The 56,681-nt window shown below is 70.9% G+C and carries 48 protein-coding genes, 2 tRNA genes and 1 pseudogene; 16 read left to right on the forward strand and 35 right to left on the reverse strand.

Annotation, left to right across the window (positions count from 1 at the left end):
* Positions 1–50: 50 nt before the first annotated feature.
* The 11 genes from ACFY1U_RS14810 to bldG form a co-directional block, all read right to left on the reverse strand.
* Positions 51–127, reverse strand: a tRNA-Thr gene (locus ACFY1U_RS14810).
* A gap of 107 nt (positions 128–234) precedes the next feature.
* Complete coding sequence (locus ACFY1U_RS14815) at positions 235–1,818, reverse strand: alpha/beta hydrolase (RefSeq protein WP_390694540.1); 1,584 nt, start codon at positions 1,816–1,818, stop codon at positions 235–237.
* A 106-nt stretch (positions 1,819–1,924) separates the two neighbouring features.
* Positions 1,925–3,130, reverse strand: a complete 1,206-nt coding sequence (locus ACFY1U_RS14820) for a DNA polymerase III subunit delta' (protein ID WP_390694541.1) — start codon at positions 3,128–3,130, stop codon at positions 1,925–1,927.
* A 442-nt stretch (positions 3,131–3,572) separates the two neighbouring features.
* Entirely contained in the window at positions 3,573–6,818 is a 3,246-nt protein-coding gene (gene tmk, locus ACFY1U_RS14825) for a dTMP kinase (RefSeq protein ID WP_390694542.1), read from the reverse strand.
* Positions 6,819–6,970: 152 nt separating this feature from the next.
* Positions 6,971–9,808 (reverse strand): type I DNA topoisomerase, encoded by a 2,838-nt coding sequence (gene topA, locus ACFY1U_RS14830; protein WP_390694543.1) that lies wholly within the window; start codon positions 9,806–9,808, stop codon positions 6,971–6,973.
* Between the two features lie 248 nt (positions 9,809–10,056).
* Positions 10,057–10,254 (reverse strand): hypothetical protein, encoded by a 198-nt coding sequence (locus tag ACFY1U_RS14835; protein ID WP_390694544.1) that lies wholly within the window; start codon positions 10,252–10,254, stop codon positions 10,057–10,059.
* A 395-nt stretch (positions 10,255–10,649) separates the two neighbouring features.
* A complete protein-coding gene (locus ACFY1U_RS14840; RefSeq protein ID WP_390694545.1) occupies positions 10,650–12,203 on the reverse strand; it encodes a methyltransferase in 1,554 nt (517 codons plus the stop codon).
* Between the two features lie 35 nt (positions 12,204–12,238).
* The gene (locus ACFY1U_RS14845; RefSeq protein ID WP_390694546.1) at positions 12,239–12,832 is read right to left on the reverse strand and encodes a small secreted protein; all 594 of its coding nucleotides are present in this window, start codon (positions 12,830–12,832) and stop codon (positions 12,239–12,241) included.
* A gap of 388 nt (positions 12,833–13,220) precedes the next feature.
* Positions 13,221–15,626 (reverse strand): sodium-translocating pyrophosphatase, encoded by a 2,406-nt coding sequence (locus ACFY1U_RS14850; RefSeq protein ID WP_390694547.1) that lies wholly within the window; start codon positions 15,624–15,626, stop codon positions 13,221–13,223.
* A 297-nt stretch (positions 15,627–15,923) separates the two neighbouring features.
* Complete coding sequence (locus ACFY1U_RS14855; protein WP_390694548.1) at positions 15,924–16,355, reverse strand: ATP-binding protein; 432 nt, start codon at positions 16,353–16,355, stop codon at positions 15,924–15,926.
* A gap of 117 nt (positions 16,356–16,472) precedes the next feature.
* Complete coding sequence (gene bldG / locus ACFY1U_RS14860; RefSeq protein ID WP_003975386.1) at positions 16,473–16,814, reverse strand: anti-sigma factor antagonist BldG; 342 nt, start codon at positions 16,812–16,814, stop codon at positions 16,473–16,475.
* Between the two features lie 161 nt (positions 16,815–16,975).
* Here bldG and ACFY1U_RS14865 point away from each other — a divergent pair, with 161 nt between their 5' ends.
* Positions 16,976–19,438 (forward strand): DEAD/DEAH box helicase, encoded by a 2,463-nt coding sequence (locus ACFY1U_RS14865; protein WP_390694549.1) that lies wholly within the window; start codon positions 16,976–16,978, stop codon positions 19,436–19,438.
* Here the strand turns inward: ACFY1U_RS14865 and ACFY1U_RS14870 are convergent.
* The 7 genes and pseudogenes from ACFY1U_RS14870 to ssd all read right to left on the reverse strand — a co-directional run.
* A pseudogene (locus ACFY1U_RS14870) lies at positions 19,335–19,781 on the reverse strand (Rv3654c family TadE-like protein); the annotation flags it as partial. The gene ACFY1U_RS14865 and the pseudogene ACFY1U_RS14870 sit on opposite strands and share 104 nt — an antisense overlap.
* Positions 19,778–20,143, reverse strand: a complete 366-nt coding sequence (locus ACFY1U_RS14875) for a TadE family type IV pilus minor pilin (protein WP_390694550.1) — start codon at positions 20,141–20,143, stop codon at positions 19,778–19,780. The pseudogene ACFY1U_RS14870 and the gene ACFY1U_RS14875, both read right to left, overlap by 4 nt.
* Complete coding sequence (locus ACFY1U_RS14880) at positions 20,130–20,339, reverse strand: DUF4244 domain-containing protein (protein ID WP_390695201.1); 210 nt, start codon at positions 20,337–20,339, stop codon at positions 20,130–20,132. The genes ACFY1U_RS14875 and ACFY1U_RS14880 overlap by 14 nt, the downstream gene beginning before the upstream one ends.
* A 76-nt stretch (positions 20,340–20,415) precedes the next feature.
* Positions 20,416–21,207 (reverse strand): type II secretion system F family protein, encoded by a 792-nt coding sequence (locus ACFY1U_RS14885; protein ID WP_390694551.1) that lies wholly within the window; start codon positions 21,205–21,207, stop codon positions 20,416–20,418.
* Positions 21,204–22,064 (reverse strand): type II secretion system F family protein, encoded by an 861-nt coding sequence (locus ACFY1U_RS14890; RefSeq protein WP_390694552.1) that lies wholly within the window; start codon positions 22,062–22,064, stop codon positions 21,204–21,206. The genes ACFY1U_RS14885 and ACFY1U_RS14890 overlap by 4 nt, the downstream gene beginning before the upstream one ends.
* Positions 22,057–23,244 carry a TadA family conjugal transfer-associated ATPase gene (locus ACFY1U_RS14895; protein ID WP_390694553.1) on the reverse strand — a complete coding sequence of 396 codons (1,188 nt, stop codon included), beginning with the start codon at positions 23,242–23,244 and terminating at the stop codon, positions 22,057–22,059. Before ACFY1U_RS14895 ends, ACFY1U_RS14890 begins: the two co-directional genes overlap by 8 nt.
* A 353-nt stretch (positions 23,245–23,597) precedes the next feature.
* On the reverse strand, positions 23,598–24,701 hold the full coding sequence (ssd, locus tag ACFY1U_RS14900; RefSeq protein ID WP_390694554.1) for a septum site-determining protein Ssd: 1,104 nt from the start codon (positions 24,699–24,701) through the stop codon (positions 23,598–23,600).
* A gap of 581 nt (positions 24,702–25,282) precedes the next feature.
* Here ssd and ACFY1U_RS14905 point away from each other — a divergent pair.
* Entirely contained in the window at positions 25,283–26,128 is an 846-nt protein-coding gene (locus tag ACFY1U_RS14905; RefSeq protein WP_390694555.1) for an HAD family hydrolase, read from the forward strand.
* Between the two features lie 379 nt (positions 26,129–26,507).
* Here ACFY1U_RS14905 and ACFY1U_RS14910 read toward each other — a convergent pair whose 3' ends face one another.
* Complete coding sequence (locus ACFY1U_RS14910; protein ID WP_390694556.1) at positions 26,508–27,332, reverse strand: oxidoreductase; 825 nt, start codon at positions 27,330–27,332, stop codon at positions 26,508–26,510.
* A 101-nt stretch (positions 27,333–27,433) separates the two neighbouring features.
* On the opposite strand from ACFY1U_RS14910, the gene ACFY1U_RS14915 reads away from it, so the two are divergent.
* Entirely contained in the window at positions 27,434–28,414 is a 981-nt protein-coding gene (locus ACFY1U_RS14915) for an ATP-binding protein (protein WP_390694557.1), read from the forward strand.
* Between the two features lie 3 nt (positions 28,415–28,417).
* Here ACFY1U_RS14915 and ACFY1U_RS14920 read toward each other — a convergent pair whose 3' ends face one another.
* A complete protein-coding gene (locus ACFY1U_RS14920; RefSeq protein ID WP_390694558.1) occupies positions 28,418–29,689 on the reverse strand; it encodes a hypothetical protein in 1,272 nt (423 codons plus the stop codon).
* Between the two features lie 337 nt (positions 29,690–30,026).
* Between ACFY1U_RS14920 and ACFY1U_RS14925 the strand changes: the two genes are divergently transcribed.
* The 6 genes from ACFY1U_RS14925 to ACFY1U_RS14950 all read left to right on the forward strand — a co-directional run bounded on the left by ACFY1U_RS14925 (position 30,027) and on the right by ACFY1U_RS14950 (position 38,181).
* Entirely contained in the window at positions 30,027–32,426 is a 2,400-nt protein-coding gene (locus ACFY1U_RS14925) for a SulP family inorganic anion transporter (RefSeq protein ID WP_390694559.1), read from the forward strand.
* 279 nt (positions 32,427–32,705) lie between these two features.
* Positions 32,706–34,706 (forward strand): acetate--CoA ligase, encoded by a 2,001-nt coding sequence (gene acs, locus ACFY1U_RS14930; protein WP_390694560.1) that lies wholly within the window; start codon positions 32,706–32,708, stop codon positions 34,704–34,706.
* Positions 34,707–34,863: 157 nt separating this feature from the next.
* The gene (gene nhaA / locus ACFY1U_RS14935) at positions 34,864–36,300 is read left to right on the forward strand and encodes a Na+/H+ antiporter NhaA (RefSeq protein WP_390694561.1); all 1,437 of its coding nucleotides are present in this window, start codon (positions 34,864–34,866) and stop codon (positions 36,298–36,300) included.
* A 40-nt stretch (positions 36,301–36,340) separates the two neighbouring features.
* Positions 36,341–36,844, forward strand: coding sequence for a phage holin family protein (locus tag ACFY1U_RS14940; RefSeq protein WP_390694562.1), 504 nt, complete (start codon positions 36,341–36,343; stop codon positions 36,842–36,844).
* Positions 36,841–37,809, forward strand: coding sequence for an alpha/beta fold hydrolase (locus ACFY1U_RS14945; RefSeq protein ID WP_390694563.1), 969 nt, complete (start codon positions 36,841–36,843; stop codon positions 37,807–37,809). The genes ACFY1U_RS14940 and ACFY1U_RS14945 overlap by 4 nt, the downstream gene beginning before the upstream one ends.
* Before the next feature lie 189 nt (positions 37,810–37,998).
* Positions 37,999–38,181 carry a hypothetical protein gene (locus ACFY1U_RS14950; RefSeq protein WP_390694564.1) on the forward strand — a complete coding sequence of 61 codons (183 nt, stop codon included), beginning with the start codon at positions 37,999–38,001 and terminating at the stop codon, positions 38,179–38,181.
* A 27-nt stretch (positions 38,182–38,208) separates the two neighbouring features.
* Here the strand turns inward: ACFY1U_RS14950 and ACFY1U_RS14955 are convergent, their stop codons facing one another.
* From ACFY1U_RS14955 to nth, 3 genes are all read right to left on the reverse strand, one after another.
* Entirely contained in the window at positions 38,209–39,408 is a 1,200-nt protein-coding gene (locus ACFY1U_RS14955; RefSeq protein ID WP_390694565.1) for a MarP family serine protease, read from the reverse strand.
* 119 nt (positions 39,409–39,527) lie between these two features.
* Positions 39,528–40,223: an NUDIX hydrolase gene (locus ACFY1U_RS14960; protein ID WP_390694566.1), complete on the reverse strand. Its 696-nt coding sequence runs from the start codon at positions 40,221–40,223 to the stop codon at positions 39,528–39,530.
* 79 nt (positions 40,224–40,302) lie between these two features.
* Positions 40,303–41,244 carry an endonuclease III gene (nth, locus tag ACFY1U_RS14965; RefSeq protein WP_390694567.1) on the reverse strand — a complete coding sequence of 314 codons (942 nt, stop codon included), beginning with the start codon at positions 41,242–41,244 and terminating at the stop codon, positions 40,303–40,305.
* 318 nt (positions 41,245–41,562) lie between these two features.
* Between nth and ACFY1U_RS14970 the strand changes: the two genes are divergently transcribed.
* Positions 41,563–42,237 (forward strand): Crp/Fnr family transcriptional regulator, encoded by a 675-nt coding sequence (locus tag ACFY1U_RS14970; RefSeq protein WP_115906767.1) that lies wholly within the window; start codon positions 41,563–41,565, stop codon positions 42,235–42,237.
* Positions 42,238–42,360: 123 nt separating this feature from the next.
* Here ACFY1U_RS14970 and ACFY1U_RS14975 read toward each other — a convergent pair whose 3' ends face one another.
* From ACFY1U_RS14975 to ACFY1U_RS14990, 4 genes are all read right to left on the reverse strand, one after another.
* Positions 42,361–43,191 carry an MBL fold metallo-hydrolase gene (locus tag ACFY1U_RS14975; protein ID WP_390694568.1) on the reverse strand — a complete coding sequence of 277 codons (831 nt, stop codon included), beginning with the start codon at positions 43,189–43,191 and terminating at the stop codon, positions 42,361–42,363.
* Between the two features lie 100 nt (positions 43,192–43,291).
* Positions 43,292–44,185, reverse strand: coding sequence for an NUDIX hydrolase (locus ACFY1U_RS14980; RefSeq protein ID WP_390694569.1), 894 nt, complete (start codon positions 44,183–44,185; stop codon positions 43,292–43,294).
* Positions 44,186–44,245: 60 nt separating this feature from the next.
* Positions 44,246–44,710 (reverse strand): RidA family protein, encoded by a 465-nt coding sequence (locus ACFY1U_RS14985; RefSeq protein WP_390694570.1) that lies wholly within the window; start codon positions 44,708–44,710, stop codon positions 44,246–44,248.
* Positions 44,707–44,865, reverse strand: coding sequence for a DUF4177 domain-containing protein (locus ACFY1U_RS14990; protein ID WP_003967454.1), 159 nt, complete (start codon positions 44,863–44,865; stop codon positions 44,707–44,709). The genes ACFY1U_RS14985 and ACFY1U_RS14990 overlap by 4 nt, the downstream gene beginning before the upstream one ends.
* Positions 44,866–44,960: 95 nt before the next feature.
* On the opposite strand from ACFY1U_RS14990, the gene ACFY1U_RS14995 reads away from it, so the two are divergent.
* Positions 44,961–45,938, forward strand: coding sequence for an ArsA family ATPase (locus ACFY1U_RS14995; RefSeq protein WP_390694571.1), 978 nt, complete (start codon positions 44,961–44,963; stop codon positions 45,936–45,938).
* Between the two features lie 52 nt (positions 45,939–45,990).
* Positions 45,991–47,358: an ArsA family ATPase gene (locus ACFY1U_RS15000; protein WP_390694572.1), complete on the forward strand. Its 1,368-nt coding sequence runs from the start codon at positions 45,991–45,993 to the stop codon at positions 47,356–47,358.
* A 14-nt stretch (positions 47,359–47,372) separates the two neighbouring features.
* Here the strand turns inward: ACFY1U_RS15000 and wblA are convergent, their stop codons facing one another.
* Positions 47,373–47,711, reverse strand: coding sequence for a transcriptional regulator WblA (gene wblA, locus ACFY1U_RS15005; protein ID WP_058924101.1), 339 nt, complete (start codon positions 47,709–47,711; stop codon positions 47,373–47,375).
* A 408-nt stretch (positions 47,712–48,119) separates the two neighbouring features.
* Here wblA and ACFY1U_RS15010 point away from each other — a divergent pair, with 408 nt between their 5' ends.
* Positions 48,120–50,402, forward strand: coding sequence for a transglycosylase domain-containing protein (locus tag ACFY1U_RS15010; RefSeq protein ID WP_390694573.1), 2,283 nt, complete (start codon positions 48,120–48,122; stop codon positions 50,400–50,402).
* A 156-nt stretch (positions 50,403–50,558) separates the two neighbouring features.
* Here the strand turns inward: ACFY1U_RS15010 and ACFY1U_RS15015 are convergent, their stop codons facing one another.
* Positions 50,559–51,026, reverse strand: coding sequence for a GatB/YqeY domain-containing protein (locus ACFY1U_RS15015; RefSeq protein WP_115906774.1), 468 nt, complete (start codon positions 51,024–51,026; stop codon positions 50,559–50,561).
* Between the two features lie 119 nt (positions 51,027–51,145).
* Between ACFY1U_RS15015 and ACFY1U_RS15020 the strand changes: the two genes are divergently transcribed.
* The 3 genes from ACFY1U_RS15020 to ACFY1U_RS15030 all read left to right on the forward strand — a co-directional run bounded on the left by ACFY1U_RS15020 (position 51,146) and on the right by ACFY1U_RS15030 (position 53,028).
* The gene (locus tag ACFY1U_RS15020) at positions 51,146–52,072 is read left to right on the forward strand and encodes a metallophosphoesterase (protein ID WP_390694574.1); all 927 of its coding nucleotides are present in this window, start codon (positions 51,146–51,148) and stop codon (positions 52,070–52,072) included.
* Positions 52,073–52,126: 54 nt separating this feature from the next.
* Positions 52,127–52,912, forward strand: a complete 786-nt coding sequence (locus ACFY1U_RS15025) for a Pr6Pr family membrane protein (RefSeq protein WP_390694575.1) — start codon at positions 52,127–52,129, stop codon at positions 52,910–52,912.
* A 42-nt stretch (positions 52,913–52,954) separates the two neighbouring features.
* Positions 52,955–53,028, forward strand: a tRNA-Pro gene (locus ACFY1U_RS15030).
* A gap of 77 nt (positions 53,029–53,105) precedes the next feature.
* Here the strand turns inward: ACFY1U_RS15030 and xerC are convergent.
* The 6 genes from xerC to ACFY1U_RS15060 form a co-directional block, all read right to left on the reverse strand.
* Entirely contained in the window at positions 53,106–54,272 is a 1,167-nt protein-coding gene (xerC, locus tag ACFY1U_RS15035; RefSeq protein ID WP_390694576.1) for a tyrosine recombinase XerC, read from the reverse strand.
* Positions 54,272–54,460, reverse strand: a complete 189-nt coding sequence (locus ACFY1U_RS15040; RefSeq protein ID WP_390694577.1) for a helix-turn-helix domain-containing protein — start codon at positions 54,458–54,460, stop codon at positions 54,272–54,274. Before ACFY1U_RS15040 ends, xerC begins: the two co-directional genes overlap by 1 nt.
* Positions 54,457–55,758, reverse strand: coding sequence for a replication initiator (locus ACFY1U_RS15045; RefSeq protein WP_390695202.1), 1,302 nt, complete (start codon positions 55,756–55,758; stop codon positions 54,457–54,459). Before ACFY1U_RS15045 ends, ACFY1U_RS15040 begins: the two co-directional genes overlap by 4 nt.
* A 143-nt stretch (positions 55,759–55,901) precedes the next feature.
* Positions 55,902–56,147, reverse strand: a complete 246-nt coding sequence (locus ACFY1U_RS15050) for a SpdD protein (RefSeq protein WP_390694578.1) — start codon at positions 56,145–56,147, stop codon at positions 55,902–55,904.
* Positions 56,148–56,172: 25 nt separating this feature from the next.
* Positions 56,173–56,367, reverse strand: coding sequence for a hypothetical protein (locus ACFY1U_RS15055; RefSeq protein WP_240869941.1), 195 nt, complete (start codon positions 56,365–56,367; stop codon positions 56,173–56,175).
* Between the two features lie 16 nt (positions 56,368–56,383).
* Complete coding sequence (locus ACFY1U_RS15060; RefSeq protein ID WP_354937343.1) at positions 56,384–56,575, reverse strand: mobile element transfer protein; 192 nt, start codon at positions 56,573–56,575, stop codon at positions 56,384–56,386.
* Positions 56,576–56,681 lie beyond the last annotated feature (106 nt).

The following is a 56,681-nucleotide window of genomic DNA, read 5'->3' on the forward strand; positions in this document are numbered from 1 at the left end:
TCAAGGAAACAAAGAAACCGCAGGTCAGAGGCCTGACTTGCGGTTCACCTTGGAGCCGCCTTCGGGATTCGAACCCGAGACCTACGCATTACGAGTGCGTTGCTCTGGCCATCTGAGCTAAGGCGGCGCGCCGTCCGCACTATGGTGCGATCAGCAACGTCGGTAAGTCTACACAGTTTCGAGGGGTGCTCCGTACCAGCCCCGGGCGGTGCCTCCGCGGGGCTGGTCGCAGGGCTATGAGCAGCGCTTTCCGTTGGCCGGAGGGGTGCCGCGGAGCAGGTAGGCGTCGACCGTGGAGTCGATGCAGGTGCTGCCGCGGCCGAAGGCGGTGTGTCCGTCGCCCTCGTAGGTGAGGAGGCGGGCCGAGGTGAGCTGGCGGGACAGGGACTGGGCCCAGCGGTACGGGGTCGCCGGATCACGGGTGGTGCCGACCACGACGATCGGGGCCGCACCCTTCGCCTTGATGCGGTGCGGAGCGCCGGTCGGCTGCACCGGCCAGTACGCGCAGTTCAGGGAGGCCCAGGCGAGGCCCCTGCCGAAGACCGGGGAGGCCTTCTCGAAGGAGGGGAGCGCCTTCTCCACCTGTTCGGGGCCGGCGAAGGCACCCGGGAGGTCCAGACAGTTCACGGCGGCGTTGGCGGACATCAGGTTCGTGTAGTGCCCGTCGGCGTTGCGCTCGTAGTAGCTGTCCGAGAGGACGAGCAGGCCCGCGCCGTCCTTCTCCTTCATCGCCGAGGTCAGCGCCTCGCGCAGCTGCGCCCACGTGCCCTGGTCGTACATCGCCGCGATCACGCCGGTGGTGGCCAGGGCCTCGCCGAGCTTGCGGCCGTCGGCATCGCCGGTGGGGATGGGGTGTGCGTCCAGTTCCTTGAAGAAGGCGCTGAGGTTGTCGCCGACCTGGGCGGGTGTGGTGCCCTTGCCGCCGAGCGGGCAGTCGGGCTGCTGCACGCAGTCCTTCGCGAAGGACTGGAACGCCGTCTCGAACCCCGCGGTCTGGTCCAGATTCAGTTCGCGGCTGCTCAGCGAGGGGTCCATCGCGCCGTCCAGCACCAGCCGGCCCACCCGCTCCGGGAAGAGTCCGGCGTATGTCGCCCCGAGGAACGTCCCGTACGAGGCCCCCACATACGTCAGCTTCGAGTCCCCCAGCGCCGCCCGCAGGATGTCCATGTCGCGGGCCGCCTCGACGGTGGAGACGTGCCGCAGCAGCTGGGCCGAGTGCTGCCCGCAGCTCTCCGCGAACTTCCGGTACGCGCGGACGAGTTCGTTGGTCTCATGGACGGAGTCGGGGGTGGTGTCCGTCTGTGTGTACGCGTCCATCTGCCGGCCGTCGAGGCATTCGACGGGCTCGCTGTGGCCGACGCCGCGCGGATCGACGGCGACCATGTCGTAGCGGGCGCGTACCTGGGCCGGGTAGGCGGCACCGGCGTACTGCTGCAGGTACCCGATCGCCGAGCCGCCCGGCCCGCCCGGGTTCACCAGCAGGGACCCGAGCGGTTTGCCCTTGCCGGTGGCCTTCTTGCGGGCGACGGCGAGCTGTACGTCCCCGGCGTCCGGCCTGGCGTAGTCGAGCGGTGCCTTCATCGTGGCGCATTCGAAGCCCGCGGGACCGCAGGTGTGCCAGCTCAGCTTCTGCCCGTAGTACGGCGAGAGAGCGGACGGTGTCGACCGCGGCAGCGCGGCCAGCACCGCATCCGCCGCATTGCCGCCGGTGCTCGCGGTGCCTCCGGTGGAGCAGGCGGAGACGAGCAGTGCGGCCGCGGCGAGGAGGGTGACTGCGGTTCTGGGACGGCAGGAACGGGAGCTGCGCCTGATGTACATCAGGCGAGGGTAACTCTGCGCAGCCGTTCAGATGCTGTCCGTGTGCGCCGTGGCTCGTATGAATTACCTCGCCAACCTCCCGTTGATCACCTGCCTTCGCGCGCCGTCAGCCCGCTCTGAGGGCCATCGTCATCGCCTCCACCGCCAGCAGCGGAGCAACATTGCGGTCGAGGGCCTCGCGGCAGGCGGCGATCGCCTCGATGCGGCGGAGGGTGGACTCGGGGGAGCCGGCGCGGGCGAGGCGCTCCAGGGTGTCCTCGGCGTCCGCGTTGGCGAGGGCCACTCGGGTGCCGAGCTGGAGGGCCAGGACGTCGCGGTAGAAGCCGGTGAGGTCGGTCAGGGCGAGGTCGAGGCTGTCGCGCTGCGTACGCGTCCTGCGCCGCTTCTGCTTGTCCTCCAGGTCCTTCATCACGCCCGCCGTGCCGCGCGGCATCCGGCCGCCCTGGGCCGCGCCCAGCGCTGCCTTCAGCTCCTCGGTCTCCTTGCCGTCCCGCTCCTCGGCGAGCTGTCTGGCGTCCTCGGCGGCCGCGTCGACGAGCTCCTGGGCGGCCTTGAGACAGCCGCCGACGTCCTCGACGCGCAGCGGGAGCTTCAGGACGGCGGCGCGGCGCTCGCGGGCTGCCGGGTCGGTGGCCAGGCGGCGGGCCCGGTCCACGTGCCCCTGCGTGGCGTGGGCCACCGCGGCGGCCACGGGCGGTTCGATGCCTTCCCGTCGTACGAGCATGTCGGCGACGGCGTCCACGGAAGGCGTGAGCAGGTTCAGATGCCGGCAGCGGGAACGGATCGTGGGCAGGACGTCCTCGATGGAGGGGGCGCACAGCAGCCAGACCGTGCGCGGGGCGGGCTCCTCCACGGCCTTCAGGACGGCGTTGGCGGACTTCTCGTTCAGCCGCTCGGCGTCCTCGACGAGGATGACCTGCCAGCGGCCGTTGGCCGGCGAGGTGAACGACTTGCGGACGGTGTCGCGCATGTCGTCGGCGAGGATCTGCGTGCCGACGGCGGCAACGGTGGTGACGTCCGCGTGCGTGCCGACGAGGGCGGTGTGGCAACCGTCGCAGAACCCGCAGCCCGGGGCTCCGCCGAGAGCGCGGTCGGGGCTGACGCACTGCAGGGCGGCGGCGAACGCCCGCGCCACCTGGGTCCGCCCGGCGCCCGGCGGCCCCGTGAACAGCCAGGCGTGCGTCATCTTCGACGCCTCGGGCGGCGGTGCCTCGGCAGCGGCCGCGGTGACCAGCGCATCGGCGTCCCGGGCGGCTGCGCCGAGCTGCTCGGCCACCTTCTCCTGGCCGACGAGGTCGTCCCAGACGGTCATGCGCTCACCCCGCCCTTTCGTCACGTTTCACGTTGCGGGATCCATTGTGCGGCCCGGCACTGACAACGACGGCCGAGCGCCCGGTGCCGCCCGGGCGGCTCCCGGGACGGCTTGCGCGAGGGAGCGGTTCTGCTGCTGCTCGTAGAGGGCGAAGCAGGTCCGGACGGGCCGGATCCCCGGCCGAACCTCCGAGCGCAGCGCAACGCGTCCGCAACCCGGCACGGCAACGAACCAGCCGGCCCCACACCACCGACCGCTCCGCCCGGACGGCGGCGCAACGGCGGGCAGCCCGACACCGCCCGCACCGAACCCGCGCCGACGCGCCCCCGGCGCCCGCTGCACCCCCGTACGGCAACCACCAGCCGACCCCGGCCGACCCACACCGGCGCCCAGCGAGGCGGACCCCACTCTCCCGCAGCCCGCCCGGCCACGGGCGCATCTCTCAGCCCCGCCGCCCCCGGCCGCGCCGCCCGCGGCCCGCGCCGTCGTCGTCCTGCTCGTCCTCGTGCGGGCCCAGCAGTTCGTCCGCCAGCGTCGGCAGGTCGTCCAGGGGTGTCTCCTCGGCCCAGTCGGAACGCGCCCGGCGCCGGGGCTCGCCCTCCGGGTCGATCTGGGGCAACTCCCGCGTACGGTCCTCGGCGCCGTCCGGCCGCGCGCCCCGGTGCTCGTCCCGGAAGAGCCCCGGCGGCACCCGATGCGCGGGGTCCTCGCCCGGCACGGGAGGCAGCAGGGCGGTTTCGTCCTCCGCGCCGGACGGCACCGGCGGCAGCACGGCCGTCTCGTCGGCCGCTCCCGGCACGACGGGCGGCAGCACGGCCGTCTCGTCGGCCGCTCCCGGCACGACGGGCGGCAGCACGGCCGTCTCGTCCGTCGCCCCCGTGGGAGCCGGCGGCTGCGGCAGCTTCGCCGTCACCTCGGACTCGGACTCGCCGCGAGGCTTCTCCTCCCGCACCGGCCGCAGCACCGCGGTCTCCTCCACCGGCCCGCCCGACGCGTTCGTCGGCGTCACGACCGGCGTCGGCACCGTCGACGCCTCCGGCGGCACCACGGGCGCCGCAGGCCGCCTGGGGCCCGCCTCCGCGGCGGCCGCGGCCTGCTCGGCGAGCCGCCTGGCCTCCTCGGCGCGCAGCAGCGCCTCCTCGGCCTTGCGCTGCTTCTCCAGACGACGTGCCTCGGCCTCGGCGTGCAGCCGGGCCTCTTCCTCGGCCTGCTTGCGCCGCCGCTCGTCCTCGGCCTTGCGGCGCGCCTCCTCCTCGGCGCGGGCCTTCTCCTCCGCGAGGAGCCGGGCCTGCTCCTCCTCGGCACGGCGGCGGGCTTCCTCGGCGCGCTGCCGTGCCTCCTCCGCCTGCCGCTCGGCCTCGCGGCGCTGCGCCTCCTCCAGCTCGCGCCGCTTGCGCTCCTCCTCCTCGGCGCGCAGCTTGGCGAGCTGTTCCTGGCGCTCGCGCTCCAGCCGCTCCTCCTCGGCCTTGCGGGCCGCCTCTTCCTCGGCCTTGCGGCGGGCCTCCTCCTCGGCCTTCTTCCGCGCCTCTTCCTGGGCCTTCACCTCGGCCTCGGACAACGGCAGCAGCTGGTCGAGCCGGTGCCGTACGACAGTGGTGACGGCCTCGGGCTCCTGGCCCGCGTCCACCACCAGGTACCGCCCGGGGTCGGCCGCGGCCAGCGTGAGGAAACCGGACCGCACGCGCGCGTGGAACTCGGCCGGCTCCGACTCCAGCCGGTCCGGCGCCTCCGTGAACCGCTCACGCGCGATGTCCGGCGAGACGTCGAGGAGCACGGTCAGATGCGGTACGAGTCCGTTCGTCGCCCAGCGGTTGATGCGGGCGATCTCAGTCGGCGACAGGTCACGGCCCGCACCCTGGTAGGCCACCGAGGAGTCGATGTAGCGGTCGGAGATGACCACCGCGCCCCGCTCCAGCGCGGGCCTGACCACGGTGTCCACGTGCTCCGCGCGGTCCGCCGCGTACAGCAGGGCCTCCGCCCGGTGGGACAGCCCCGCGCTCGACACGTCCAGCAGGATCGACCGCAGCCGCTTGCCCACCGGTGTCGCCCCCGGCTCGCGGGTCAGCACGACCTCGTGGCCCTTGCCGCGGATCCACTCGGCGAGGGCCTCGGCCTGCGTGGACTTGCCGGCCCCGTCGCCGCCCTCCAGGGCGATGAAGAAACCGGAGTCCGTGGGCGTCTGCTCCGGGTCGTCGCCGCCCAGCAGCGCGTCCCGCAGGTCGTGCCGCAGCGGCACGCCCGAGCGGTCGTCGACCTTGGCCAGCACCAGCGCGGCCACCGGCAGCAGCAGCGCCCCCACCAGCATCAGGGTGAACGCGGCGCCGCCGTGTGCGAACACGAACTTGCCGTTCTGCAGCCGGTGCGGCCCGATCCCCGCCGCGACCACGGGCGCGATCACGGCGCCGAGCGCCACGCACACGCGTACCACCGCGTGCAGGTGCTCCGTCGTACGCGACCGCCGGTAGTCCTCGGCCTCCTGGTCGAGCAGCGTGTGCCCGGTGTTGGCGGCCACGCCCGCGCCGATGCCGGCCAGCGCGACGATCAGCAGGACCGTGGTGACGTCCGGGACGAGCCCGGCGGCCAGCAGCGCGACGCCGGTGAAGGCGATCGCCAGCGCGAGCAGCCGGCGCCGCGACAGGGTCGGCAGCACGGAAGGCGCCGTACGGATGCCGACGACGACACCGCCCGTCAGCGCGAGCACCAGCAGCCCGTACATCACCGGGCCGCCGCCCAGGTCCTTGGCGTGCAGCACGCAGACGGCGACGGCCGCGGAGATCGCGCCCGCGACGGCGGCGGCCGAGAGCACCAGCAGCGGGATGGCGCCCGTGCGCCCCTTGTCCACGCCCGTGCCGGTCTTGGGTCGGCGCAGCCCCTCGAGCGGCGAACGCGCGCGCGGGGTGCGCGTGTCGGGCAGCTCCAGGAAGGTCACCACGGACAGCGACGCGGCGAACAGTCCGGCCGCCACATACGAGGCGAGGGCCGCCTGGTGCTGGTCGAACCAGTCGAGCCCGGTGCCGAGCAGATTGTTGAGCAGCCCCGCGACGACGAGCGCGGCAGCCGCCAGCGGGATCGCCACGAAACTCGTACGCAGCGACAGGCGCCGCAGAGCGTCCATGTGGTCCGGCAGCGGTCGTACCGTCGCGCCCTCCGGGGGCGGGGCCGGCAGCAGGGCGGGCGCCGCGCTCTCGCGGCACACCGTCCAAAAGCGCTCGGCGACTCCGGTGACGAAGGCCGTGACCAGCAGCGCGGCGAGCGCGTTGTCCGGCGTCCAGTCGATCCACAGGGGCGCGACGATCAGCGCGGCGACCCGGACGCCGTCGGCGCCGACCATGGTCCAGCGGCGGTCGAGGGGGCCCTCCTGAGAGGTGAGCGAGGTCAGCGGCCCCAGCAGAACGGCTCCGAAGAGCAGCGTCGCCAGGATGCGCACTCCGAAAACGGTCGCCACTGCGAACGCCACGCCCCGGTACCCACCGCCGAACGAGCCCTCGCCGATCGCCGCCTGGAGGGCGAGGAGCACCAGCACGAGGAGGGCGAGGGTGTCCCCGACTCCGCCCACGAGCTGTGCGCTCCACAGCCGCCGCAGCTGCGGTCGGCGCAGCAGGGCGCGGACGGCGCGCTCGCGGGAGTCCGCGACAAGGGCGTCGTCGGGGGCCGGGTGGTGGGCCGTTGGCTGCTCGGCTCGCGTCATGCTTTCAGCCTATCGGGACCGACTGACAGCCCGGGGCGCGCGTGCGGACGTGCGCACGCCCCGACACCAAAGCGATATCGGGGCGTTCGTTTTGCGAAGCGTCCGTGGGGCAAGGCGCCTCGGCTCAGTCGTCAGGACTCAGTCGTCCTGCCTCAGTCGTCCGACGCCGTCTTCGAAGCCGTCGCCTTCTTCGTGGCGGTCTTCTTGGCGGCGGTCGTCTTGGCAGCCGTCTTCTTCGCCGTCGTCGTCTTCTTCGCAGCCGTCTTCTTGGCGGCCGTCGCCTTCTTGGCCGGGGCCTTCTTCGCGGGCGCCTTCTTCGCCGTCTTCTTGGCGGGCCCCTTCGCCCGCTTCTCGGCGAGCAGTTCGAAACCGCGCTCAGGGGTGATCTCCTCGACGCTGTCGCCGGAGCGCAGGGTCGCGTTGGTCTCCCCGTCGGTGACGTACGGCCCGAAGCGGCCGTCCTTGACGACCACCGGCTTCTCGCTGACCGGGTCGGTGCCCAGCTCCTTCAGCGGCGGCTTGGCGGCCGCACGGCCACGCTGCTTGGGCTGCGAGTAGATCTGCAGCGCCTCTTCGAGCGTGATCGTGAAGAGCTGCTCCTCGGACTGCAGCGAACGCGAGTCCGTGCCCTTCTTCAGGTACGGCCCGTAGCGCCCGTTCTGCGCGGTGATCTCCTGGCCCTCGGCGTCGGCGCCGACGACTCGCGGCAGCGACATCAGCTTGAGCGCGTCCTCGAGCGTCACCGTGTCCAGCGACATCGACTTGAACAGCGAGGCCGTACGCGGCTTCACGGCGTTCTTGCCGGTCTTCGGCGTGCCCTCGGGGAGCACCTCGGTGACGTACGGGCCGTAGCGGCCGTCCCGGGCGATGATCTGGTGGCCCGTCTGCGGGTCGGCACCGAGCTCGAAGTCGCCGCTCGGCTTGGCGAGCAGTTCCTCCGCGAGCTCGACGTTCAGCTCGTCCGGCGCGAGGTCCTCGGGCACGTCCGCCCGCTGGTGGCCCTCGGCGTCCTTCTCGCCGCGCTCGATGTACGGGCCGTAGCGCCCGACGCGCAGCACGATGCCGTTGCCCACCGGGAACGACGACACCTCGCGCGCGTCGATCGCACCCAGGTCGGTCACCAGCTCCTTGAGACCGCCGAGGTGGTCCCCGTCGCCGTTGCCCGCCTCGGCCGCGCCGCCGCTCTCGGGGGTGCCCTCGCCGAAGTAGAACCTCTTCAGCCACGGCACGGACTGGGCCTCGCCGCGGGCGATGCGGTCGAGGTCGTCCTCCATCTTGGCCGTGAAGTCGTAGTCGACGAGTCGTCCGAAGTGCTTCTCCAGGAGGTTGACCACGGCGAAGGACAGGAAGGACGGGACGAGTGCCGTGCCCTTCTTGAACACGTACCCGCGGTCGAGGATCGTGCCGATGATCGACGCGTACGTCGACGGGCGGCCGATCTCGCGCTCTTCGAGCTCCTTGACCAGGCTGGCCTCGGTGTAGCGGGCCGGGGGCTTGGTGGCGTGCCCGTCGACCGTGATCTCCTCGGCGCTGAGCCGGTCGCCCTCGGCGACCTGCGGCAGCCGGCGCTCGCGGTCGTCCAGCTCGGCGTTCGGGTCGTCGGCACCCTCGACGTAGGCCTTCAGGAAGCCGTGGAAGGTGATCGTCTTGCCGGACGCGCTGAACTCGACGTCCCGGCCGTCGGCGGCCGTGCCACCGATCTTCACCGTGACGGAGTTGCCGGTCGCGTCCTTCATCTGGGAGGCGACGGTCCGCTTCCAGATCAGCTCGTAGAGCTTGAACTGGTCGCCCGTCAGGCCCGTCTCGGCGGGCGTGCGGAAACGATCACCCGAGGGCCGGATCGCCTCGTGCGCCTCCTGCGCGTTCTTGACCTTGCCGGCGTACGTCCGCGGGGCCGACGGCAGGTAGTCGGCGCCGTACAGCTGCGTGACCTGGGCGCGGGCGGCGGCCACGGCAGTGTCGCTCAGCGTCGTGGAGTCCGTACGCATGTAGGTGATGTAGCCGTTCTCGTACAGCTTCTGCGCGACCTGCATGGTGGCCTTCGCGCCGAAGCCGAGCTTGCGGCTCGCCTCCTGCTGCAGCGTCGTCGTACGGAACGGGGCGTACGGCGAGCGGCGGTACGGCTTGGACTCGACCGAGCGCACCGAGAACTGCGTGTTCTCCAGGGCGGCGGCGAGGGCGCGGGCGTTCGCCTCGTCGAGGTGGAGGGTGTTCGCGCTCTTGAGTTGTCCCAGGGAGTCGAAGTCGCGGCCCTGTGCGACTCGCCTGCCGTCGACGGTCTGCAGGCGGGCGACCAGCGACGACGGGTCCGACGGATCCCCCGCGCGGCCGGTCGCGAAGGTGCCCGTCAGGTCCCAGTACTCGGCAGAACGAAACGCGATGCGCTCGCGTTCCCGCTCCACCACAAGTCGTGTCGCGACGGACTGGACGCGGCCGGCCGACAGGCGCGGCATGACCTTCTTCCACAGGACCGGCGAGACCTCGTAGCCGTAGAGGCGGTCGAGGATGCGGCGGGTCTCCTGGGCGTCGACCATGCGCTTGTTGAGATCGCGCGGGTTGGCGACGGCCTCGCGGATCGCGTCCTTGGTGATCTCGTGGAACACCATGCGCTTGACCGGGACCTTGGGCTTGAGCACCTCCAGGAGGTGCCAGGCGATGGCCTCGCCCTCGCGGTCCTCATCCGTGGCGAGGAAGAGCTCGTCGGAGTCGGCCAGCAGGTCCTTGAGCTTCTTGACCTGGGCCCTCTTGTCAGCGTTTACCACATAGACGGGCTGGAAGTCGTGTTCGACGTCCACACCGAGGCGGCGGACCTCGCCGGTGTACTTCTCCGGCACCTCCGCGGCACCGTTGGGAAGGTCGCGGATGTGCCCGACGCTCGCCTCGACGATGTAGCCGGGGCCGAGGTAGCCCTTGATCGTCTTCGCCTTGGCAGGCGACTCGACGATGACGAGTCGGCGGCCGCCGTGTGCGGTCTCGCTGGTCGGGGACAACTTCGCTCTTCTCTCCGGTCGACGCTGGGCCTCCCCGGGGATTTCTCGGTCCCGAGGGCGGGTCATGGTGACGCTGCGGAGTGTGACGGTACATCCCGCCCCCGTGTCAAACGGGAAAAGCCCGCAACGGCCACTCGAACGGTAACCCGACTACCGCCATTCCTGCCGCCCGGAGTACCCACCGGCCATTTCGAGCCAGTCCGGAGGATCACCTCTCAATTAACCGAGCCGCAGCTCCGGGGCCGCTTTCATACCCGGGTCAGGCACCATGTTGCGAGGCCCAGCATGATCACCGAGGCAATGCTCGCGAGGGTCGCCGATGCGACGGGGTTCACACCGTGGGCGACCGGCTCGCGGTGCCGCACCCGGGCCACGGTCCATGTCAGCAGCGCCCCTCCGAACAGGGCGAACACCACTCCCGCGAAGATCGCCGGTCCGCTTTCCATGGCCTGCCGCGCCCCTTTTCTCCCGTTCGCGAGTGCCCCGCCCGGCGAGACTGACACGCGTGGGCGGCGCACAGGCGAACCCTGGGTGAACGCGGAGCCGACGGACGCGTGGGCTCACCCGGGACCGGGACCTCGCCCGGCTTTCACACGCGGCCCCAGTCGTCCGGTCCGCCACGCAGCCGCACCCGAAGCGCTGGGGCCCCGGTGCCAAGGTCGACTCGAATTAGTTGCTGCAGAGCGTGTCCCTGCTTGCTCCTGCTTGGTCCTGCACAACTCGTTCGCTTTGCCGATGATCTTCTCGCCGCTCAATTTGCCAGGGGGCGTGAACAGCCGCCGCGGCAGACCCGCAAATCCGTGCCCGCGTCCCGAAAACGACCCCCTTCGCCGCCCCGCTCCTACGCCGGCTCGAGGAATCCCTGCTCCACCAGCAGTCTGATCTGTGCCGGCGTACGGTCGCGCAGCAAGACCGGGTCCTCGCCGACCAGTTGGGCGATCGCGTCCAGAATGCGGCCGGCGCTCAGCGAGCCGTCACAGACGCCCGCGAAGCCCGCGCCGACCGTGTCCACCTTGGTGGCCCGGCGCATGCCCCGGTGCTGGCGCAGCACGACGTGCTCCGGGTCCTCGGCGCCGGGCAGCCCGACCTGCTCCTGGACGACCTCGGAGACGAGCTTGAAGTGCCCTTCCAGCAGCGCCGCGTCGTCGTGCGCGCGCAGATAGTCGAGACGGTCGAAATGCGCCCGTACCGTGTCGCCGAGAGGCTGCTCGACCGGGTGCGGCCACTCCTCGGCGGTGATCGAGGGCACGGCGGCCGTCGTCCTGCGCAGGGTGATCCAGCCGAACCCGACGGCCTTCACCTTGCGCGCCTCGAACTCGTCCAGCCAGGCGTCGTAGCGCGCCTGGTACTCGGCCGGGTCGCCCCGGTGGTCACCGGCGTCCCTGAGCCACAGCTCGGCGTACTGCGTGACGTCCTGGACCTCACGCTGCACGATCCACGCGTCGCAGCCGCGCGGCACCCACGACCTGATCCTGTCCTGCCAGTCCTCCCCCTCCACGTGCTGCCAGTTGGCGAGGAACTGCGCGAACCCGCCCTCGTTCAGCCGCTCCCCCGCCTGCTGAACGAGCGTGCGGCACAGATCGTCCCCGCCCATCCCGCCGTCCCGGTACGTCAGCCGTGCGCCGGGCGAGATCACGAAGGGAGGGTTCGACACGATCAGGTCGTACGTCTCGTCCTCGCGCACCGGCTCGAACAGCGAGCCCTCGCGCAGCTCGGCCGCCGGTGCGCCGGAGAGCGCCAGCGTGAGCGCGGTGATGTGCAGCGCGCGCGGGTTGAGATCGGTCGCCGTCACGCGCGTGGCGTGCTGGGCGGCGTGCAGCGCCTGGATGCCGGAACCGGTGCCGAGGTCGAGGGCGGCGGAGACGGGCGTACGGACGGTGATGCCCGCAAGGGTCGTGGACGCGCCGCCGACGCCGAGGACGACGCCCTCCTCACGGCTGCCGATCCCGCCCGCTCCACCGACCGCACAGCCGAGGTCGGACACGATGAACCAGTCCTCGCCGCCGGGCCCGCCGTACGGCCGTACGTCCACGGTCGCGGCCACGTCGTCCTCGGAGTCTCCGCCGACCCGCCGCAGCCAGCCGCTCTCCAGGCACTCCTCGACCGGCAGAACGTCGGCCACGCGCGCGTGCGGCACGGGTTGCTGCAGCAGGAACAGCCGTACGAGCACCTCCAGCGGCGTGTCCCCACGGGTCGCCCGGAGCGCGGGCACGGTCTCGCTGCGCGCCAGCGCCGCGTACGCGGGGGCGCCGAGCAGCTCCAGCAGCCCGTCAGCGGTGAAGGACGCCCCGAGCAGGGCGTCCCGCAGCCGGGCGGCGACGTCGGGACGGCCGGGAGCGGGGACAGCGGGCAGGGCGGGCAGGGCGGGCAGGCCTGAGGTACTCACGCCCCCCATTGTGGCGGGGCGGAGGGGTCGGCTGCAGCTTTGGTTCAGCTCGCCGCCGGCGAGGGGGCCGTGGATGCGCTCTTGCAGCTGGACTGCTTGGCCATCGACTTGCCGACGTCGCCCGCCTCGAGGGTCTTCAGGGCGTCGTTGCCGCTCGAGCTCAGCTTGTCCAGCGAGGTCGCGATGTCCTTGAGGCCGTCGGCGAACTTGGCCTGGTCCTTGACGTCGAGCCCGTCGACCTGCTTCTTCAGAGCCGCGTACGACGCGGCGATGTCGTCGAGTTCCTTGACGGCGTCCGTCTGCTTCTTCGCGCCGTTGTCGACATCGGGGGCCCCGGCCTTCTGGACCGCGTCGCCGATCGCCTTGTAGGCGTCCGACATGTCCTGGAAGGCCTGTGCATCGGTCTTGCGGACCGCATCCGGTGTGCTGTTGTCCGAGGTCTGCTTCTGGATCGCGGCGCTGGCGGCCCCGATCTTCTTGGCCTGCGGCTGCACCGCGTCGCAGACCTGCTTGGCCCAGGCATCCAGCTTGTCGTTGCCTTTGCTGCTGCTGGTGCATCCCGACAGCGCCAGTACCAGTACCGCACCGCCGGACAGTGCGGCCGCGAGCTTCTTGTTCACCGGATTGGTCCCTTCCATGGCTCTCGGCCCCGGAACATACACGCCGGGCGGGTGACAGCCGCATACCGAACGGCGACTATGACCCCTTTTGTGACTAATTACACGGGGCGAGAGAAGGCTCACGGTGAGGGTGCGGAAACAGGAGGCGGGGGGGGGGGGGGGGGGCCCCCCACCCACCCCCCCCCCCCCCCCCCCCCCCCCCCCCCCCCCCCCCCCCCCCCCCCCCCCCCCCCCCCCCCCCCCCCCCCCCCGCCACCCCCCCCCCCCCCCCACTCCCCATTTTTGTCACCACCCGCCGCGGGGGGGGGGGGGGGGGGGGGGGGCGCCCGCCCGCCCGGGGGGCGGCCCCCCCCCCCCCCCCCCCCCCCCCCCCCCCCGCCTCTTGAGCCGGACCTCGTGGGACCGCCTACGAAACCACCGCGGCGTCCGCCGACTTGGACACCCGTTCGGCGTCACCCTCGTCGCCCACGGCGATCCCGCGCCGCTTGGAGACGTAGACCGCCCCGACGATGACAAGCAGGGCGAGGACCGCGATCGCGATCCGTACCCCGAGGTTCTTGTCGTCGCCGTAGCTGAACTTGATCACCGCGGGCGCGATGAGCAGCGACACCAGGTTCATCACCTTCAGCAGGGGGTTGATCGCGGGACCCGCGGTGTCCTTGAAGGGGTCGCCGACCGTGTCGCCGATCACCGTGGCGGCATGGGCCTCGCTGCCCTTGCCACCGTGGTGGCCGTCCTCGACGAGCTTCTTGGCGTTGTCCCAGGCACCGCCGGAGTTGGCGAGGAACACCGCCATCAGCGTGCCCGTGCCGATCGCGCCGGCCAGGTACGAACCGAGAGCGCCGACACCCAGCGTAAACCCGATGGCGATGGGCGCCATGACCGCCAGCAGACCCGGCGTCGTCAGCTCCCTGAGGGCGTCCTTGGTGCAGATGTCGACGACCTTGCCGTACTCCGGTTTCTCCGTGAAGTCCATGATCCCGGGCTTCTCACGGAACTGCCGGCGCACCTCGTAGACCACGGAGCCCGCCGACCGCGACACCGCGTTGATCGCCAGCCCCGAGAAGAGGAAGACGACCGCCGCGCCCGCGATCAGGCCGACGAGGTTGTTCGGCTGCGAGATGTCCATCATCAGGCTCATCGGGGCGCCCGCTCCGGAGAGCTTCTCGCCGACGTCCTGCGCGCCGGTCGTGATCGCGTCACGGTACGACCCGAAGAGCGCCGACGCCGCGAGGACCGCGGTGGCGATGGCGATGCCCTTGGTGATGGCCTTGGTGGTGTTGCCGACCGCGTCCAGGTTGGTGAGCACCTGAGCGCCGGCGCCCGTGACGTCGCCGGACATCTCGGCGATGCCCTGCGCGTTGTCGGAGACCGGGCCGAAGGTGTCCATTGCGACGATCACGCCGACCGTGGTGAGCAGGCCGGTGCCGGCCAGCGCCACGGCGAACAGCGCAAGCATGATCGACGTGCCGCCGAGCAGGAAGGCCCCGTAGACGCCGAGGCCGATCAGCAGGGCGGTGTAGACGGCCGATTCCAGACCCACCGAGATACCGGCGAGGACGACGGTGGCCGGGCCGGTCAGCGAGGTCTTGCCGATGTCCATGACAGGGCGACGGTTGGTCTCGGTGAAGTAGCCGGTCAGCTGCTGGATGACGGCCGCCAGCACGATGCCGATCGCGACCGCGACGACCGCGAGGATCCGCGGGTCGCCGTCCTTGGCCTTGATCGCGGCATCAGTGACGCCGTTGAGGTCCGAGTACTTGGACGGGAGATAGATGAAGACGGCCGCCGCCACCAGCACGAGCGAGATCGCCGCGGAGATGAAGAAGCCCCGGTTGATCGCGGTCATGCCACTGCGGTCGGCCCGGCGCGGGGCGACCGCGAAGATGCCGATCATGGCGGTGACGACACCGATCGCGGGCACGATCAGTGGGAAGGCCAGTCCGGAGTCGCCGAAGGCCACCTTGCCGAGGATCAGCGCGGCGACCAGGGTCACGGCGTACGACTCGAACAGGTCGGCGGCCATACCGGCGCAGTCGCCGACGTTGTCGCCCACGTTGTCGGCGATGGTCGCGGCATTGCGCGGGTCGTCCTCCGGAATGCCCTGCTCGACCTTGCCGACCAGGTCGGCGCCGACGTCGGCGGCCTTGGTGAAGATGCCGCCGCCGACACGCATGAACATGGCGATCAGGGCGGCCCCGAGGCCGAAGCCTTCGAGCACTTTCGGCGCGTCGGCCGCGTACACCAGCACCACGCAGGAGGCGCCCAGCAGACCGAGCCCCACTGTGAACATGCCGACGACGCCGCCCGTGCGGAAAGCGATCTTCATGGCTTTGTGCGAGACGGCGGTGAGATCCTTTTCCGGCTCACCTTCCGCCGGGGTCGCTTCCCGGGCCGCCGCGGCGACACGGACATTGCTGCGCACGGCGAGCCACATACCGATATAGCCGGTGGCTGCCGAGAACGCCGCGCCGATCAGAAAGAAGATCGATCGTCCGGCGCGCTGATTCCAGTCGTCCGCGGGCAGCAGCATGAGCAGGAAGAACACCACGACGGCGAATACACCGAGCGTGCGCAGCTGCCGGGCCAGATAGGCGTTCGCACCTTCCTGGACCGCTCCTGCGATCTCCTTCATGCTGTCGGTGCCCTCGCCCGCCGCCAGCACCTGGCGTACCAGGATGCCTGCGACCACGAGCGCGGCCAGCGCGACGACCCCGATGACCGTCACGATGATCCGGTTGTCGTCCGTCAGTACTGCGGCTGCGAGGGTCGTGGGGTGATCAAACTGATGAGGGGTAGAAAGCCCCGCCATTCGTCCTCCTTGACGCTTGGGCTGAGCTCAAGATGTGGACGGATTGTAGGTACCGCGACCTGATCAAAACAGTCCGCGGTAAACGGAATTGGCCTTCACATGCTCTTCAGCAAATGATCGACGTCAAGCCACAGAACCCGAAAGAGGTAATGCCCCAAAGGCATTGACGCCCGCATTGACGCTTGATCAAATTATCAGGTGATTGATCGTGAATTCCTTCACGAATTCCCGGGAACGGCCGGAAAAACACCCAGGGCCCTGCTCAGCAGGGCCCTGGGACGTCTTGCGAAGGGGAAGTCAGGTGAGCACCGCGGTGGGCGGTGTGGTCGGCCAGGTCATGCGGATCTGTCCGCCGTGCGCGCCGGCGGTCACCTCCACGTCGTCGACGAGGCCGCTGATGACCGCGAGGCCCATTTCGTCCTCCTCGGTCTCCACGTCCTCACCCACCGAGCCCGGCGCCCCGTCTCCGGGGGACGAGCGTGGTGCCTGGTCGCCGACCTCGATGGAGAACTGTTTCTCCTCCTCGACCAGCTGCACCTTCACCGGCGCCGTGATCCCGGCGCTCTGGTGCAGTCCGACGGCACGGCTGCAGGCCTCGCCGACGGCGAGTCTGACCTCGTCGAGGACGGCCTCGTCCACTCCGGCCCTGCGCGCCACCGCTGCCGCCACCAGTCGGGCGGTCCTGACGTGCTCGGGCAGCGCGCTGAAGCGGAGTTCAACGGTGGCCATGCATCCCCCTCGGAACTACGGGCGTGCTGTCGGGGGGCCGGGCTGGCGAAAGCCCGGACCCCCTCATTGAACTTCTTCCGCCTTGGAGCGGTCCTTTCCCGCTCCGTGAGGCGGTGGTCAGTCGGTGGCCGCCACCGCTTCCTCGACCGAGGTGTGGATCGGGAACACCTTGGTGAGGCCGGTGATGCGGAAGATCTTCAGAATGCGCTCCTGGTTGCAGACCAGGCGCAGCGAGCCCTCATGGGCACGCACCCGCTTCAGGCCGCCGACCAGCACGCCGAGCCCGGTGGAGTCGAGGAAGTCCACGCCCTCCATGTCGACGACGAGGTGGAAACTCCCGTCGTTCACCAGCTCGACCAGCTGCTCGCGCAGCTTGGGCGCGGTATATACGTCGATTTCTCCACCGACCTCGACGACCGTACGATCGCCGACGGTACGGGTCGACAGGGACAGGTCCACGGATCCTCCAGCACCTTGCTACTCGAGCGGTCGCCCCTCGGGACACCTCGGCAGAGCCCCCGGAACGGTTCGCCAGCCGCGATGGCATTCAATCACTTACGGCAGACGTGCACGACGCCTTGGTCCCATTGTCCGTCACGCCGGTGACACACTCGGTGCCGATGGCCAAGAATCACCGATCCGATCGATCCCCGACGGAGACCGTGTCCCAGCTCGCACCGGGCACGATCCTGGGCCGGCTCGCCTCCGGGCCGAGCCGGGCTTCGCGCATCACTCATACGGAGCACTTGCCCCCGCGCGAGGGTCGCCATGCCGTCTGGCCTGACCGGATTCGCCCGGAGGTCATCGCCGCGGTGCAGGCCTGCGGCATCGAGCACCCCTGGGCCCACCAGGCACGCGCCGCCGAGCACGCCCTGGACGGCGACTCGGTGGTCGTCGCCACCGGCACGGCGTCCGGCAAGTCCCTGGCGTACCTCGTCCCGGTGCTCTCGACGCTCCTGGACGGCTCCGAAGCCCCGAACGGCCGCGGGAGCACCGCCCTCTACCTGGCTCCCACGAAGGCTCTTGCGGCGGACCAGTGCCGATCCGTGAAGGAACTTTCACAACCTCTGGGAAATGCCGTACGTCCTGCGGTGTACGACGGGGACACGCCGTTCGAGGAACGCGAATGGGTCCGGCAGTACGCCAACTACGTCCTGACCAACCCGGACATGCTGCACCGCGGCATCCTGCCGTCCCACCCCCGCTGGTCCTCCTTCCTGAAGTCGCTGAAGTACGTGGTCATCGACGAGGTCCACACCTACCGCGGTGTCTTCGGCTCGCACGTCGCCCAGGTGCTGCGCCGCCTGCGCCGCCTGTGCGCCCGCTACGGCGCCTCCCCGGTCTTCCTGCTGGCCTCCGCGACCGCCGCGGAGCCCTCGGTCGCCGCCCGCCGTCTGACGGGCCTCCCGGTGGTCGAGGTGGCCGACGACGCCTCACCGCGCGGTGAACTGGTGTTCGCCCTCTGGGAGCCCCCGCTCACCGAGATGCAGGGCGAGAAGGGTGCACCCGTCCGCCGTACCGCCACCGCCGAGACGGCCGACCTGCTGACCGACCTCGCCGTGCAGGGGGTCCGGTCGGTCGCCTTCGTTCGGTCCCGGCGCGGCGCCGAGCTGATCTCGGTGATCGCCCAGGAACGTCTCGCCGAGGTAGACCGCTCCCTCGCCCGGCGTGTCGCGGCGTACCGCGGCGGCTATCTCCCCGAGGAGCGCCGCGCCCTGGAACAGGCCCTGCACTCCGGCGAACTCCTCGGCCTGGCCGCGACCACCGCCCTCGAACTCGGCATCGACGTCTCGGGGCTGGACGCCGTGGTCATCGCCGGATACCCGGGCACGCGCGCGTCCCTGTGGCAGCAGGCGGGCCGCGCCGGACGCTCCGGGCAGGGCGCCCTGGCCGTCCTCGTCGCCCGCGACGACCCGCTGGACACCTTCCTCGTCCACCACCCCGAGGCCCTGTTCGAGCAGCCCGTGGAGTCCACGGTCCTCGACCCCGACAACCCCTACGTCCTGGCCCCGCACCTGTGCGCGGCCGCCGCGGAACTGCCGCTGACCGACGAGGACTTCGCACTCTTCGGCCCCGCCTGCGAGGAGCTGCTGCCGCAGCTGGAGGCCGCGAAGCTGCTCCGTCGCCGTACGAAGGCCTGGCACTGGACGCGCCGGGAACGGGCCGCCGACCTCACCGACATCCGCGGCGAGGGCGGCCGGCCGGTCCAGGTCGTCGAGTCCGGCACGGGCCGCCTGCTCGGCACGGTCGACGCGGGCGCCGCCCACACGACCGTCCACGAGGGCGCGGTCCACCTCCACCAGGGCCGTACGTATCTCGTGCGCTCCCTGGACCTGGAGGACTCGGTGGCCCTGGTCACGGAGGCGAGCCCCTCGTATTCGACCGTCGCCCGCGACACGACGTCCATCAGCGTCCTGGAGACGGACACCGAGATCCCCTGGGGCGACGGGCGCCTGTGCTACGGCTCCGTCGAGGTCACCAACCAAGTGGTCTCCTTCCTGCGTCGTCGGCTCATCACCGGGGAAGTGCTCGGCGAGACGAAACTCGACCTCCCTCCTCGTACGCTGCGCACACGCGCGGTGTGGTGGACGGTCACCGAGGACCAGCTGGACGAGGCCCGGATCGCCCCGGAGATCCTCGGCGGCGCCCTGCACGCCGCCGAGCACGCGTCGATCGGCATGCTGCCCCTCTTCGCGACCTGCGACCGGTGGGACATCGGCGGGGTCTCCATCCCGCTGCACCCCGACACCCTCCTCCCCACGGTCTTCGTCTACGACGGCCACCCGGGCGGCGCGGGCTTCGCAGAGCGCGCCTTCCACACCGCCCGCGCCTGGCTCACCGCCACCCGCCAGGCCATCGCGTCCTGCGAGTGCGAGGCGGGCTGCCCGTCCTGCATCCAGTCCCCCAAGTGCGGCAACGGCAACGATCCGCTGCACAAGAGGGGGGCTGTGCGGCTGCTCACGGTGCTGTTGCGGGGGGCGCCGGAGGAGAAGGCCGGGGAAGACCCGGTGGCGGGGGCGCCGGAGGAGAAGGCCGAGGCAGAGCCTGGTCCGGGAGCACCGCAGGTCCCGCCCGTGCCCTGACCTCCGCCACGAACGGCCCCCGTCCCGACGCCGCCGTCACGTCCGAGACCTCGCCGACGATCACGCACCGCACCAGCCGGATGCCCTGCGCCCGCGCCACCCGGTCGGCCCGGGCGCAGGCCGCCGCGGTGCCGTCCGCCCAGTGGTCCGCCGCCGCGAGTGCCGCGAGGTCCGCACCGCCTGCCGCACGGTGCCGGACCGCGACGGCCTGTCCCAGGGCGAGCACGACCCCGAACACCACGCACAGCACCGTGATCGCACCGACGCTCCAGACGGTGGCGGAACCGCGGTCCCCGCCCCGGACGACGACGGCCCACCGGCGTGTGAAGAAGCCGCCGGTCACGGCCCCACCCCCACGGTCTCCTCCGCCGCGGCCACGGCCTCCTCCCGTACGTCGAAGGGCAGACCGCGCAGCAGCGGCGGTCTGGCCACCACGACCACGCGGACCTGGTCCCCCTCCCGGCCGACCGTGACCCTCGCGCCCCGCGGTGCCGCCTCACGGGCCACCTGGACGACCTTGTCGCCCGGGTCCTGGCGGGCCGCCGCACGCGCTCCGGTCCGGGCCGCGTCCACGCACTGGATCTGCGCGGCCACGACCAGCAGCGCCCACACCAGGGCCATCGCGAACATCACCAGCACGGGCAGCACCATGGCCGACTCCGCCGTCACGAACCCCCTGTCCCCGCCCCGCTCACATCTGCGCATCGAGCGCCCGCTTCACGATGTTTTGAAGCTCCGCGTCGACCTGCCCACTGGTCACCACCTTGTAGAGGACCACCGCGAACGCCACCGCCGCCACGATTCCCATCGCGTACTCCGAGGTGACCATCCCCGCGTCCCTGCGCGCCGCACGCGCCCTGCACACCAGGGCACGCAGCCGCGCCCGTACCACCTTGTACATCTCAACCCCCGTGAGGTTCAGTCCCGTTGACCATTCACTGCCCGATGCCGGCGCGTGCGCCGTCAGCCCCGTCGCGTCATCCACCACCCCCTCCCAGCACCCCACCCGCGAGCCCGATCACCACGGGCAGTACGCCGACCGTGATGAAGGCGGGCAGAAAGCACAGGCCCACCGGTGCGGTGACCATGACGGCCGCCCGCCGGGCGCGCGCCGTCGCGGCACGGGACCGGTCGGCGCGGACGTCCGCCGCGAGCCGTGCGACCGGTGTGGCGGCGGGGAGTCCGGACACGTCGGCCCGTTCCAGCAGCCGGGCGAGTGCTTCGGCGCCCGGCAGCGCGGCCAGCCGCCGCCAGGCCTCGGCCGGTTCGCCGCCGAGCCGCACCTCGGCCGCCCCCCGCGCCAACGCGTCGCCGACGGGGCCGACCAGGGCCTCGCCCACGGCCTGCGCCGCGACCACGGGCCCGGCACCGGCGGCGATGCACGCGGCCACCAGATCGGCCGAGAGCGGGAGTTGACGGGCAGCCAACGCCGGGTCGTACGCCTCCTCCGCGTCCCTCCCGGCATCCTGCCGGCCACGCCACCGCCACAGCCCGCCCGCTACGGCCAGCCCCACCACGACTCCGGCGGGACCGCCGACCACGACCCACCCGGCGCACACCACGCCCACCGCGGGCAGCCACCGCCGAGCCACCTCCCGTGCCTCGAAGCGCGGCCGGCTCTGCATCGCCTCGCCGTCGGCCACCAGCCCGGCCAGCCGCCTGCGCACTCTCCGCTCACGCCGTACGGTCTCCAGCCGGCGCAACAGCCATCCGAGGACGAGCAACATCCCCACGGCCGCCCCCAGCCTGTGGACGACTTCCGCGCTCACGCCGCCTCCGCCCGTCGCACGATCCCCATCGCCCACCACATCCCGAGGCCCTCCAGCAGACCGCCGACCAGCAGGCAGCCCAGCCCGGCCCCGGTGTGCAGCAGTACGTGCAGGGGGTCGGCCCCGAGGGCGCTCCCCAGGGCGAGGCCGAGAGCGGGCAGCCCCGCGAGCATCACCGCCGTGGACTTCGCCCCTGCCAACTGGGCTCGCAGATCGGCGCGTTGGTCCCGCTCGGCGCGCAATGCCCCTTCGAGCCGGTCGAGTCCGGCGGCGAGGCCGGCGCCCTGGTCCACGGCCACCCGCCAGCACGCGGCGAGGCCCAGCAGCCCCTCCGCGCCCGGTTGCCGTGCCGCCGCCGTGAGCGCGTCCGGGACGTCGCCGCCGAACCGCGCCGCCGCCAGCACCGCCGCCTGCGAGTCCCCGAGCCCGCCGGAGTCCCGCGCGGCACGCGGCAGCGCATCTCCCGGCTGCCGCCCGGCCCGCACCTCCCCGGCAAGAGCCCCGCACAGCGCGATCACCGCGTCCCCACGGCGCTCCCGGGCCCGCCGGGCCTCCCCGGCCAGCCGCATGCGTCGCAGCAACGGCACCCCGGCCGCCCCCGCGACGACCGGCAGCACCGAGGCACCCAGCACCGCCAGCACCACCCCGACGGCGAGCGCCCACCACTCGGGCCGCAGCCGCCCTCGGATCCGCCGCAGCCCTCCGACGACCTCCCGCCAGGACGGCGGCCCGGTGCTCACCACCCCGCCGCCCGCGAGCAACAGCTGCGCCCGCCGCGCCCCGGAGTGCCACCCGCCCGTCAGCAGGGCCGCCGCGCCGACGCACAGCACGGCCGCCCCCATCGCCGTCTCACCCATGACGTCCCCCTTCGAAGAACTCGCCGAACTCGCCAGACTCGCCTTGGAGCAGCTCCCGCAGCCGCTCCCAGCCCCCCTCGTGCACGAACGCCTTCTCGCCCCACCGCAGCGCCGGCACCGTCCGCACGAGCCCCGACGGATCCCGCTCCAGGACGTGCACCTCGGCGATCCGCCGCCGCCCGGTCCGGTCCCGCACCAGATGCAGGACCACCGACAGCGCCGCCGCCAACTGGCTGTGCAGCGCGGCCCGGTCGAGCCCGGCCGCCGTACCGAGTGCCTCGAGCCGAGCCGGTACGCCGGCAGCGGCATTCGCGTGGACGGTGCCGCAGCCGCCCTCATGGCCGGTGTTCAACGCGGCCAGCAGATGCACCACTTCGGGCCCGCGCACCTCGCCCACCACCAGCCGGTCCGGCCGCATCCGCAGCGCCTGCCGCACCAGGTCCTGGAGCGTGACGAGGCCCGCGCCCTCCTGGTTGGCGGGTCTGGTCTCCAGCCGTACGACGTGCGGATGGTCCGGCCGCAGCTCCGCGGAGTCCTCGGCGAGCACGATCCGCTCACCACGCCCGACCAGCCCCAGCAGCGCGCTCAGCAGGGTCGTCTTGCCGCTGCCCGTCCCGCCGCTGACGAGGAAGGACAGCCGTGCCTCCAGCAGTGCCCGCAGCACGCGGTCACCGCCCGGCGGCACCGTGCCCGCCGCGACCAGCTCGTCGAGCGTGAACGCCCGGGGCCGTACGACGCGCAGCGACAGACAGGTGCAGCCGACGGCCACCGGCGGCAGCACCGCATGCAGCCGCGTCCCGTCGGGCAGCCGGGCATCGGCCCATGGCCGTGCGTCGTCGAGCCGCCGCCCGGCCACCGCGGCCAGGCGCTGCGCGAGACGTCGTACGGCGGCCGCGTCCGGAAAGGAGACCGACGTCAGCTCCAGTCCGCCGCCCCGGTCGACCCAGACCCGGTCCGGGGCCGACACCAGCACGTCGGTGACCGACGGATCGGCGAGCAGCGGTTCGAGTGGCCCGCTGCCGACGAGTTCGGACCGCAACTGCTCGGCCGCACCGAGGACTTCGGCATCCCCCAGGACCCGCCCCTGCTCCCGCAGGGCCTGCGCAACGCGCGCGGGTGTCGGCTCGGCCCCGCTCTCGACCAGCCACTGCCGTACGCCGTCCAGGAGACCGGAGGGCATCTCAGGAGCCACGGCCGCGGATACCGAATTGCCGCCCGCCCGCCATGGCCCCGCCGAGCCGGGGCGCGGCACATCACCCCGTCCCGGCACATCACCCAGCCGCCCAGCCGCCTCCGAAGACACACGCGACCCGGCCCACGACGGCACGCGCCGCCTCTCGCCGCCCAGCCGCCATGGCCCCGCCGGGCCAGGACCCGGCACCTCACCCGGCCGCCCAGCCGCCTCCGAAGACACGCGCAGCCCGGCCCGCGACGGCACCCGCCGCCTGTCGCCCGGCCGCCGCACTGCTCCGGCAGTCCCTCGCGCCGGATCGGCCCCCGAGCCGCTCGTCCCTTCGTCTCCCGCATACGTGCTCATGCGCTCCCCGCCTCCGTCAGTGCCCGCTCCCAGAACTCCTTGCAGAAGCGCGCGAGGGGTCCGCGGCCGTCGGCGGCCGGCGGTGTCCTGCCCTCCCCGGGGCGCAGCAGCCCCGATTCGACGGGCAGTTCGCCTGCCAGGGGCAGTCCGAGCAGCCGGGCCACCTCGCGGTCGTCCAGTCCGGGCGCGTACGGCCCTCGTACCGCGACCCGCAGATCGCGCAGGACCATGCCGACGGCGGACGCCACCCGCCCGGCCGCAGCGACGGCGCGCAGTTCGCCGGGGGTGACCAGGAGCCCGAGATCGAGCTGGGCGAGCGCCTCGGCGACGCCGTCGTCGAGGCGGCGCGGCAGGTCGACGACGACGGTGCCGCCCCGCCGCCTCGCCGCGGCCAGCACCGCCCGTACGGCCTGGGCCGGGACGGCGATGCGGTCGCCGCGGTCCCAGCTGAGCACCCGCAGGGAGTGGAGCTGGGGCAGCGACTCCTCCAGGGCGCCGCCGCCCACCCGGCCGCGGGAGGCGGCGAAGGCGGGCCAGCGCAGTCCCTCGGCGCTCTCGCCGCCGAGCAGTACGTCGAGTCCGCCGCCCAGCGGATCGGCGTCCACGAGCAGGGTGCGCAGCCCCTCGCGTGCGGAGGTGACGGCGAGAGCGCACGCGAGCGTGGACGCCCCGGCCCCGCCGCGGCCGCCGATGACTCCGACGGTGAGGGCCGGCCGGCCCACGCCCTCGGCCACATCGGCGATGCGGTCGACCAGCCACTGTTCGCCGTCCGGCAGCACCAGCACGTGGTCGGCGCCGATCTCGACGGCCCGGCGCCAGACCCCGGAGTCGTCCTGGTCGCGGCCTACCAGCACCACCCCTCGTCTGCGGGCGGCCCCGCGCAGCCGCCGCGCGGCGTCGTCGCCGACCAGGACGAGCGGTGCTGCCTCCCAGCCGCCCGGGCGCTCCGGCACCGAGTGGTGGACCTCGGGTGTCGCTCCTGCCGCGGCGCACAGGCGCAGCAGGTCGTCGAGGAGTTCGACGTCCTCCGTGACGATCAGTGGTCCCGCCTGCCGCCCCGAGGCGGCGGGCGGCGGTTCATGTGTGACGGCTCCGGCCACGGTCTGAGTCCCCCTTCGCTGCATCTCTCGCGCAGCCCCTGTGGCCCCGCGATTCCCAAACGTGTGAAGAACCGGCAACCGGTCTCCATATGAGCGGCCGATACGAACCGGCCAAACCCGCCCGACAAACCGGAACGGGTCTTGAACTCGGCGCGAGCCGGACGCGTTTGAATCACGGTGCAGCGATCCCGGAAATCCTGCGGATCATGGTCGATAACTGTGGACAAGCCGGTGGTTGTGAATAACGCCGTCACCCATACCGGTGACCGCTGTGCCCACCCGTGCGCGACTTCCGCAGCGCAGCCTCGCGGATACACACAGTGACGGATCATGGGCATGCCGAGGAGGCGGCCGCAGCCGCCTCATGACGGCCGTACAGCCGCGCCAGGGAAGTGAGCGGAGGGGAAAACCCGTCCGGACATGCGACGACCCCCACCGGGGGGGAGAGTGGGGGTCGTCTCCACGGCCGACTCGGGGGGGGAGGAGCCGGACCGGGTTAGCACGGTCGCGAACGATCCGTGACTTCCATGGTGTACCCGAGACCCTTCTCAGGCAAACCCACGCGCCCCACCTTACGCCGAATGGGCTGCGCCTATGCTCGGGGCGTGGAAAACCACTCCTTGCCCCGCACAGCGGCCTTCTTCGACCTGGACAAGACGGTCATTGCGAAGTCGAGCACACTCACGTTCAGCAAGTCGTTCTACCAAGTCGGGCTGATCAACCGCAGGACCGCCTTGCGGACCGCATACGCCCAGTTCGTCTTCCTCCTGGGCGGCGCCGACCACGACCAGATGGAGCGGATGCGCGAGCGTCTGTCCTCCATGTGCCGCGGCTGGAACGTCCAGCAGGTCAAGGAGATCGTCGCCGAGACCCTGCACGACCTGATCGACCCGATCATCTACGACGAGGCCGCCTCCCTCATCGAGGAGCACCACACCGCAGGCCGCGACGTCGTCATCGTGTCGACGTCGGGCGCGGAGGTGGTGGAGCCGATCGGCGAGCTGCTCGGCGCCGACCGCGTGGTGGCGACGCGCATGGTGGTGGGCGAGGACGGCTGCTACACCGGCGAGGTGGAGTACTACGCGTACGGCCCGACGAAGGCCGAGGCGATCAAGGAACTGGCCCGGTCCGAGGGGTACGACCTGGACCGCTGCTACGCCTACAGCGACTCGGCGACCGACCTGCCGATGCTGCAGGAGGTCGGCATTCCGCATGCCGTGAACCCGGACCGCGCGCTGCGTCGCGAGGCACTCGCGCGCGGGTGGCCGATTCTCGATTTCCACCGGCCGGTCCGGCTCAGGCAGCGGATCCCCGCATTCTCCGTACCACCGCGTCCGGCCCTTGTCGCGGCGGCGGCAATGGGCGCCGCGGCGGCCACGGCGGGTCTTGTCTGGTATGTCAGCCGGCGGCGGGCGGCGCTCGCCTGACCTGCCGATTCACCGGCGGCAAGTCCCCGTTCGACATCCTGGCGCCCGTTTACACCCTATTTGAGACTAAAAGTAAAGAAGTACAGCCGGGGGTTCCACTTGCTTCGGACCTGGAGTACAAAGGGGTTAACGGCCCGCGAGACCAAGGACATCCGAAAGGATCACCTTAATAACGCATTTGGCCCCACGGACCGAGCATGAACATCGGGCACCCACGCGACGTCGACCCGTCGATTACGGGCCAGCCGCACCAGGTGACGGGCAAAGATCCCGGCCTGATGGGCGACATATCGAGGACGCTTGGTAACCCGGTGAGCATGCCAGCGGCGGTACGAATCCTCGTACCGCCGCAACCCTTTTCCGCACCCCGCGGAGCTTCCTACGCCGCCCCGCGCTGCAGCGCCTCGCACACGGCCGTCGACTCGCGCGCACCCAGCTCGACCGCCCTGCCGCAGTGGGCGATCCAGGCGGCCATGCCGTCCGGCGTACCGGAGAGGTACCCCTCGATCGCCGCCAGGTAGGCCGCGCGGCCGAGTTCGGCGTGGCCCACCTCGGCCGGACAGACCGACTTCGGGTCGAGGCCGCTGCCCACCAGGACGATGCGCTCGGCGGTGCGCGCGACCAGGCCGTTGTGGGAGGCGAAGGGTCGCAGCGCGAGGAGTTCGCCGTGCACGACGGCGGCCGTCACCAGGGCGGGCGCGGAACTTCCGGTGATGATCAGCTCCGCGAGGCCCTCCAGCCGGCCGTGCACCTCGTCGGCGCCCGGCAGCGGCAGCTCGATCAGCGGCTCGTAGACCGGCTCGCCCGCCAGCCGCGGCCGTCCGACCTCGTCCCCGTTGGTGGCGGCGGCCACCAGGTGCAGCCGGGCGAGCACCCTCAGGGGCGACTGGCGCCACACCGACAGCAGTTGGCCCGCCTCCGCGGTCAGCCTGAGGGCCGCGCCCATCACGCGCGCGTCGTCGTCACCGCCGAAGTCGGTGCGCCGACGCACCTCCTCCAGGGCCCAGTCGGCGCCGGACAGCGCCGCGGAACCGCGGGCACCGCGCAGCGCCGCCTCGGAGGTGATCTCGTTGCTGCGGCGCCGCATGACCCGGTGCCCGTAGACCCGGTCCACGGCCTTGCGCACGGATTCCACGGACTCGGCAACCCCGGGCAGCGAGCCCAGGGCCGCGAGCGGATCGGCGTTCGCGCCTGTCGTACTCATGAGTACGACACTAGCCACCCCCGGGGCGCGCCCCACGATTGAGTGGTCTTCCTCACGCCCGTCTGCCACATACAGCTATCACCCCACTACCCTTCGTGAACATGAAAATTGCTTTCGTCGGGAAGGGCGGCAGCGGCAAGACGACCCTGTCCTCCCTGTTCATCCGTCATCTCGCGGCCACCGGAGCGCCCGTCCTCGCCGTGGACGCCGACATCAACCAGCACCTGGGCGCCGCGCTGGGCCTCGACGAGGCGGAGGCCGCCGCACTGCCGGCGATGGGCGAGAGGCTGCCGCTGATCAAGGAGCATCTGCGCGGCTGCAACCCGCGCATCACCTCCGCCGAGACGATGATCAAGACCACGCCGCCCGGCGAGGGCTCACGGCTGCTGCGCGTGTGCGAGGACAACCCGGTCTACGAGGCCTGCGCCCGGTCGGTGGAACTCGACGGCGGCGGCGTCCGTTTGATGGTCACCGGCCCCTTCACCGACGCCGACCTGGGGGTCGCCTGCTACCACTCCAAGACGGGAGCGGTGGAGCTGTGCCTGAACCACCTGGTGGACGGGCAGGGCGAGTACGTCGTGGTGGACATGACGGCGGGCTCGGACTCCTTCGCCTCCGGCATGTTCACCCGCTTCGACATCACGTTCCTCGTCGCCGAGCCGACCCGGAAGGGGGTCTCCGTCTATCGCCAGTACAAGGAGTACGCCCGTGACTACGGCGTCGTCCTGAAGGTCGTCGGCAACAAGGTGCAGGGGCCGGACGACCTCGACTTCCTCCGCGCCGAGGTCGGGGACGACCTGCTGATGACGGTCGGGCACTCGGACTGGGTGCGCGCCATGGAGAAGGGCCGGCCGCTCCCGTTCGAGCTCCTGGAGGACGCCAACCGCCGTGCCCTGCGCGCCCTCCAGGTCGCCACGGACGCGACATACGAGCTGCGCGACTGGGAGCGGTACACGCGGCAGATGGTGCACTTCCACCTGAGGAACGCGGCTTCGTGGGGCGATGCCCGCACCGGGGCCGACCTGGCCGCACAGATCGACCCCGCATTCGTGCTCGGTGAGGGTGTCGCCGCCTCCGCCTGACGGCTACTGCCCCGCGGCCGGTGCGCCGGGTACGCCCTTCGGTGCCGGGGCCGGGCGGCCCGTCAGGAAGGCCGCCCAGCCCTGCTTGGGCGCCTGGCCTACCTTGAGGGTGCGCAGTTTCGCTAGCGTCTGCGGGTCCTGGGCGTCCAGCCAGTCGGCCAGCTGGTGGAAGGACACACAGCGCACGTCGGGCTTGTTGCAGACCGTCTCGACGACCTCGTCGACGGCCCGCATGTAGGTGCCGCCGTTCCAGGACTCGAAGTGGTTGCCGATGATCAGGGGCGCGCGGTTGCCCTCGTAGGCGCGGCGGAAGCCCTTGAGCAGGCTGTCGCGCATCTGGTCGCCCCAGTGGTCGAACATGTCGGGGTCGCCCTGGGTCTGCGTGCCGGACTGGTTGACCATGAAGTTGTAGTCCATGGTGAGCTGCTCGAAGGGGTGCCCCGGGAAGGGCACGAGCTGCATCGACAGGTCCCACAGCCCTTCCCGCTTCTTCGGCCAGACCTGGTCGTTGACCCCGCTGGTGTCGTAGCGGAAGCCCAGGCGGCTCGCGGCTTTCACGAAGTTCTTCTGACCCTCCAGACAGGGGGTGCGCCCGCCGATGAGCTCCTTGTCGTAGTCGAAGGGCAGTGGGGCCGCCTTCTCCATGCCGGAGTTGGTCTTCCAGCTCTTCACGAACTTCTTGGCCTGTGCGATCTCGCTCATCCACTGCGCGACCGACCACTCGCCGACCCCGCCGTTCTTCCCGCAGAAGTGGCCGTTGAAGTGGGTGCCGATCTCGTTGCCCTCCAGCCACGCCAGACGCAGCTGCTTCACGGTGTCGGCGATGCCCTGCTCGTCGTTGAAGCCGATGTCCGAGCTGCCCGGCGAGTGCTCCGGGGGTTTGTAAAGGTCGCGTTTCTCCTCCGGCAGCATGTACACGCCGCTGAGGAAGTACGTCATGGTCGCGTGGTTGGCCTTGGAGAGCTTGCGGAAGTGCGAGAACAGCTTCTGGCTGTCCTCGCCGGCGCCGTCCCAGGAGAAGACGACGAACTGCGGGGGCTTCTGGCCTGGCCGCAGACGCTGGGGTCTGGGCAGATGCGGCTGGGCCCCGGTGTACGCGGTGGAGCCGTCGCCGATCAGGCGGACCGCGCTCCCCTGCGCATGGACCGGGCGGACCTTCTGCGGACCGAGAGCACCTGTCTTGGAACCGTTGGAGCCGATCGCGCAGCCGACGACCCACGCGGCACAGGACGCGGTGATCACGACGCCCACGGCGATCCTCTGGGTGGCGGTCATGTTCCGCTCACCTTCTTCCTTCTCTCAGGCCAACGCCGCTGAGGGCGTTTTCTGGTGGTGTGCCGGGGCAACCCGACAGCGCCGCCAAGGTCGCACGGGGCCGAGAAGGAATTAGTACGACAAGCCGATGAAATGACCGCTTCACTCATTAGAGTGAGCGATTACCCCATTTGCCAGTAAAGTCTATGCCTGGCCTTTACTCTGAATTACGATCCATTTACCGAGTGTTGATTCATCCCGCCGCTGCACGCCGTGACCCACGGCCGCGTCCCGACCCCCGCCCATCGGCGGGGACGACCTGATCCGCGACCGCGCTGCCCGGAGGAGACGGGAAAACATGTCAGCCTGCGCCCCCACCCGCGCCACCGACCCGAGCCGACCCCAGTCCGACCACCAACCCCACAGCCCGCCCCCGGGCCCGCGCCGCCGCTTCCACATCGCGGGCGCCGACCTGTCGGCCGCGATCGCGGTCTTCCTGATCGCCCTCCCGCTGTCGCTGGGCATCGCTCTCGCCACCGGCGCCCCGCTCCAGGCCGGCCTGGTGGCCGCCGGGGTCGGCGGGCTCGTCGCCGGCCGGATCGGCGGCTGCCCGCTGCAGGTCAGCGGTCCCGCCGCGGGACTCACAGTGGTCACCGCCGACCTCATCCACCGCTACGGCTGGCGTACGACCTGTGCCGTCACGGTCCTCGCCGGCCTCGCCCAACTGGGCCTCGGCTGTCTGCGCGTGGCCCGCACCGCGCTCGCCGTCAGCCCCGCCATCGTGCACGGCATGCTCGCCGGCATCGGCGTCACCATCGCCGTCGCCCAGCTGCACATCGTCCTCGGCGGCACCCCGCAGAGCTCCGTCCTCGCCAACCTCCGTGCGCTGCCCGCACAGTTGGCGAACCTGCATCCCGCCGCCGTCACCGTCAGTGTGCTGACCCTGACCCTGCTGCGGCTCTGGCCGCGGATCCCCGGCCGGGCGGGACGCCTGCTGCGCAGGATCCCGGCCGCGCTCGTCGCCGTGGCCGGCGGCACCGCGGCCGCCTCGCTCTCGGGGATCCGCGTGCCCAAGGTCGACCTGCCGTCCTGGAGCAGCCACGCCCTGGCCGGTCTGCCCGAGGGGCCTGCGCTCGGCCTGACCGCGGCCGTGCTGACCACCACGCTGGTGTGCAGCGTGCAGTCCCTGCTCGGCGCGGTCGCCGTGGACAAGCTGGTGGCCGCAAGACCCGGACTGACCGCCCGCGTCGAACGCGCCGACCTCAACCGCGAACTGCTCGGACAGGGCGCCGCCAACATCGTCTCCGGCACGCTCGGCGGACTGCCGGTGGCCGGTGTCGCCGTGAGAAGTTCGGCGAATGTGAACGCGGGCGCGGTGAGCCGGAACTCCACGATGCTGCACGGCGTTCTCGTAGTGATCGCCGCGCTGCTGATGGTCCCGCTCCTGGAGCTCATCCCGCTCGCCTCGCTCGCCGCCCTGGTGATGGCCGTCGGCATCCAGATGGTGTCCCTGCACCACATCCGCACGGTGACCCGCCACCGCGAGGTGCTGGTGTACGCCGTCACCACACTCGGCGTGGTGTTCCTCGGCGTCCTGGAGGGCGTGACCTTCGGGATCGCCGTGGCCGTCGCCGTCGCCATGCACCGCCTCGCCCGCACCCGCATCACGCACGAACAGAAGGAAGGAGTCCATTACGTACATGTCCGAGGGCAGCTGACGTTCCTCGCGGTGCCACGGCTCAGCCGGGCCCTGCATTGCGTGCCCCAAGGCGCCCACGCCGTGGTGGAGTTGGACGGGTCGTTCATGGACCACGCGGCGTACGAGTCACTGCAGGACTGGCAGAACACGCACACCGCACAGGGCGGCTTGGCCGAGGTGACCGGCCGCCGGACCCACACCCGGACCCTCACCGAACCCCTGCCGCTCGCAGTGGAGCACGGCGAGTCCTCCGTCGGCTGCCGCTGCCGTCCCTGGACACCGTGGCGCAACCACCAGTGCGAACGACCGCAGTCCGCGCCGGACGCCGATCACCCTGGCGCGCCCGGCGGGGCGAGTGGACCGGGCGGGCCCCCTGGCCCCGGCGGCCGGAGCGGGCACCAACTGGCGCGCGGTATCAGCGCGTTCCAGCGCAACACCGCACCGCTCGTGCGCAGTGAGCTGGCCCGGCTTGCCCGCGAGGGGCAGCGGCCGTCCCAGCTCTTTCTCACCTGCGCCGACTCGCGGCTCGTCACGTCCATGATCACCTCCAGTGGTCCCGGGGACCTGTTCGTGGTGCGCAACGTGGGGAACCTGGTGCCGCTGCCCGGCGAGGAGAGCGGTGACGACTCGGTGGCGGCCGCGATCGAGTACGCGGTGGACGTGCTGCAGGTGCGGTCCATCACGGTGTGCGGGCATTCCGGGTGCGGGGCCATGCAGGCGCTGCTCGACGCCGAGCCCGGCGGCGCCCCTACACCGCTGAAGCGGTGGCTGCGGCACGGGCTGCCGAGTCTGGAGCGCATGGCCGACGAGAGCCGGCCGTGGGCCCGGCTGGCGGGCCGGGCGCCGGCCGACGCGGTCGAGCAGCTCTGTCTGACCAATGTGGTCCAGCAGTTGGAGCACCTGCGCGCCCACGAGTCGGTGTCCCGGGCCCTGCGGGACGGCGCGTTGGAGCTGCACGGGATGTACTTCCACGTGGGCGAGGCCCAGGCGTATCTGCTCACCGAGGCGGACGGGGGCAAGGTGTTCGACCACGTGGAGGCGGCAGACCGGTCCGCCTGACCGGCGCCGGTCGCCACGGGTGTGCCGCTCCGCCCGGCGCGGATCGCGCACCCGTGGCGTGTCCGGCACCGGGTCGTCCCGACACGCCCGGGGCACGAAAGACGTGCCCGTCTCCGGGCGACACGGGTGCACTGGGACGTGAGAGGCGCGACACATGCTGAACTCCGCCCCGCCGACGTCCGTGGGTACGGATGACTCCGGACGCCTCAGCACACCACCCACAGGTCTAAACCAATTTCACGGCGGCCCTTGTCATCGGCGCCCCGGGTCTGATGAGCTGTGGCCTGGGACACAACGGACACCCTGGGAAAGGGAGATGTCGTGAGCAACGAAAGCCTGGCCAACCTCTTGAAGGAGGAGCGACGCTTCGCGCCGCCGGCTGACCTGGCCGCGGCCGCCAACGTCACCGCAGAGGCGTACGAACAGGCCAAGGCTGACAGGCTCGGCTTCTGGGCCGAGCAGGCCCGGCGGCTGACCTGGGCCAAGGAACCGACCGAGACGCTGGACTGGTCGAACCCGCCGTTCGCCAAGTGGTTCAAGGACGGCGAGCTCAACGTCGCGTACAACTGCGTGGACCGGCATGTCGAGGCGGGCAACGGCGACCGCGTCGCCATCCACTTCGAGGGCGAGCCCGGCGACAGCCGTGCGATCACCTACGCCGAGCTCAAGGACGAGGTGAGCAAGGCCGCCAACGCCCTGCTGGAGCTGGGCGTTCAGGCGGGCGACCGGGTCGCCGTCTACATGCCGATGATCCCGGAGACGGCGATCGCCATGCTGGCCTGCGCCCGCATCGGCGCCGCGCACTCCGTCGTCTTCGGCGGTTTCTCGGCCGACGCGCTCGCCACCCGCATCGAGGACGCCGACGCCAAGGTCGTCATCACCTCCGACGGCGGCTACCGGCGCGGCAAGCCGTCCGCGCTGAAGCCGGCCGTCGACGAGGCGATCGGCAAGGTGGACAACGTGAACCACGTGCTCGTGGTCCGCCGCACCGGCCAGGAGGTCGCCTGGACCGAGGGCCGCGACGTGTGGTGGCACGAGATCGTCGAGCGGCAGTCGGCCGAGCACACACCGGAGCCGTTCGACGCCGAGCACCCGCTGTTCATCCTGTACACGTCCGGTACGACGGGTAAGCCGAAGGGCATCCTGCACACCACCGGCGGCTACCTCACCCAGACCTCGTACACCCACCACGCCGTCTTCGACCTCAAGCCGGAGACCGACGTCTACTGGTGCACGGCCGACGTCGGCTGGGTGACCGGGCACTCGTACATCGTCTACGGGCCGCTGGCCAACGGCGCGACCCAGGTCATGTACGAGGGCACGCCGGACACCCCGCACCAGGGCCGGTTCTGGGAGATCGTCCAGAAGTACGGGGTGACGATCCTGTACACGGCGCCGACGGCGATCCGGACGTTCATGAAGTGGGGCGACGACATCCCCGCGAAGTTCGACCTGTCCAGCCTGCGGGTGCTCGGGTCCGTGGGTGAGCCGATCAACCCCGAGGCGTGGATCTGGTACCGGAAGAACATCGGTGCCGACCGGACGCCGATCGTGGACACCTGGTGGCAGACCGAGACCGGCGCGATGATGATCTCGCCGCTGCCGGGTGTCACCGCGACCAAGCCGGGCTCCGCGCAGACACCGCTGCCCGGTATCTCCGCGACCGTCGTGGACGACGAGGCGAACGAGGTGCCGAACGGCGGTGGCGGTTACCTGGTCCTCACCGAGCCGTGGCCGTCGATGCTGCGCACCATCTGGGGCGACGACCAGCGCTTCCTCGACACCTACTGGTCGCGGTTCGAGGGCAAGTACTTCGCCGGCGACGGGGCGAAGAAGGACGACGACGGCGACATCTGGCTGCTGGGCCGCGTGGACGACGTCATGCTCGTCTCCGGGCACAACATCTCCACCACCGAGGTCGAGTCCGCGCTCGTCTCGCACCCGTCGGTCGCCGAGGCGGCCGTCGTCGGCGCGGCGGACGAGACGACGGGCCAGGCGATCGTCGCCTTCGTGATCCTGCGCGGCACGGCGAACGCCGAGGACGAGAGCCTCGTCGCCGATCTGCGCAACCACGTCGGCGCCACCCTCGGCCCGATCGCCAAGCCGAAGCGGATCCTGCCGGTGGCGGAGCTGCCGAAGACCCGCTCCGGCAAGATCATGCGGCGCCTGCTGCGGGACGTCGCGGAGAACCGCCAGCTCGGTGATGTGACGACGCTGACGGACTCGACGGTCATGGACCTCATCCAGGCGAAGCTCCCGGCGGCGCCCAGCGAGGACTGAGGTTTCCCCAGCTCCCAGGGGCGCCCGGCGCGAAAACGCGCCGGGCGCCCCTTTTAGGTAAACTAAGCAAAGCACCATAACAGCGTGACCCTCAAGGTGTGCCGGGAAGTCTGGTCGGCAAGCAGCACTCCCCTGCCCACCGACCGGAGGTCTCCCCGTGACCGCGCACCGCACCACCGCCCCCCGCAAGGTTCTCGGACGTCTGTCGCTGCCCGAGCGGACCTTCGTCGCGGACGCGCTGCGCACCGAGACCGTCGGCGGTGTGCTGCTGCTCATAGCCGCGATCACGGCGCTGATCTGGGCGAACATCCCCGCGCTGCACGACAGCTACGAGAGCGTCAGCCACTTCCACTTCGGCCCCGAGGCCCTCGGCCTGCATCTGTCGGTCGCGCACTGGGCCGCCGACGGGCTCCTCGCGGTGTTCTTCTTCGTCGCCGGCATCGAGCTCAAGCGCGAGCTGGTCGCCGGCGATCTCAGCGACCCCAAGGCAGCCGCGCTGCCGGTCGTCGCGGCCCTGTGCGGGATGGCCGTACCGGCGCTCGTCTACACCCTCACCAACCTGAGCGGTGGCGGCTCGCTCCAGGGCTGGGCGGTGCCCACCGCCACCGACATCGCGTTCGCACTGGCGGTGCTCGCCGTCATCGGCACGTCACTGCCGAGCGCCCTGCGCGCCTTCCTGCTCACCCTGGCGGTCGTGGACGACCTCTTCGCGATCCTGATCATCGCGGTCTTCTTCACGAACACCATCGATTTCGCCGCGCTGGGCGGCGCGGTCGTGGGCCTCGCCGTCTTCTGGCTGCTGCTGAGGAAGGGCGTGCGCGGGTGGTACGTGTACGTCCCGCTCGCGCTCGTCATCTGGGCACTGATGTACAACAGCGGCGTCCACGCGACGATCGCGGGCGTGGCGATGGGCCTGATGTTGCGCTGCCACCGCCACGAGGGCGAGGAGCACTCCCCGGGCGAGCACATCGAGCACCTCGTACGGCCGCTGTCGGCGGGTCTGGCCGTCCCGCTCTTCGCCCTGTTCAGCGCCGGTGTCGCCATCTCGGGCGGCGCGCTCGGCGACGTGTTCACCAAGCCGCAGACGCTGGGTGTCGTCCTCGGGCTCGTCGTCGGCAAGGCGCTCGGGATCTTCGGCGGTACCTGGCTGACGGCCCGTTTCACCCGTGCCTCGCTCAGCGAGGACCTCGCCTGGGCCGACGTGTTCGCGGTGGCGACGCTGGCCGGTATCGGCTTCACCGTGTCGCTGCTGATCGGCGAACTCGCCTTCGACGGGGACGCCGTACTGACGGACGAGGTCAAGGCCGCCGTGCTGACGGGCTCCCTCATCGCGGCAGGTCTGGCGACGGTGCTGCTGAAGATACGGAACGCCAAGTACCGCAAGCTGTGCGAGGCCGAGGAGCGCGACGAGGACCTCGACGGCATCCCGGACATCTACGAGGAGGACGACCCGGCGTACCACCTGCGGATGGCGGCGATCTACGAGAACAAGGCCGCCGAGCACCGCCGCACCGCCGAACGGAAGGCCGCCGAACGACGCGCGCTTGCCGAAGTGCCGGGCGGGGCAGGCGACGATGACGACCGTCCGGCATGATCTGACGAGACGGTACAAAAAGAGAGTGAGGGAGACCGCGATGAGCGCACCCGACGGCAGCCCGGTCGGCGCCGAACGCAGCATCGGCCAGCTGTTCGCCTCCGCGACGACCGAGATGTCGGCGCTGGTGCATGACGAGATCGCGCTGGCCAAGGCGCAGCTCAAGCAGGACGTCAAGCGCGGCGCGACGAGCGGCGGCGCGTTCACGGTGGCCGCCCTGGTGCTCGTGTTCTCCCTGCCGATGCTCAACTTCGCCCTGGCGTACGGCATCCGGACCTGGAGCGGCTGGAACCTCGCCGTCTGCTTCCTGCTGTCCTTCGCGGCGAACGTACTGGTCGCCGTCCTCCTCGCGCTGATCGGCGTGGTCTTCGCGAAGAAGGCGAAGAAGGGCAAGGGCCCGCAGAAGGTCGCGGCGTCGATGAAGGAGACGGCGGGCGTCCTGCAGAAGGCCAAGCCGCACCCGCGGCCGGAGCAGCCCGACACCCCGGCGCTCGAGGACCGGGCACCCGCGGCCATCGAGGCTGTGGCACGCTCGTCCTCATGACGGGCTCCTCCCCCTTTGCGGGGCAATCACCTTCGGCGCAACCCACCTCGGTCGTACGGCCGGACGCCCTGCCCGACGGGACAAAGGTGACCCACCGGGACGTGGCCGCCAACGGCGCCCGCTTCCACATCGCCGAGGCCGGCGACGGGCCGCTGGTGCTGCTGCTGCACGGCTTCCCGCAGTTCTGGTGGACCTGGCGGCACCAGCTGACCGCACTGTCCGCCGCGGGCTTCCGGGCCGTCGCCATGGACCTGCGCGGCGTCGGCGGCAGCGACCGCACCCCGCGCGGCTACGACCCCGCGAACCTCGCCCTCGACATCACCGGCGTGATCCGCTCCCTGGGCGAGCCCGACGCCGCGCTGGTCGGCCACGACCTGGGCGGATATCTGGCGTGGACGGCGGCCGTGATGCGCCCGAAGCTGGTCCGGCGGCTCGCGGTCGCCTCGATGCCGCATCCCCGGCGCTGGCGCTCCGCGATGCTCTCGGACGTCAAGCAGACCCGCGCGGGCTCCTACATCTGGGGGTTCCAGCGCCCCTGGATCCCCGAGCGGCAGCTCACCGCGGACGACGGCGCTCTCGTCGCCGAGCTGATCCGGGAGTGGTCCGGGCCGAACCCGCCGGACGAGGAGGCGGTGCAGACGTACCGCCTCGCGATGTGCATCCCGTCGACGGCGCACTGCTCGGTCGAGCCGTACCGCTGGATGGTCCGCTCCATGGCCCGCCCGGACGGCATCCAGTTCAACCGCCGTATGAAGCGCCCCCTGCGGGTGCCGACCCTCCATCTGCACGGCTCACTCGACCCGGTGATGCGCACCCGCAGCGCGGCCGGATCCGGCGAGTACGTCGAAGCGCCGTACCGCTGGCGGCTGTTCGACGGCCTTGGGCACTTCCCGCACGAGGAGGATCCGGCCGCCTTCTCGGCGGAGTTGGTCAACTGGCTGAAGGATCCCGAACCGGACCGGTGAGACGCGTACTTTCTGTGCAGAACCGGCCAATTGACCGAAAGGCTCAGGAGCCCGATCCGTGACCGAGCCGATGCGCCCGGTATCCGGACCTGAACATGTGTCCTACGAACAGCCAATTGCCTGGCGCATAGGCCAATTGGGGGCTCAGGGGGCGATTATCGACCTTGGGGCGGGGGCAGACGTCGGGGTATGGGCTGGACGCACGACTACAGTGACGCAGCACGCAATCGCCGCTCGGCCAATGGCCTGAGCTCCCACCAGCGAGGCGGTGCACCGCAGATGGCGGGCACGGACCTCAGGGTGGGCATTCCGCGCATTCTGCGCCGCCGGGCCCGCTGGGTCTCGGTACGCCTGCGCCATCCCCGGGGCTGACCCGCCCCACCTTCCCACAACCGCGGCTCACAAGGCGCAGCTGTCGCTGTCCACCTGCTGGTTCGCGGTACGCCCCTTGGTGATGTCCTCCTGGATCTCGTCCGCGGTGAGGGCGTATCCGGTCTCGGCGTCGTCGAGGGACTTCGCGAACACCACGCCGTACACATTGCCCTTGGGCGTGAGCAGCGGGCCGCCGGAGTTGCCCTGGCGGACGGTCGTGTACAGCGAGTAGACGTCCCGTCGGACGGTGCCGCGGTGGTAGATGTCCGGGCCGTTGGCCGGCAGGCGGCCGCGCACGCGTGCGGCCCGGACGTCGTACGACCCGTTCTCCGGGAAGCCCGCGATGATCGCGTCGTCGCCGCTGCGGGCGACCGTGGTCGTGAACTTCAGGGCGGGCGCCTTGAGATCGGGTACGTCCAGTACGGCGATGTCGCGGTGCCAGTCGTAGAGGACGACCGTCGCGTCGTACTTCCTGCCCTCGCCGCCTATCTGGACGGTGGGCTCGTCGACGCCTCCGACCACGTGCGCGTTGGTCATGACGCGGCGGTCGCCGAAGACGAAGCCGCTGCCCTCCAGGACCTTGCCGCAGCTCTGCGCGGTCCCCATGACCTTGACGATGGAGCGCTTCGCGCGCGTGACCACGGGGCTGTTCGCGAGGGCAGGGTCGGGGGGACGGACGTCGTTGATCGGCTCGTTCGAGAACGGGCTGAAGACCTGCGGGAAGCCGTTCTGCGCGAGGACAGAGGAGAAGTCCGCGAACCAGGTGTCGGCCTGGTTGGGCAGGGCCCGGGCGACACCGAGGAGCACCTTGGAGCCGCGGACCTCCTTGCCGAGGGTCGGCAGCGTCGTACCGGCCAGGGCCGAGCCGATCAGCCAGGCCACCAGGAGCATCGCCACGACATTGACCAGGGCGCCGCCGGTCGCGTCCAGGGCGCGGGCCGGGGACCAGGTGATGTAGCGGCGCAGCTTGTTGCCGAGATGGGTGGTCAGGGCCTGGCCCACGGAGGCGCAGACGATGACGACGACCACCGCGACGACGGCGGCCGTCGTGCTCACCTCGGCGTTGTCGGTCAGCGCGTCCCAGATGACGGGCAGGGCGTAGACGGCGGCGAGACCGCCGCCCAGGAAGCCGATCACCGAAAGGATTCCGACGACGAACCCCTGGCGGTAACCCACGATCGCGAACCACACGGCGGCGACCAGCAACAGGATGTCCAGCACGTTCACCGGTTCGAGCCTCGCCTCATCACTCTGCGGTCACCTCAGGTCGGCCGGGGGCCGGCCCACCGCGCAGCGGCGACCGATCACCATGTCCCCCGGGAAGACACAGCACGGCAGACACCCTGTCATGACCGCCAGTCGAGCGGGACCTGCTTGTCCCGGTCCCAGGGCCGCTCCCAGCCCGCGTAGTGGAACAGACGGTCGATGATTCCGGCCGTGAAGCCCCAGACCAGGGCGGATTCGACCAGAAATGCCGGACCTCGGTGGCCGCTGGGGTGGACCGTCGTGGCCCGGTTGTCCGGGTCCGTGAGATCCGCCACGGGGACGGTGAACACGCGGGCCGTCTCGTTCGGATCGACGACCCCGACCGGGCTCGGCTCGCGCCACCAGCCCATCACGGGGGTCACCACGAAGCCGCTGACCGGGATGTAGAGCCTGGGCAGCACGCCGAAGAGCTGCACACCGGAGGGGTCGAGCCCGGTCTCCTCCTCGGCCTCGCGGAGAGCGGCCCGCAACGGCCCGTCGGCGTTCGGGTCGCCGTCCTCGGGGTCGAGGGCACCGCCGGGAAACGACGGCTGCCCGGCATGCGATCTGAGTGAACTCGCCCGCTCCATCAGCAGCAGCTCGGGGCCGCGCTCACCCTCGCCGAACAGGATCAGTACGGCGGACTGCCGCCCCGCCCCGTTCTCCGGCGGCAGGAAGCGGCTCAGCTGCAGCGGTTGCACCGTCTCCACGGCCCGCACCACGGGGTCCAGCCACTCGGGCAGCCCCTCCTTGCTGAGGACCACCGGACCACCCTGCGTGTTGCTCGCGCGCGTCATCGCCACCCCCGTCCTGCCGAGTCCAACGCCCCGAACGCCCGAGATCGTTCCTGGCTCCGGGGCTTTGCCTTGCCGCCCGTCATCCGGCCCCCAGCGGAGGCGCCGGCTTGCCGCCCGCGTCCAGGTACGACTGCGGGGGCTTGAGGCGCTGGCCGGGGAAGCCGCCCTTCTCGTACTTGAGCAGCTTCTTGGCCTTCTCCGGGTCCGTCTCGCCCTCGCCGTACGCCGGGCAGAGCGGAGCGATGGGGCAGGCGCCGCAGGCGGGCTTGCGGGCGTGGCAGATGCGGCGGCCATGGAAGATCACATGGTGCGAGAGCATCGTCCAGTCGCTCTTGGGGAAGAGCCCTCCGACGGCGGCCTCGATCTTGTCGGGGTCGGTCTCGTCCGTCCACTGCCAGCGCCGCACCAGCCGCTGGAAGTGGGTGTCCACGGTGATGCCGGGCCGCCCGAAGGCGTTCCCCAGCACGACGAAGGCGGTCTTGCGGCCCACACCGGGCAGCTTGACCAGGTCTTCCAGACGACCGGGGACCTCCCCGCCGAACTGCTCCACCAGCGCCTTGGACAGCCCCATGACCGACTTGGTCTTGGCCCGGAAGAAGCCGGTAGGGCGGAGGATCTCCTCGACCTCCTCGGGGTTCGCGGCGGCCAGGTCCTCCGGGGTCGGGTACTTGGCGAACAGCGCGGGCGTCGTCTGGTTGACCCGGAGGTCGGTGGTCTGGGCGGACAGGACCGTGGCGACGACGAGTTGGAAGGGGTTCTCGAAGTCCAGCTCGGGGTGGGCGTACGGATACACCTCGGCGAGCTCGCGGTCGATACGGCGGGCACGGCGGACCAGAGCGGTGCGCGACTCGTTCTTCGGCGGCCTCGCGACGGACTTCGCGGGAGGGGCGCCCTCCACCGCGGCAGACGCCTTCTTGGGCGCCACGACGGCTTTCTTGACGGCCGCGGTCTTTTTCACGGCCGCCTTTTTCGCCACGGCCTTCTTCGCGGCAGCCTTCTTCACCGGAGCGCTTTTCGTCACCTTTGCCGGTTTCTTTCCGCCACCGGAGTTCTGTTCGCCCACAGCGGAATCACGACGTACAACCACCCGCCCAGCCCCCTTGGCCTGTGCTCTCACCGGCGATTTGGACACCCGGCCAGCCTAAAGCCCGGCACTGACATCCGCCCCGGACCCGGGAGATCGGCCCCCAATTGGACCCCTGCCGCTTACCTCGGGACAGGTGTGCGGCATCCTTGTGACAGATCACACTGTTTGGACCGTCCGGCAAAATGGGGAACACGGTCCCCTGGTACCAAGGGGGAGCAAGATCCCCTGAGCAGGTCGACAAGGAGAGAACTCGTGGACGACGTTCTGCGGCGGAACCCGCTCTTCGCGGCGCTCGACGACGAGCAGGCCGCGGAGCTCCGCGCCTCCATGAGTGAGGTCACCCTCGCGCGCGGTGACTCGCTCTTCCACGAGGGCGACCCCGGTGACCGGCTTTACGTCGTCACCGAGGGCAAGGTGAAGCTCCACCGCACCTCCCCCGACGGCCGCGAGAACATGCTCGCCGTCGTCGGCCCCAGCGAGCTGATCGGCGAGCTGTCGCTCTTCGACCCGGGCCCGCGCACCGCCACGGCCACCGCCCTGACCGAGGTCAAGCTCCTCGGTCTCGGCCACGGCGATCTGCAGCCCTGGCTGAGCGCCCGCCCCGAGGTGGCCGGCGCCCTGCTGCGCGCCGTCGCCCGCCGGCTGCGCAAGACCAACGACGCGATGTCCGACCTGGTCTTCTCCGACGTCCCGGGCCGTGTCGCCCGCGCCCTACTGGACCTCTCGCGCCGCTTCGGCGTGCAGTCCGAGGAGGGCATCCACGTCGTCCACGACCTGACGCAGGAGGAGCTGGCCCAGCTGGTCGGCGCCTCGCGCGAGACGGTCAACAAGGCGCTGGCCGACTTCGCGCAGCGTGGGTGGCTGCGGCTGGAGGCACGGGCCGTGATCCTGCTCGACGTCGAGCGGCTGGCGAAGCGGTCCCGCTGACGCTTGGTCTGGGCGGTGCTTCCGGGGGCTCCGCCCCCAGACCCCCGATCGGCCTGAACTGCCTCGTCCTCAAACGTCGGACAGGCTGATGTGGTGGCCCCATGGCCGAAATTGTGCGGGAAGCTAGATGAGCCCGTGCTCCTCCAGATACTCCAGCTGCGCCCGTACCGACAGTTCCGCCGCCGGCCACAGGGAGCGGTCCACGTCCGCGTACACGTGCGCGACGACCTCGGACGGCGTGCGGTAGCCGTCCTCGACCGCCGTCTCGACCTGGGCGAGGCGGTGCGCGCGGTGGGCCAGGTAGAACTCGACGGCCCCCTGGGCGTCCTCCAGGACGGGGCCATGGCCCGGCAGCACCGTGTGGACGCCGTCGTCGACCGTCAGCGACCGCAGCCGCCGCAGCGAGTCCAGATAGTCGCCCAGGCGGCCGTCGGGGTGCGCCACGACCGTCGTACCACGGCCCAGGACGGTGTCGCCCGTCAGGACGGCCCGGTCGGCCGGGAGATGGAAGCAGAGGGAGTCCGAGGTATGACCGGGGGTCGGTACGACCCTCAGTTCCAGGCCGCCGACCGTGACGACGTCCCCGGCCCCGAGCCCCTCGTCGCCCAGCCGCAGCGCCGGGTCCAGGGCCCGCACCTTCGTGCCGGTCAGCCCGGCGAAGCGGACGGCGCCCTCCGCGTGGTCCGGGTGGCCGTGGGTCAGCAGGGTCAGGGCGATGCGCTTGCCGGCCTTCTCCGCGGTGTCCACGACGTTGCGCAGGTGGCCCTCGTCCAGGGGGCCGGGGTCGACGACGACGGCCAGGTCGGAGCCGGGCTCGGAGACGATCCAGGTGTTCGTGCCGTCGAGGGTCATCGCCGAGGCGTTGGGCGCCAGGACGTTGACGGCCCGGGCGGTGGCGGGGCCGCTGAGAACCCCGCCCCGCGGCTGGCCGGGAAGGGCTGCTGCGTCGGTCATGCGGTGTTCTCTTCCATCGGCGTCGTCGGTCCGTCGAGTCGTCGGTCGGAGGCCTGCGCGGTGCTGAGCAGCGCCCGGCCCGGAAAGGCTGGTGCGCCCGTCATGCGGAGGCTCCACCGGCAGGCAGGTCGGTAGGGCGGTCGGTCGGGATGTGCTTCGTGAACTCGTCGTGGCCCGGCCAGGACAGCACGATCTCACCGTCCTTCAGCCGAGCCTCGGCGAGGACGGGGGTCAGGTCGCGGTCGGGGGCCCCGGCGAGCGCGTCGGCGGCCGTGGCGCAGGAGGCCAGCTGGCGCAGGGTCGCGATGGTGGGCGGCATCATCGTCAGCTCGCCCTTGTCGTACGAGGCTGCCGCCTCCCCGGGGCGGATCCACACCGTGCGGTCGGCCTCCGTGGAGGCGTTGCGGGTGCGCTGGCCGTGCGGGAGGGCGGCCACGAAGAACCAGGTGTCGTAGCGCCGGGATTCGAACTCCGGGGTGATCCAGCGGGTCCAGGCGCCGAGGAGATCCGAGCGCAGGACCAGGCCGCGGCGGTCGAGGAACTCGGCGAAGGAGTACTCGCGGGCGGCCACGGCCGCGCGGTCGGCCTCCCAGTCCTCGCCCGTGGTGTCACCGACCACGGAGTCCGCCGACGGCCCGGCGAGCAGGACGCCCGCCTCCTCGTACGTCTCGCGCACGGCCGCGCAGACGATCGCCTGGGCGGACGCCTCGTCGACCCCGAGCCGCTCGGCCCACCACGCGCGCGTGGGGCCCGCCCAGCGGACGTGGTGCTCGTCGTCGCGCGGGTCGACGCCGCCGCCCGGATACGCGTACGCGCCTCCGGCGAAGGCCATGGAGGCGCGTCTGCGCAGCATGTGCACGGCGGGGCCGCGGTCGGTGTCCTTCAGGAGCATGACGGTGGCCGCGCGCTTGGGAACGACCGGGGTGAGCGTGCCGTCCGCGAGCCCGCGGATGCGTTCCGGCCAGTCCTGCGGAAACCACTGCCCATTCGCCATGGGCGGAGGCTATCCCGCGGTGCGCGAATGTTCGAGAGGTCCCCGAGGTCAGAGCGCCCGTTACGGAACGAGCTCGACCTGGATCTCCACCTCGACCGGTGCGTCCAGGGGCAGCACCGCCACACCGACCGCACTGCGCGCGTGCACGCCCTTGTCGCCGAGCACCTCGCCGAGCAGTTCGCTGGCACCGTTGACCACGCCGGGCTGGCCGGTGAAGTCCGAGGCCGAGGCGACGAAGCCCACGACCTTCACCACGCGCGCGATGCGGTCCAGGTCGCCGGTGACGGACTTCACAGCGGCCAGGGCGTTGAGCCCGCAGATGCGGGCGAGCTCCTTGGCCTCCTCCGGCGTGACCTCCGCGCCGACCTTGCCGGTGACGGGCAGCTTGCCCTCCACCATCGGGAGCTGTCCGGACGTGTACACGTAGGAGCCGGACTGGACGGCCGGCTGGTACGCGGCCAGCGGCGGTACGACCTCGGGCAGGGTCAGGCCGAGCTCGGCCAGCCTCTCCTCGACGGCGCTCATGCCTTCTCCCGCTTCAGGTAGGCCACCAGCTGCTCGGGGTTGTTCGGCCCGGGTACGACCTGGACGAGCTCCCAGCCGTCCTCGCCCCAGGTGTCCAGGATCTGCTTCGTTGCGTGGACGAGCAGTGGCACAGTCGCGTATTCCCACTTGGTCATGTGGCCGACTTTAGCCGCTGCCCGCCCACCGCCCGCTGCCGCGTTGTCCACAGGCTGTCGCGTGGCCCGCGCGCGGACTGGTTAGGCTCGAAGATGTGAGCAGGCTCCAGGTCGTCAGCGGCAAGGGCGGGACCGGAAAGACCACGGTCGCCGCCGCTCTCGCGCTGGCCCTCGCGACCGAGGGGAAGCGGACGCTTCTCGTCGAGGTCGAGGGGCGCCAGGGCATCGCGCAGCTCTTCGAGACGGAAGCGCTGCCCTACGAGGAGCGGAAGATCGCCGTCGCTCCAGGGGGCGGGGAGGTGTACGCCCTCGCCATCGACCCCGAACTGGCCCTTTTGGACTATCTCCAGATGTTCTACAAGCTCGGGGGCGCGGGCAGAGCCCTGAAGAAGCTCGGCGCGATCGACTTCGCCACCACCATCGCGCCGGGCCTGAGGGACGTGCTCCTGACCGGCAAGGCGTGCGAGGCGGTACGGCGCAAGGACAAGGCCGGGAGGTTCGCGTACGACTACGTCGTCATGGACGCGCCGCCCACCGGCCGCATCACCCGCTTCCTGAACGTGAACGACGAGGTGGCGGGCCTCGCCAAGATCGGCCCGATACACAATCAGGCGCAGGCCGTGATGCGGGTACTGAAGTCGCCGGAGACCGCCGTGCACCTGGTGACGCTGCTGGAGGAGATGCCCGTCCAGGAGACCGCGGACGGGATCGCCGAACTGCGCGCCGCGAAGCTGCCGGTGGGGCGGATCATCGTGAACATGGTGCGGCCCGAGGTGTTGGACGCGGAGGATCTGGAACTCGTACGCAGCGTGCCGCGTTCTTCTGTTGCCAGGTCGCTGTCGGCGGCAGGACTCGGCGGCGCGCGCCGCGGTGGGAACGCGGAGAAACTGGTGGACCCGCTGCTGCAGCAGGCCGACGAGTACGCCGAGCGGTATGCGCTGGAGCACGAACAGCGGGCGGTGCTGGCCGAGCAGGGCCTGCCGCTGCACGAACTGCCGCTGCACGCCGAGGGCATGGACCTGGCGGGGCTGTACGAGCTGGCCACCGAGCTGCGGAAGCAGGGCCTGTCATGAGCCGGGGCACACGGAGCCGTCAGCAGCACGAGCAGCAGAAGCAGGGGATGTCATGAGTCCGGAGCCGGCCCACACACAGGACAGCGCCCGCCACCACCTGACCCCCGCGCGCGTGCTCGACGTCGACCCGCTGCTCGACGACCCCGGGACGCGGATCGTGGTGTGCTGCGGCTCGGGCGGGGTGGGAAAGACCACGACCGCCGCCGCCCTCGGCCTCAGGGCCGCCGAGCGCGGGCGCAAGGTGGTCGTGCTGACCATCGACCCGGCGCGCCGGCTCGCCCAGTCCATGGGCATCGACTCGCTGGACAACACCCCGCGCCGGGTGAAGGGCGTCGACGGCGAGGGCGAACTGCACGCCATGATGCTCGACATGAAGCGCACCTTCGACGAGATCGTCGAGGCGCACGCGGACGGCGAGCGGGCCGCCGCGATCCTGAACAACCCCTTCTACCAGTCGCTCTCCGCGGGCTTCGCAGGCACGCAGGAGTACATGGCGATGGAGAAGCTCGGGCAGCTGCGCGCCCGGGACGAGTGGGACCTGATCGTCGTCGACACCCCGCCCTCCCGCTCGGCGCTGGACTTCCTGGACGCGCCCAAGCGGCTCGGCTCGTTCCTCGACGGACGGCTGATCCGGCTGCTCACCGCACCGGCCAAGCTCGGCGGGCGGGCGGGCATGAAGTTCCTGAACGTCGGGATGTCGATGATGACCGGCACCCTCGGCAAGCTGCTCGGCGGTCAGCTCCTCAAGGACGTCCAGACGTTCGTCGCCGCGATGGACACGACCTTCGGCGGGTTCCGCACGCGCGCGGATGCGACGTACCGGCTGCTGCAGGCGCCCGGGACAGCGTTCCTCGTGGTGGCCGCCCCGGAGCGGGACGCGCTGCGGGAGGCCGCGTACTTCGTGGAGCGGCTGGCCGCCGAGGACATGCCGCTGGCCGGTCTGGTGCTCAACCGGGTGCACGGCAGCGGCGCCGCCCGGCTGTCGGCCGAGCGTGCGCTCGCCGCCGCGGAAAATCTTGTGGAGCCCCGCATTGTCGATCAGGACGGCGGGAAAGCTGGACTTCGTAACTCTCCCGACACGTACGGCAGTTCAGGTTCCCCCGCTTCCGAATCCCCTGCTGACGGGTCCGCCGAGCCTCCCACCTCCGAGAACCACTCCCCCGGTCCGGATCAGGAGGACGAGGGCGCCCAGAGCGTAGAGCGGCTCACCGCAGGCCTGCTTCGGTTGCACGCCGAACGTATGCAGCTGCTCTCCCGCGAGCAGCGCACGCGTGACCGCTTCACCGCGCTCCACCCCGAGGTGGCGGTGGCCGAAGTGGCCGCGCTGCCCGGCGATGTGCACGACCTCGCGGGGCTCAGGGACATCGGGGACCGGCTCGCGGCCAACCGGCCGGAGCTGCCCGATACTGCCGTCGACTGAGCCGAGGGGTGCCCTCAGCTCACCGCCGCGTAGTTCTCGTACACCTCGTCGTCGTCGAGCGGCAGGATCCCCACGCCGCGTTCGTACTCCACTCGTGCCGTCTCGAGCAGCCGGCGCCAGGAGGTGACGGTGGGTCGCCTGCGCAGCAGTGCGCGGCGCTCCCGCTCCGTCATGCCTCCCCACACGCCGAACTCGACGCGGTTGTCGAGCGCGTCGGCCAGGCATTCCGTGCGTACCGGACATCCGGTGCACACCGCCTTGGCCCTGTTCTGCGCTGCTCCCTGAACGAACAGTTCATCCGGATCGGTAGTGCGGCAGGCGGCCTGCGCACTCCAGTCGGTTACCCAGCCCATACCGGCGCCGTCCTCTCCCGAATCGAGGCTCCCCCACGGCGGCAGCGGCATATTCACCGCCGCCAGTTGAGGACGTTACGGAAGGCGGGCACAGCGCAACACCCCCTTCGGGCCCAATCTTGAATGGCCCGAACGGACTATGTGTAAGCGGCAGATCACCCGGGGGAGTGAGCTGGCGACATACATGACTTTCCCGGCAAAACGGGACAGTTCAGTTGAGTCACAACGGACGCCCGGTGACACACAAGGCGGATTCGGACACGCCCCCATCAAAAAAGTTGGGGAACCTCCGGAACGATTCGGGGTCGCCGGACGTATTGATACGTGGCCCTACTGCTGTGACAGTTGAGAGCAGCTTAGGCCAAGGCATATACGCGTGTCCGGCGAATGAGAACGTAGGCTGCCCTCATGCCAAAGAAGCGCTCGGGCGGTGGCCTGTCCCCCACGCAGCAGGCCGCCAAGTTCCTCGGTGTCAGTGTGCTCGCGGGGGCCGTCATGGCCGGTATCGCGCTGCCCGCCTTCGGCGCGCTGGGACTTGCCGCCAAGGGTTCGGTGGAGAGTTTCGACGAGCTGCCCGCCAACCTCAAGACGCCACCCCTGAGCCAGCGCACCACGATCCTCGACGCCGACGGCGGTCAGATCGCCACGGTCTACTCGCGCGACCGCACGGTGGTCCCCCTCAAGGACATGTCCCCGTACATGCAGAAGGCGATCGTCGCGATCGAGGACTCGCGCTTCTACCAGCACGGCGCGGTCGACCTCAAGGGCATCCTGCGCGCGCTGAACAAGAACGTGCAGAGCAGCGGGGTGGCACAGGGCGCCTCCACGCTCACCCAGCAGCTCGTGAAGAACGTCGCCATCGAGGAGGCCGGCGACGACCCGACGAAGGTCGCGCAGGCCACTCAGCAGACCCTCGGCCGCAAGATAAGGGAGCTGAAGTACGCGATCCAGCTCGAGGAGGAGCTCGGCAAGAAGAAGATCCTCGAGAACTACCTGAACATCACGTTCTTCGGCGAGCAGGCCTACGGCGTCGAGGCCGCGTCCCAGCGCTACTTCTCCAAGCACGCCAAGGACCTGAACGTGCAGGAGGCCGCCCTGCTGGCCGGCATCGTCCAGTCGCCCAGCCGGTACGACCCGGTCAACGACTCGACGGAGGCCACCAGGCGCCGCAACGTCGTCCTGCAGCGCATGGCCGACATGGGTGACATCTCGCAGGCGGAGGCCGACAAGGCCAAGAAGACGCCGCTGGGCCTCAACCCGAGCCAGCCGAAGAACGGCTGCATCACCGCGGTCAAGGGCGCCGGCTTCTTCTGCGACTACGTGCGCGAGGTGTTCCTCACCAACCCGATGTTCGGCAAGACCAAGGAAGCCCGGGCGAAGGTCTGGAACCAGGGCGGTCTGACGATCCGTACGACGCTCGACCCGCAGGCCCAGACCTCGGTGCAGGCGTCCATCAAGGACCACGTCTACAAGACCGACGACGTGGCCACCGCGGCCACCCTCGTCGAGCCCGGCACCGGCAAGATCCTCGCCATGGGCCAGTCCCGTCCGTACGGCTTCGGCAAGCACGAGACGCAGATCGACCTGTCCGTGAACCAGAGCATGGGCGGCGGTGCGGGCTACCAGCCCGGTTCGACGTTCAAGCCGATCGTGGCCGCGGCCGCCATAGAGGGCGGCACGCCGGCGACACAGTCGTACCCCTCGCCGTACGAGATGGACTATCCGAGCCCGGTCTCGATCTGCAACGGCCGGCAGTGGCGTGACGATCCGAACAATCCGAGCAAGGTGGCGAACGAGAACAAGTCGGAGCACGGCCCGTACAGCATGAAGGAGGCGACCGCGAAGTCGGTCAACACCTACTACGTGCAGCTGATCAGCGACATCGGCATCTGCCCGGTCACCGAGATGGCCAAGAAGATGGGCGTGGAGCGCGCGGACGGCGGCAAGCTGCAGCAGGCCCCCTCCATCGCGCTCGGCACCCAGGAGATGTCGCCGCTGACGATGGCGAACGCGTACGCCACCTTCGCCTCGCGCGGCATGTACTGCACGCCGGTCGCCATCGAGTCCATCAGCCAGCGGATCGGCGACCGGACGAAGTCCCTCCAGGTGCCCAAGACGACCTGCACGCGCGCGATGTCGCAGAAGACCGCCGACACCGTGACGACGCTGCTGAAGGGCGTGGTCGAGGACGGTACGGGTCAGCAGGCGGGTCTCAGCGACCGTCCCAGCGCCGGTAAGACCGGTACGACGGACAACCGCTACGCGGCCTGGTTCGTGGGCTTCACACCGAACATGGCGGGCGCGGTGTGGGTCGGCGACCCGACCCACAAGCGCCAGATGAAGCAGATCACCATCGGCGGCGTCTACCACGACCAGGTCTACGGCGCCGACACCCCGGGCCCGATCTGGAAGGACGCCATGACGGGCGCCCTGGACGGCAAGCCCGTCGAGGACTTCAACCTCGTCGACATCCCCGACGGCAACAAGGGCAAGGGGAAGGGCGACGGCGGGAAGAACGGAGACAACGGCGGCACCACCGGCGGCCTCATCGGCGGCCTGACCACCGGCGGCGCGGACGGGGGCGCGAACGGGGGCACCACCTTCCCGACGCCCACCTTCTCCTTCCCGGACAACCTGTTCCAGGGCACGAGCAACGGCAACGGGAACGGGAACGGGGGGCGGCGCGGCTGACGCCGCGCGCCGCAGACGGCCGCGGGCCCCTGTCCCCCCGGTTCACCGGGACAGGGGCCCGCGTAGTACGCATGTGAATTGAGCGGCAGGGTGGGCCCGCACCGCGGGCGGCGGCCCTCAGTGCGGTTCTGCTCGCCCTGCTGCGCCAGGCCGTTCTCAGCCGGCCAGCAGCTTCTTCACCACTGCCGCGACCCGGCCGCCCTCGGCCAGGCCCGCGACCTTCGGGTTCACGATCTTCATGACGGCGCCCATGGCGCGCGGGCCCTCGGCGCCGGCGGCCCTGGCCTCGCCGACGGCCTGGGCGACGATGTCGTTCAGCTCCTCGTCGCTGAGCTGCTTGGGCAGGTACTCGGCGAGCACCTCGCCCTCCGCCTTCTCCCGCTCGGCGCTCTCGGCCCGACCACCCTGCGCGAAGGCATCGGCCGCCTCCCGGCGCTTCTTCGCCTCCTTGGTGATCACCTTCAGCACCTCGTCGTCGGAGAGCTCGCGCTTCTCCTTGCCCGCGACCTCCTCCTTGGTGATCGCGGCGAGCGTCAGCCGGAGCGTCGAGGAGCGGAGCTCGTTGCGCTCCTTGATCGCGGCGTTGAGGTCTTCCTGCAGCTTCGACTTGAGCGTGGTGGTCATGGGTTTGATTGTCGCAGGTGCGGAACGTCCGACGCCCGCCCATTTAAAGGGCGGTGAGCCTCGGGCCGCCAAGGGGCGGCGCGGCTCGAGGGGCCTTCCGGGTCTGACACGATGGATGTATGCGCGCTCGATACGGAGTACCTCTGGGGATCGCGGCGGCCGGTGCCGCCGGTGTGGTGTACGCGGCGGGATTCGAGGCCCGCTCCTTCCGCCTGCGACGGGTGACGGTCCCCGTCCTGCCCGCCGGAATGCGTCCCCTGCGGGTCCTCCAGGTCTCCGACATCCACATGGTCGGCGGCCAGCGCAAGAAGCAGCGCTGGCTGCGGTCGCTGGCCGGCCTGCGCCCCGACCTCGTGATCAACACGGGCGACAACCTGTCCGACCCGGAGGGCGTCCCCGAGGTCCTGGACGCCCTCGGCCCCCTGATGGACTTCCCGGGCGCGTACGTCTTCGGCTCCAACGACTACTACGGCCCCAGGCCCCGCAACCCCGCCCGCTACCTGCTGGAGAAGGTCCAGGGCCGCCACGGCCTGAACGGCAACCCTCCGGTCGTCGGCGCGATCCACAACCCGTGGGAGGACCTGCGGGACGGCTTCGACGCGGCGGGCTGGCTGAATCTCACGAACACGCGCGGCACGCTGAAGATCGAGGGCGTCACCCTGGAGCTGACGGGCCTGGACGACCCGCACATCAAGCGCGACCGCTACCCGCAGGTCTCCGGCGGCCCGTCCACCACCGCGGACTTCTCGATGGGCGTCGTGCACGCCCCGTACCTGCGGGTGCTGGACGCCTTCACGGCGGACGACTACCCCCTGATCCTGGCCGGCCACACCCACGGCGGCCAGCTCTGCATCCCCTTCTACGGCGCCCTGGTCACCAACTGCGACCTGGACCCGGCGCGGGTGAAGGGCCTGTCCAGGCACACGGCGGAAGGCCGTACGTCGTATCTGCACGTCTCGGCGGGCTGCGGCACCAACCGCTACACACCGGTACGGTTCGCGTGCCCGCCGGAGGCCACTCTGCTGACGCTGGCGCCCAAGGCGTAACCCGGTCGCCCCACCCGCATCGCGGCATATGCCCCCTTTGCCTAGCTTGGGGGCATGACCGCCCCCATACCCAGGGACATACCGGACCTCCCGGCACTGCCCGGTGGGTCCCTACTGGCGCCCTCCTACGTCCCCGCCTCCGCGGTGGTGGCCCCCGTACACCGCCCCCTCGCCGCCGTGTACCGCCTGCTGGTCGCCCTGGCGGCAGCGGCGGGCGTGACGATCAACCTGCTCCTCGGCAGCCCGGTCCACGTCCTGAGCTACTTCGCGATCCAGAGCAACATCCTGCTGGCCCTGGTCTTCACGCTTGCGGCCCGCCGCGCCTGGACGGCCCGCCGCCCGCTCCCCTCCGCCCTGACGGGTGCGACGCTGCTGTACATCATCATCACGGGGCTGGTGTACCACCTGCTCCTGAAAGGGGCCTCGCCCCCGTTCTCCATGACGGGCGGCACCACACCCCCGGCCGGCCTGCAGTGGATCAGCAACCAGATCCTGCATACGGCCGTCCCCGCCGCCGCACTCCTGGACTGGCTGCTCCTGACGGCCCCCGGCCGCCTCCACCTCCGCCAGGCGCCGACGTGGCTGCTCTACCCCCTGGCCTACCTGGCGTTCTCCCTCGGCCGAGGCGAACTGATCATCCCCGGCACGCCGGGCCGCTATCTCTACCCGTTCCTGGACGTCGGCCTGCACGGCTACAAGAGCGTCCTCGGCAACGCCCTCCTCCTCGGCCTCGCCTTCTACGGCCTCGCCGTCCTCATGGTCGCCCTCGACCACATCCGCCCGAACCCCGTCCGCCACCGCGCCAAAACCGGATTTCGTCTCCAGCCACCAGTGGGCTAAAGTAAACGACGTCGCCGCGACAAGCAGGACATGCGACGACATCGGGGTGTAGCGCAGCTTGGCAGCGCGCTTCGTTCGGGACGAAGAGGTCGTGGGTTCAAATCCCGCCACCCCGACAGTGAAACACCAGGTCAGGCCCACCTCCGGATTTCCGGAGGTGGGCCTGATTCGTGGTGCGTGTCTAACTGCGTGACTAGCGCTCCGGATCCCGCTTGAAGATGCCGTCCATAACCACGGCACCGGTTTGGATCACGGGGCGGATCTGCTTCCGGTACACCTCCTCGGTCACGGCCGTGCCGGAGTGGCCGACGAGACGGGAGATCTCCTCCAGCGGGACCCCACGGTCAGAGAGCAGGGACACGAAGCTGTGCCGGAGCTCCCGAGGCGTCCACTCGTCACCGTTGATCCCGTCGATGCCCTTGAGGGCCTGCCGAAAGGCACGGCGGACGTTCGCGGCATCGAGCGGCTTGCCGACAGCCGAGGAGAAGACGAGGCCGTGTTCCTCCCAGTCGTCGCCGGCGGCGAGCCGATCCCATCCCTGGTCTTCAAACTGCTGCCAGAGGACATCGACGCAGCGCGCCGGCAGGGCGAGGGTGCGCCGGGACTTCCGGGTCTTGGTGTCGCCAGTGCGCCGGACTGAGCGCCACACGGCGATGTGGGGAGGCTGCGGCGGATCCATTTCGGGACGGCCCTCCAGAAAGACGTGGTCCCAGGTGAGGGCACGCAGTTCCTCGGTACGGGCACCCGTCAGCAGCGCGACGACGATGTACGCGTGCATCGAGGTTCCTTCGGCCCCCTTGAGGACCGCCTCAGCCTGGGCGAAGGTGAGCGCCTTGGAGGGACGCCCCGCCTGGCCCTGGGGAACGGAGCACAGTTCGACGACGTTGCGCTTCACCTTGTCCCGCGCCATGGCCCGCTTGACCGCACGGTTCAAGTAGGAGTGGAGGGACTGGAGAGTGCGCGTGCTGAGCGTCTTGGCCTTGATGGCAAGCCAGCGGTCCACATCCTCCGCGCTGAGGTCGCGGAGCTTGCGTGCGCCGAGCGACGGAATGACATGCTTCTCGCTCAGCAGGGTTGTCGTCTCGACGGTGCTGGGATCGAGGCCGGCCAAGCCGTAGGCGAGCCAGTCCGTCACCGCGTCCTTGACCGTGTAGTTCGTCGGGGCGATGGCAAGACCGTCCTCGTGGTCCCGCAACACCTCCTTCAGCTTGTTCTTCGCCTCCGTCTTGGTCTTGCCACTCCCCCGCTTCACGATCCGCTTACCGCTCGGATCAAAACCGAGATTCGCCGTGGCGATCCAACGCTGTCTCTTCTCGTCCCAGTGCAGGCCGCCGTCACCGCGGCTACGACGCTTCGTCATCAGGCCGCATCTCCCATCTGGCCTCGGATGAAGGCACGTACGGCGTCATCGGGGATGCGACGGCAGCCGTCGACTTTGATGGAGACCAGGCGCCGGGTACGGATGAGGTCGTACACCTTCGTGCGGCCGACCTTGAGCCGCGTCATGACCTCAGGAACGGTGAGCAGTTCGGGCGCTGCCGTGGTCATTTGGTGGGCTCTCCTTCGGTTCCGGGGGCGGGTTCGAGGGATGCGGCGAGCCAGGCTTCGGCGGAGGACAGGCCCGTTCCGGCGAAGACCCAGTGCGCGAGGACGTACGTGGTGTCGGTGCCCCGTTCGGGCTGTGCGGCGGCTACTTGGGCGCGGCGCCATTCGGCTCGGGCATCGCGCAGGGCGCCAAGGGTGGTGGAGTAGCGGCGGGACTTGGTGGAGAAGTGGCCGCGGAAGCCGAGCATGTGGGCCCAGGCGCGCAGGCGGAGGTGTTCGAGGCTCTTGCGTGCGCCGAGGTCCCAGGCGGTTCGGATCAGGCGGCGGGCGTGGTCGCTGATGTCGAGTTGGGCGAGTTCGGCGGCGAACTTCAAGGGACGGTCGAGAGCTCCCGTCGCGGTCTCGGCGCCCTTGGTGGCGTACTTGGCGATGTAGGCCGCGACCGCCCGTTCGGTCAGCTCCTGGCCGTCGTTGAAGTCGGCGGATCGGATGGTGCGGACGTCGAGCTGACGGCCGAAGGTGAAGGTGTGGGTGCGGCCGTCGATGACCGGGCCGTCCACGCGGACCTTGGCGGTGGCGGCGCGGATGGCGTCGGTGAGGAGTTTGGCGGTGGCCCAGGGTGGGGGTGGAGTGTCACCTCCGGTGGGGCCGTCGATGCGGATGACGGCGTGGAAGTGGACGGCGCCGCGTTTCTGGTATTCCGCGACCTTGGCGAAGGAGACGCGCGCGTGGTCGCGGAACCGGCGCTGCGAGAGGCCCGCGCGCTTGGCGACCTCTCGGCGCAGGTAGGTCGAGAAGCGCCGCCAAAGCTGACCCGCGTGGGCGTTCCAGAGCACGGCCGCTTCGTAGTCGTACGTGTCCGGGTCAAGCGGAGTGCCGAGGGTGTCGTCGTCCTGGTCATGGTGGACGCCGCACCGGCAGGTACGGCCGCTAGAAGGGCGGTTGTGCACCGGGCCGAAGCTCGGCGCCGTGAAGGTGGCGAACACGCGGGGGTGGGTGGCGACTTGTTCGGGGGTGCCCTTGCCGCCGCGCAGTCCGGAGGTGATCAGTTGGAAGGTGTCGCGGCGGTAGACCTCCGCACACGCCGGGCAACGGGTGGCGCGGCGGTTGTTGCAGCGGACCATGAGTTGGCCGGCCGGGAGATCCGTGGAGTCGAGGTGGTGCAGGACGTTGCCGATCTCGCCGGTTGTGGTGTCGACGTCGTACTCGGTGCGGTGGCCGTCGAGGCGGATGGGATGGGTGCATCCGCCGAGGGTGGAGAGCTGGCGGAGGATACCCGGGAGCGTGCCCTGTGCGGCCAGGTTCGCGACTTCCGGAAGTGGGGCCGGAGTGGTGCGGGTGAAGATGGCGGTTCTCCTTCTGGCTGGCTCGGTCGGGAGGGACAGGCCCCCGGGGCGGCGTCTGCTTGGTCGTGTGCCGCCGCCCCGGTGGCCAGGGGCAGAGTTCAGCGCCGGTTGTGGTCGCGGAGCATCGAGCGCAGGACGACGGCCGCAACGGCGACGGAGATGGCCGTGACGGCGACGGCGGCCAGGAGCGCGGTGAGGACGACTCCGCCGACGAGCACGACAGCGACAGTGTTCTTGTCGATCGAGACCGACGGGAATGAGCGCGCTATGGGCGCCGGGTCGACCGGGGCGTGGGTGTGCACGGGCGGCGGGGTCGGGTTGTCGGGGTACTTGGGCAGGAACACAGCGAACCCTTTCTCATCTACTCGTCTAGTCATGTGAGCCGTTAATGACGTCCACGCCCGAGCGCGTGCCGGACTCGATGGCGGGCGCCATGAAGGTGTGCGAGAGCCAGAAGCCGAAGAGGGCGATCAGGACGACGACCCAGGTACGGACGCCGAGGAACTTGACCGCTCCCCAGGCGAAGAAGCCGAGGACGAACACGAGCGGGAGGCTGACGGTCACGGCGGGGAGGTCCCTTTCAGCGGACGGGGCAGCGGTGGGTGCGGGCAGCCAGTTCGGCGGCTGCGCGGCTGTCGTAGTCGGCGGAGAAGTTGCAGCGCGGGGCGGTGCAGGCGGCGGTGTGCTTCTCGCGGCCCCGGCCGTCGTAGGCGGTGGCGACCTGGACGGGGCCGATGCGGGTGACGTTGCGGAAGCGGCGGTTGGCAGTCACGGAAGATCTCCTTTTCGTTGATCGCTCACCCGAGGGGTGCGAGGCGTGTAGACAGGTGGCATGTCACAAGGGGCGCGGCGGCTGGCCGCCTTCGGTTCGGCCGCGT

Source organism: Streptomyces sp. NPDC001351, from assembly GCF_042896045.1.
Taxonomy (GTDB): Bacteria; Actinomycetota; Actinomycetes; order Streptomycetales; family Streptomycetaceae; genus Streptomyces.

What these genes read in the sequence shown, in the direction of transcription:
- ACFY1U_RS14855 (WP_390694548.1), bottom strand. Translation starts at nt 16,355, where the DNA reads ATGGCCACCGTTGAACTCCGCTTCAGCGCGCTGCCCGAGCACGTCAGG.
- ACFY1U_RS14875 (WP_390694550.1), bottom strand. Translation starts at nt 20,143, where the DNA reads ATGCGCAGATGTGAGCGGGGCGGGGACAGGGGGTTCGTGACGGCGGAG.
- ACFY1U_RS14940 (WP_390694562.1), top strand. Translation starts at nt 36,341, where the DNA reads ATGAGCGCACCCGACGGCAGCCCGGTCGGCGCCGAACGCAGCATCGGC.
- ACFY1U_RS15015 (WP_115906774.1), bottom strand. Translation starts at nt 51,026, where the DNA reads ATGACCACCACGCTCAAGTCGAAGCTGCAGGAAGACCTCAACGCCGCG.
- tmk (WP_390694542.1), bottom strand. Translation starts at nt 6,818, where the DNA reads ATGACGCGAGCCGAGCAGCCAACGGCCCACCACCCGGCCCCCGACGAC.
- ACFY1U_RS14985 (WP_390694570.1), bottom strand. Translation starts at nt 44,710, where the DNA reads ATGAGCGCCGTCGAGGAGAGGCTGGCCGAGCTCGGCCTGACCCTGCCC.
- ACFY1U_RS14960 (WP_390694566.1), bottom strand. Translation starts at nt 40,223, where the DNA reads ATGACGCGCGCGAGCAACACGCAGGGTGGTCCGGTGGTCCTCAGCAAG.
- ACFY1U_RS14980 (WP_390694569.1), bottom strand. Translation starts at nt 44,185, where the DNA reads ATGGCGAATGGGCAGTGGTTTCCGCAGGACTGGCCGGAACGCATCCGC.
- ACFY1U_RS15040 (WP_390694577.1), bottom strand. Translation starts at nt 54,460, where the DNA reads ATGACCACGGCAGCGCCCGAACTGCTCACCGTTCCTGAGGTCATGACG.
- ACFY1U_RS14945 (WP_390694563.1), top strand. Translation starts at nt 36,841, where the DNA reads ATGACGGGCTCCTCCCCCTTTGCGGGGCAATCACCTTCGGCGCAACCC.
- ACFY1U_RS14905 (WP_390694555.1), top strand. Translation starts at nt 25,283, where the DNA reads ATGGGCTGCGCCTATGCTCGGGGCGTGGAAAACCACTCCTTGCCCCGC.
- xerC (WP_390694576.1), bottom strand. Translation starts at nt 54,272, where the DNA reads ATGACGAAGCGTCGTAGCCGCGGTGACGGCGGCCTGCACTGGGACGAG.
- ACFY1U_RS14845 (WP_390694546.1), bottom strand. Translation starts at nt 12,832, where the DNA reads ATGGAAGGGACCAATCCGGTGAACAAGAAGCTCGCGGCCGCACTGTCC.
- ACFY1U_RS14850 (WP_390694547.1), bottom strand. Translation starts at nt 15,626, where the DNA reads ATGGCGGGGCTTTCTACCCCTCATCAGTTTGATCACCCCACGACCCTC.
- ACFY1U_RS14925 (WP_390694559.1), top strand. Translation starts at nt 30,027, where the DNA reads ATGTCAGCCTGCGCCCCCACCCGCGCCACCGACCCGAGCCGACCCCAG.
- ACFY1U_RS14835 (WP_390694544.1), bottom strand. Translation starts at nt 10,254, where the DNA reads ATGGAAAGCGGACCGGCGATCTTCGCGGGAGTGGTGTTCGCCCTGTTC.
- ACFY1U_RS14890 (WP_390694552.1), bottom strand. Translation starts at nt 22,064, where the DNA reads ATGGGTGAGACGGCGATGGGGGCGGCCGTGCTGTGCGTCGGCGCGGCG.
- ACFY1U_RS14915 (WP_390694557.1), top strand. Translation starts at nt 27,434, where the DNA reads ATGAAAATTGCTTTCGTCGGGAAGGGCGGCAGCGGCAAGACGACCCTG.
- ACFY1U_RS15025 (WP_390694575.1), top strand. Translation starts at nt 52,127, where the DNA reads ATGACCGCCCCCATACCCAGGGACATACCGGACCTCCCGGCACTGCCC.
- ACFY1U_RS14990 (WP_003967454.1), bottom strand. Translation starts at nt 44,865, where the DNA reads ATGACCAAGTGGGAATACGCGACTGTGCCACTGCTCGTCCACGCAACG.
- ACFY1U_RS15000 (WP_390694572.1), top strand. Translation starts at nt 45,991, where the DNA reads ATGAGTCCGGAGCCGGCCCACACACAGGACAGCGCCCGCCACCACCTG.
- ACFY1U_RS14840 (WP_390694545.1), bottom strand. Translation starts at nt 12,203, where the DNA reads ATGGGGGGCGTGAGTACCTCAGGCCTGCCCGCCCTGCCCGCCCTGCCC.
- ACFY1U_RS14880 (WP_390695201.1), bottom strand. Translation starts at nt 20,339, where the DNA reads ATGTACAAGGTGGTACGGGCGCGGCTGCGTGCCCTGGTGTGCAGGGCG.
- ACFY1U_RS14975 (WP_390694568.1), bottom strand. Translation starts at nt 43,191, where the DNA reads ATGACCGACGCAGCAGCCCTTCCCGGCCAGCCGCGGGGCGGGGTTCTC.
- ACFY1U_RS14865 (WP_390694549.1), top strand. Translation starts at nt 16,976, where the DNA reads ATGGCCAAGAATCACCGATCCGATCGATCCCCGACGGAGACCGTGTCC.
- ACFY1U_RS14815 (WP_390694540.1), bottom strand. Translation starts at nt 1,818, where the DNA reads ATGTACATCAGGCGCAGCTCCCGTTCCTGCCGTCCCAGAACCGCAGTC.
- ACFY1U_RS14920 (WP_390694558.1), bottom strand. Translation starts at nt 29,689, where the DNA reads ATGACCGCCACCCAGAGGATCGCCGTGGGCGTCGTGATCACCGCGTCC.
- ACFY1U_RS15020 (WP_390694574.1), top strand. Translation starts at nt 51,146, where the DNA reads ATGCGCGCTCGATACGGAGTACCTCTGGGGATCGCGGCGGCCGGTGCC.
- wblA (WP_058924101.1), bottom strand. Translation starts at nt 47,711, where the DNA reads ATGGGCTGGGTAACCGACTGGAGTGCGCAGGCCGCCTGCCGCACTACC.
- ACFY1U_RS14950 (WP_390694564.1), top strand. Translation starts at nt 37,999, where the DNA reads ATGGGCTGGACGCACGACTACAGTGACGCAGCACGCAATCGCCGCTCG.
- ACFY1U_RS14895 (WP_390694553.1), bottom strand. Translation starts at nt 23,244, where the DNA reads ATGCCCTCCGGTCTCCTGGACGGCGTACGGCAGTGGCTGGTCGAGAGC.
- ACFY1U_RS15010 (WP_390694573.1), top strand. Translation starts at nt 48,120, where the DNA reads ATGCCAAAGAAGCGCTCGGGCGGTGGCCTGTCCCCCACGCAGCAGGCC.
- ACFY1U_RS14820 (WP_390694541.1), bottom strand. Translation starts at nt 3,130, where the DNA reads ATGACCGTCTGGGACGACCTCGTCGGCCAGGAGAAGGTGGCCGAGCAG.
- ACFY1U_RS14910 (WP_390694556.1), bottom strand. Translation starts at nt 27,332, where the DNA reads ATGAGTACGACAGGCGCGAACGCCGATCCGCTCGCGGCCCTGGGCTCG.